The sequence below is a fragment of the Rothia endophytica genome (genome assembly GCF_928381505.1).
GTDB lineage: Bacteria > Actinomycetota > Actinomycetes > Actinomycetales > Micrococcaceae > Rothia > Rothia endophytica_A.
Genome location: NZ_CAKMSJ010000004.1, coordinates 230,686 through 287,737, shown reverse-complemented (window position 1 = coordinate 287,737; position 57,052 = coordinate 230,686). Strand labels below are relative to the sequence as shown.

Sequence of the window (57,052 nt, the reverse complement as noted above, 5' to 3'; positions counted from 1 at the left end):
CAGCCGGGTATCCCAGAGTGATCAACACCGATAAAGCACCCTCCCTAGCCAGGGCAATCGCCGAGTTGAAGTCAGAGGGAATCTGCCCGCCAACAGTGGAACACCGGCAGGTTAAATACCTCAACAACATCCTGGAAGGCGACCATGGTCGGCTGAAGCGGATCCTCGGGCCGAAAGGCGCGTTTAAGAACCGGACATCTGCATATCGGACGTTGAAAGGGATGGAGGCGATGCACTCAGGGTAAGTCCCCTGGAGTGGTGGGGTTTGGGGGCCGGGGTTTGGGCTGACGACGGTGTGGCGGCCCGCCAAGGGGGTGGGCCATCGCGTAGTGGTCAATGAGTTACGACCAAGTAGCTCACGGAAGGACACACCACGCGATGACCCACTCCCATTCTGGCGTACACGCCCAGTTGGATGCACTCCTGTCCGCCGATCCGCAGGCGATGTTCGCCGAACTGGTGCGGGCCGGCCTGCAGGCGCTGATCGAGGCTGAAGCCTCAGCCAAGATCGGCGCCGGCAGGTACGAGCGCAACGAGGACCGCACCACGCACCGCAACGGGTACCGAAACAAGACTGTCTCGACCCCGGCCGGCGATATCGAGGCGCGGATCCCGAAGCTGCGATCGGGGTCGTTCTTCCCCGCTCTGCTCGAGCGGCGCCGGCGCATCGACCGGGCCCTGTACGCGGTGATCATGCAGGCCTACGTACACGGGGTCTCTACACGTGCAGTGGACGATCTCGTACGGGCTCTCGGTGTGGACACTGGCATCTCGAAGTCTGAGGTGTCCCGCATCTGCGCCGAGCTCGACGCCGAAGTGGAGGCGTTCCGTACCCGCACGCTGGCCCACACCGAGTTCCCGTACGTGTTCGCTGACGCGACGTTCTGCAAGGTCCGTATCGGTGCGCACGTGGTATCTCATGCCATGGTCGTGGCCACTGGCGTTTCCGCTGATGGCACCCGCGAAGTGCTCGGCACGGCGGTCGGGGACAGTGAGTCGTACGAGTTCTGGAATGACTTCCTGCGCTCCCTGAAGGCCCGTGGGCTATCCGGGGTGCACCTGGTCATCTCCGACGCCCATGCGGGCCTCAAGGCGGCCGTAGCCAAGCAGTTTGTGGGCGCCTCCTGGCAGCGCTGCCGGGTGCACTTCATGCGCAACCTGCACGGCACGGTGGCGTCAAAGCACGCACCCGCGGTGACCGCGGCGGTCAAGACGATCTTCGCCCACACCGACCCCAAGGATGTGGCCGCGCAGTGGGACCAGGTCGCCGACACCTTCGCCGGCTCGTTCCCCAAGGCGCACCAGATGATGCGCGAGGCCAAAACGGACGTGCTGGCGTTCACCGCGTTCCCCCGCGGACACTGGCAGAAGATCTGGTCCAACAACCCCATCGAGCGGCTCAACAAAGAGATCAAACGCCGCGCCGACGTCGTAGAAATCTTCCCCAACCCGGAGGCCTTCCTGCGGCTGGCGACCTCGGTGGTGATCGACCAACACGACGAATGGCAAGTCGGTCGCCGCTACCTCTCAGAGAGCTCCATGGGCGAACTCCGAGCCGTCATCGCCGCCAAGCAGCACGCCCTCAACGCCAGCAACGGATATGATCAAAACACGGAACTCGTTGATCACTGCGACTGACCAGACGCGGAACCGATTCCCACCACATCACGGGGCACTATCTCACCGTTTCCGGCTCATCGAAAACGAAGCCGTTTTTGACCAGCAAACGGGAGAGATCCGGGAGATCATCGTGCTGGCGAGTTTTCCACTCAACTTCCTCGATGCTCGGATCCGCAGAGAAGTAGGCCAGCGCCTCCCCGATGAGCGCTTCCAGGTCTAGTTCGGGCGCGATGGATCGATAAGTGACAAACCCCTGGCCAGGGTACTTAGCCAGCCACAGCGGCCCCAGACGGATGTAGCTGGAGGCCGACTCCACCTCTGCGGACGTGCGCAGCTGCTGGTCATAGAGGTCACGAAAATCAGAATGAATCATTGGGAGCAAGTGTGGCAGCGGGCGGAGAGTGGGTCAATAGCGTGGGGAATTGACGGTCCACACCCTTGACAGTTATGTAAGCTGACACTTACTCTTTAGTCATGGACGGATTCGAAGCCCTCGCTGACCCCACCCGAAGGAAGATCATCCAGCTGGTGGCCACCGGTCCCCGTCCCGCCGGTGAGATTGCACGGCATTTTTCCGTCTCCCGTCCCGCCATCTCACAGCACCTCAACATCCTTTCCGCGAGCGAGATTTTAGAGGTCGAACCTCGCGGACGACAACGCATCTACTCACTGAACAAAGACGCCCTCGAGGGACCCTTAATTTGGCTCGAAGCTCAGCGACAACGTTGGAACGCAGCTCTCGACCGACTCGAGTCCGAAATGAAAAAGGAAGGCTAATCATGACCTCAAAAACGGACGATCCGGGGCTTCATCGCGGCTCCCTCGGCATCGGCAAAGACGGATCATTCCAGATCCACTTCGAGCGACATTTCCCATTTTCCCCATCGGTTGTATGGCAGTGGTTAGTCGATCCCGACAAACTCTCCAAGTGGCTGCCAGGGTCCACCATTTCACCCCTTGTCGGCGGACAAGTCCTGTACGACTTCGGCGACGAAGGTCAAGCCACCGGCGACGTCATCTCGCTTCAAGCGCCTACAACTGGGGCTGGCCACCTAGAGCATTCGTGGAACTGGGATGGAGTACCCACGCCTTCCATCGTGAAATGGGAGATTCAACCAACTGCCGATGGCTCCAGGCTTTCCCTGAATCACCGCGAGGTCCCGAGGGAACCCGCCAGGGAGTTCGGAATGGGCTGGCACATGATCCTCGACTCACTACAGCTTGCTGTTTCCGGATCTGCCGTCGACGAAGCCTGGAACCTCGATGAGGAAACCATCGCGTACTACGTGAATGATGACTAGTCGCCACCCAGCACATTGATCCGTGAGCTCAGCTGACGGAATTCAGGGGCCCAGGTTGTTGGCCCCTACGTAGATCTCCCACCTCGATCTGCCCAGTATGCCTGGCTCCCAGAACCTCAAGGGGCGACCCGCGATGCGGCTGTCGCTCTCAAAACGCCTCCAAGCATTCATAAACCGCCAAGATTACCTTCGCCTTTTGATGAAACTCCTTCTCCTCTTTCCGGGATTCAGGCCCCCACACACAGTTAGATGCAGCGGTATCATTGGCGCCAGTTGCAATCCTCCCTCGGATACCCCTTGGAGCGAATACTGCACCTCGTATGACCCAGAAAACCGCGCTGGCGTCTACGCCGCGCGATACTCCACTCCCCACAAACTCAGACCACTTCAAGGAAGTAGAGATGAAAGCAATAGGTTTGACGAGCTATGGCGGCCCCGACGTGCTGCACACGGTTGAGCTGCCGACCCCTGAGCCCGGCACGGGCGAGATTCGGTTGCGGGTTAAGGCGGCCGCGATTCACCCCGCTGACGTGATGCTGCGCCAAGGCGCATTAGCTGAGTGGTACAGCGACACCCCCCAACCCTATGTCCCCGGTATGGATGTTTCTGGGGTCGTCGATGCCATCGGCCCCGGTGTTGATGAATCCAGCGACCTGACACTCGGCACAGACGCGGTGGCGCTAGTCAACAGCTTCGGCACTCACGGCGGGTACAGCGAATACGTGGTGCTGCCTGCCGAGTCGGTAACGAAAGCACCGCTCGGTTCCAGCGCTGAGCAGGCCGCCTCTTTCCTCATGCCCGCACTTACCGCTCGGGCCGGGTTGGATCTACTCGGCCTTAACAAGGGCGACTCGCTATTGGTGGCAGGTGCCGGCGGTGCTGTGGGCCGCTTCGTCGTCGCCCTCGCTCATGCCGACGGTCTCCGGGTGATTGCGTTGGCTGCCGACAGGGACCTCGACCTGATGCGTCGCTTGGGGGCCGATGATTTCGTGCCGCGGAGCGCTGAGTTTCTCCAACAGATGCAGATCACGGCCCCCAGTGGAGTGGACGGCCTGTTCGACACAACTCCGGCACACGAGCAGCACCTACCTGTCGTGCGCGACGGTGGCCGCGTCGTGTCAACGCGAACTGATCTGGGCAACCTGGACCGAGGCATCACGTCGGCCATGGTCAACGTCCGCCAGCACATGACCGATCACGCTGCCATCGTCGGCCTGCGTGACCTGGCCGAGGCGGGAGTACTTCCGTTAGATGTGGCCGCCGCCTACCCTGCCGCCGATGCTGTCGAAGCTCATCGAAGGTTCGACGCCGGGCAGGTGAACGGTCGCATTGTGCTCACGTTCTGATGCGTCGACCTCGAACTAGTCTCGCCAGCACTCCAGCACCATTAAATGGGAGGCATCTAGGTAGTCGATTGTGCGGGATACACCTGCTACGAGCTGGATCTTGTGTTCACTAGTCAGTGCCCGGGTTCTTTCAGAGGACCTGGGAACTGGCGAACGGAGCCACCGATCACCGCTGACTTCTTTCTCGCTTCCAAACCTCTACAGCATCGCGGAAATAAATAGTTAGAGACAGACGCATGCTGTTGACCACGGCAGTCCTACTGGGGTAAGTCCCCTGGAGTGGTGGGGTTTGGGGGCCGGGGTTTGGGCTGACGACGGTGTGGCGGCCCGCCAAGGGGGTGGGCCATCGCGTAGTGGTCAATGAGTTACGACCAAGTAGCTCACGGAAGGACACACCACGCGATGACCCACTCCCATTCTGGCGTACACGCCCAGTTGGATGCACTCCTGTCCGCCGATCCGCAGGCGATGTTCGCCGAACTGGTGCGGGCCGGCCTGCAGGCGCTGATCGAGGCTGAAGCCTCAGCCAAGATCGGCGCCGGCAGGTACGAGCGCAACGAGGACCGCACCACGCACCGCAACGGGTACCGAAACAAGACTGTCTCGACCCCGGCCGGCGATATCGAGGCGCGGATCCCGAAGCTGCGATCGGGGTCGTTCTTCCCCGCTCTGCTCGAGCGGCGCCGGCGCATCGACCGGGCCCTGTACGCGGTGATCATGCAGGCCTACGTACACGGGGTCTCTACACGTGCAGTGGACGATCTCGTACGGGCTCTCGGTGTGGACACTGGCATCTCGAAGTCTGAGGTGTCCCGCATCTGCGCCGAGCTCGACGCCGAAGTGGAGGCGTTCCGTACCCGCACGCTGGCCCACACCGAGTTCCCGTACGTGTTCGCTGACGCGACGTTCTGCAAGGTCCGTATCGGTGCGCACGTGGTATCTCATGCCATGGTCGTGGCCACTGGCGTTTCCGCTGATGGCACCCGCGAAGTGCTCGGCACGGCGGTCGGGGACAGTGAGTCGTACGAGTTCTGGAATGACTTCCTGCGCTCCCTGAAGGCCCGTGGGCTATCCGGGGTGCACCTGGTCATCTCCGACGCCCATGCGGGCCTCAAGGCGGCCGTAGCCAAGCAGTTTGTGGGCGCCTCCTGGCAGCGCTGCCGGGTGCACTTCATGCGCAACCTGCACGGCACGGTGGCGTCAAAGCACGCACCCGCGGTGACCGCGGCGGTCAAGACGATCTTCGCCCACACCGACCCCAAGGATGTGGCCGCGCAGTGGGACCAGGTCGCCGACACCTTCGCCGGCTCGTTCCCCAAGGCGCACCAGATGATGCGCGAGGCCAAAACGGACGTGCTGGCGTTCACCGCGTTCCCCCGCGGACACTGGCAGAAGATCTGGTCCAACAACCCCATCGAGCGGCTCAACAAAGAGATCAAACGCCGCGCCGACGTCGTAGAAATCTTCCCCAACCCGGAGGCCTTCCTGCGGCTGGCGACCTCGGTGGTGATCGACCAACACGACGAATGGCAAGTCGGTCGCCGCTACCTCTCAGAGAGCTCCATGGGCGAACTCCGAGCCGTCATCGCCGCCAAGCAGCACGCCCTCAACGCCAGCAACGGATATGATCAAAACACGGAACTCGTTGATCACTGCGACTGACCAGACGCGGAACCGATTCCCACCACATCACGGGGCACTATCTGCACTCATTGCGGAAAGGGCAAGGCACGATGTTTGCCTACGGGCAACCGAACCCGGACGCGGTGATCGTCAACCGGGTCTTCGAGACGGCCTGAGAACGCCCACACGCAGCGGCCATCAGGGAATGAGAAACTGAGTCTTCGCTGCTCTCCGCCCAACTTTGCAACAGCACCCGACGCACGGGGAAGCGAACGAGATCAGACCTGCAGCTGCCGCAGCCAGGATGCCGATCATCAGTGACCCGGTGGCCGCGGCGTCGGCGAACTGCTGGCCGATCGCCAACTGCGCCATCACATCAACGGTCATGATGCTGGTGCCTCCTCGGCCAATGGCAGGGCGACATCAAGGATGTCATCGGCGGTGACCTCCCTCAGGAACACCGCGGCCGGGCGGTGGGGAAGAAGACGGTGTTCTGGTTGTCCCTGAAGACCACAACACCGAGGAAGGTCATCGTGCTGCCCGGTGGGTGGTCTGCAACGACTCTGCCCACCTCGGCACTCAACCCTGCTGTGGGGGTTACTCGTAGCGAAGCGAGCTGACCATCCCGGTTTCCATGTGATAGGCGTTATGGCAGTGAAATGCCCACTCACCGGGGTTCTCAGCGATCAGGTCGGCGATCATGGTTTCACCCCGGCGGAGAAGGACGGTGTCTTTGCGTAGCCCGCCGCTGCCGGGCAGCGCCCACGTGTGACCGTGGATGTGCATGGGATGGGGCATCATGGTCCTGTTGCGCATGACCATCCGCAGGCGCTGACCCTCCTGCACAGTCGCGGAGGAGGATTGGCCGTCGGTGAGAATGCTCCATTCATACGGCATCATCTGCCCGCCCAGGTCGATGCTGACTTCTCGGTCTGGTGTGCCCTCGGGCAGGAGTGCACGGCCTGCTGGCTTCAGGGAGGACAGAAGCAGTCCGGTGGACGACAACTCGGGGAAGTCGACATCGGGGCGGGGGGCCTGGCCGCCGGCGGTGCGGATGACGGCGAAGGCGCGGTCGTCCTTACCCACCGCCAAAGCCGTGAGCGGGAAGACGCCGTCGCCGAGGATGACCTCGACGTCGACACGCTCGCCCATCGACAGGTAGATCGATTCGGTCTCCCAGGGCTGGACAGGGAAGCCGTCGGTGTGGGTGACGGTCATGCGGTGACCACCGAGGGCCACCTTGAAGATGGTGTCACCGCCGGAGTTGATAAACCGCAGGCGGGCCTTGTCGCCCGGGCGAGCCTTGAAGGTCCGGTGAGCACGGGGGATACGTCCGTTGATGAGGTAGTGCGGATACATCACATCGCCGGCATCCCCGCCCAGTACCCGGTCCGGGGTGCCGTGCACCATCTGGCCGTGACCTCCCATTCCCATCCCCCCGTTATGGTCGCCCGAACCCATTCCGGTGAGCTTGTCGAGCTCATCGTCGGGAGTGCCCTGAATGCCATCGACCCAGTCGTCGAGCACGATGGTCCACTCGACGTCCTGGTCCTCAGCGTCTTGCGGGTCACGGATGATCAGTGGGGCGTGGAGGCCGCGATCAAGCTGCAGGCCGGTGTGGGAATGGTAGAAGTAGGTGCTACCGTGGGGGACTTCAAAAACATAGGAGAAAGACTCGCCAGGTTCAATGGGGTTCTGGGTCATGCCGGGCACACCGTCGGCTGCGTTGTGGAGTGCGATGCCATGCCAGTGGATGGAGGTGCTCTCAGGCAGTTCATTGGTGATATCGACCTGGAGGACGTCGCCGGCGGTGGCCTCAATGGCCGCATCCCCGGTGTCAGAGACGTATCCCCACGTCTTGGCTTCGATGCCGCCGATATCCAAGGAGAGGGGCCGGGCGGTCAGTGTCCGGCGCACCGTCGGCTCACCGAGCGCAGTGGGGGTGGGAGTGGGGCGAAGGGAGGGACCTGATCCCGAGGCAGCGGGTCAAGGGTTGCTGGTGCAGGCGGTCAGGGCCCCGGTGCCGGCGAGGATGAGCCCGCCGAGCAGAAACTGTCGTCGGGAAGACGCGTTCGTCATGATTTAACCTTTCTTGGTGCAAGATTTCAGTGATACGGGAGACAGGCGCAGGTGAGGACTCTGCTGAGCCATCACGTCAGGCGCAGGTCTGTGACACAGGTGGCACCGTCGTCGGTGGTGGAAAGCTCCGTGGTGCCGGTACGCCCCTGGTAGCTGACCTCAATCAGGACGGTGGCATCATCAGGAAGCCAGAAGCCAATAAACCCATTGTCGAAGGTGGTTGTCGCCTCGTCCACTAGCACCTCACCGGTCGCCTCATCGGTGATCGTGACCTGGATATCCTCATTGTCGAGTTCCCCCAGGCAGGTCGTGAGGCTGTGGTAGAAGCAGTCGTGGGTGGAGGTGAGATAGGGCGCGATCGAGACATACGTCTGATTGTCGGGAAGATCGACCACGACTTCCTGGTCATCGCTCGAGAGCAGCAGTTCATCTGCACGCACTGAGGCGATCAGATCCGTGGGACGCTCAGTGACCTTCTGCCGGTCGAGGTGATCAATGATCTCCACCGCGTCCATGGCGGCCAGGCCATGGGTAGTCAGGAATGTATCCTGGGACACCGTCCCGTCGGCGGTGGGTTCCGGGTCGGCGGCCGAACACCCCGTGAGGGCGAGGGCAAGGGCGGCGGCTGCGATCGCTGCTCGTTTCACGTCAATCTCCTTGGATCGTGGTAAGACCGTGAGAAGACACCGCCTCAAGGTCGATGCCATACCTTTTTCTAGCACGGGTGCCTGACGGACTAGAAATCAAAAACCTTGCTCACAGCACTATAACAGGGCGAAAAGGGGGTGAATTCGGTGGGCTGGGTCACCACCGGGACACCACCCCACAGCCGTGGGCGATGTCCTTCTACCCGCCCCGGGTATGCGGTGCAGGCAGTGAAATCCCTGGTGGCGCCTGCTGAACCGACCAGGGGAGGCGATGCCGCCGGCCCGGGGTGGGGCACAGGGGTGACGGCGGTCGAAGGGTGATGTTTGAAGATTTGATGAAGATTTCCCCGCCGGGCACTGAGCGAGGTTGGTATTCCCCCTGGCCGGAGCGATACTGGGGTGTATGGATGACCGCACACCGACCACCGCCACGCCCCCGGGGCGGGTGCTGGTCGTCGATGATGAACAACCCCTGGCTCAGATGGTGGCCTCCTACCTCATCCGGGCCGGCTTCGATACCCGCCAGGCACACACCGGCACCCAGGCCTTAGACGAGGCCCGTCGCTTTTCCCCCGATGTTGTGGTGCTAGATCTGGGGCTACCCGAACTCGACGGCCTGGAGGTGTGCCGACGGATCCGCACCTTCTCGGACTGCTACATCCTCATGCTCACCGCGCGTGGCAGCGAGGACGACAAGATCAGCGGTTTGACCCTGGGGGCGGATGACTACATCACCAAACCTTTTAGCATCCGGGAACTGGTGACCCGGGTGCATGCGGTGCTGCGCCGCCCGCGCACCAGCATCACCCCACCGCAGGTGACCACCCCCTTGATCGTTGGTGACCTCATCCTTGACCGCGTCGCCCATCAGGTGCGGGTGGGGGAGACGACCGTGGAGCTCACCCGCACGGAGTTCGAGCTGCTGGTTGCCCTGGCCCTGCGCCCCGGCCAGGTGCTGACCCGCCACGACCTGGTCACCGAGGTCTGGGACACCACCTGGGTCGGTGATGAACGCATCGTCGATGTCCACATCGGCAACTTGCGTCGCAAGCTCGGCACCGACACCCGGGGCCGGGGGTTTATCGACACCGTGCGTGGCGTGGGCTACCGGGTGGGGCAGCCATGAATCACGGACCCGGCCTGACCTTCCGCTTCCTGGCCGCCCAGGTGTTGGTCGTGGTGATGAGCCTGCTGGTGGCCGCGGCCGTGGCCACGATGGTGGGCCCGACCCTGTTCCATGATCATATGTTGATGACCGGCCAGGAGGACCCCTCGCTGGAGCTGTTCCATGCCGAGCAGGCCTACCGGGACGCCAACCTGATCACCCTGGCCGTCGCCCTGCCCACCGCCTTGATCAGCGCCCTGCTGGCCAGCCTGTGGTTATCGCGTCGCCTGCGCACCCCCCTGCAGAATCTCACCCGCGCCGCTACCAGCCTGACGGCCGGCAACTACCGTATCCGCGTGCCCGCCGGAGAAGCAGGCCCCGAGGTCACCACCCTGGCGCATGCCTTCAACACCATGGCCGACCGGCTGGAACACACCGAACAGGTCCGCCGCCAGATGCTCTCTGATCTGGCCCACGAAATGGGCACCCCCTTATCGGTGCTCACGGTCTACCTCGATGGTCTCCAGGACGGGGTTGTGGACTGGAATAATGCCACCCACACGATCATGGCTGACCAACTCGCCCGCCTGGCCCGGTTGATGGAAGACATTGACGATGTCTCCCGGGCCCAGGAACACCGGATCGATTTGGACCTGGCGGAGGAAGGGCTCGGGGATCTGCTCCATACCGCCGCTGCTGCCGCGGGGGAAGCTTATGCTGACAAAGGCGTCGATTTACAGGTCGAGACCATTACGGACACCGCCCGGGTGATCGTGGACCGGCAACGCTTCGGCCAGGTGATGAGCAATCTCCTGTCGAACGCGCTACGGCACACCCCGGCCGGCGGGCAGGTCCGGATCAGCGTCCACCGACAGGGGGCGTCCACCGCGCTCATCCACGTCGCCGATGACGGCGAGGGCATCCCACCTGGCCAGCTCGGACACATCTTCGAACGCTTCTACCGGGGGGATGCCGCCCGCAGCCGGGACAACGGCGGGGCCGGTATCGGTCTGACCATCTCCAAGGCATTGATCGAGGCCCACGGCGGCACTCTCACCGCCACCTCCCCCGGACCCGGTCGCGGAGCGGTGTTTGCCCTCCGCCTCCCGCTGTCCCCTCCCGACAGTGAGGAGGCTGCTCGGTGACCGCACCCTGCCCCGCGTGAGGGCCGTGCCCTCCACCCCCTTCCAAATATACCCCCTTGGGGTATATGCTAGAGAGTAGCATCGCCGCATCCCACCGACCCGTAGGAGCTTTCCCATGATCACCTCCCCGCCCCGCCTCTTGCCGATAGCCTCCCACAGCTGCAGCTGTTGCGGACCTGCCTCACGTGCCGACACCGCCTCCATCCCTGCCGCCAGCGACTCGTCAGTAGGAGGGTCCTCCCCTAGCTACCAGGTCACCGGCCTGACCTGCGGGCACTGCGCGAAAAGCGTGACCCAGGCCCTTCAGGCCCTTCCCCAGGTCGACGACGTCCAGGTTGATCTCGCTGCTGGTGGTGTTTCCACCGTCACGGTCACCGGTGTCGTACCTCCGGAGATGGTTCGCCGGGCCATCGAGGAGGCCGGCTACACCGTCTTATCCTGATCAGTTTTACCCATCATCTCAACCCCGACCGGGTTGAGCGGAAGGAACGTAATGAGCACTCCCCACCATTCCGGCGATCACCATGGTGATCACCCCGCTCCGGAAACAGACCACACCCACCACCCGGATCGTGCCGGCCACGAACACCACGCAGATGTCGACACCCACGGCCAGGCGATGCCCCACGATCACCCGCACTCCGTCCTGGACGAAGACCACCACGTTCATGGTCACGGCGAACACGCCGGGCACAGCACCGCAATGTTTCGGGACCGCTTCTGGTGGTCGCTGATTCTGTCCATTCCCGTCGTTATTTTCAGCCCCATGGTCGCCCACCTGCTCGGCTACCACCTCCCGGCATTCCCCGGATCCACCTGGATCCCCCCAGTACTGGGCACGATTATCTTCGTCTACGGCGGAACGCCTTTCCTCAAGGGCGGATGGACGGAACTGAAATCCCGCCAACCCGGGATGATGCTCCTGATTGCCATGGCCATCACCGTGGCGTTTGTCGCCTCCTGGGTCACCACTCTGGGGCTGGGCGGTTTTGACCTGGACTTCTGGTGGGAGCTGGCCCTGCTGGTGACCATCATGCTGCTGGGCCACTGGCTGGAGATGCGCGCTCTCGGGGCCGCGTCCTCCGCGCTTGACGCGCTGGCTGCCCTGCTGCCGGATGAGGCCGAGAAAGTCATCGACGGGACCACCCGCACCGTGGCCATCTCCGAGCTGGTCGTCGACGACGTCGTGCTGGTAAGGGCCGGTGCCCGGGTGCCGGCCGACGGAACCATCCTCGACGGAGCCGCCGAATTCGATGAGGCGATGATCACCGGCGAATCCCGTCCCGTCTTCCGCGACACCGGTGACAAGGTGGTCGCCGGTACCGTGGCCACCGACAACACCGTCCGCATCCGGGTGGAGGCTACCGGCGGGGACACCACCCTGGCCGGGATCCAACGCATGGTTGCCGACGCCCAGGAGTCCTCCTCCCGGGCCCAGGCCCTGGCGGATCGGGCGGCGGCGTTGTTGTTCTGGTTCGCGCTGATCTCCGCTCTGATCACCGCGGTGGTGTGGACCATCATCGGCAGCCCGGACGATGCCGTGGTGCGCACGGTCACGGTGCTGGTCATCGCCTGTCCGCACGCCCTGGGCCTGGCGATTCCGCTGGTCATTGCGATCTCCACCGAGCGTGCCGCGAAATCCGGGGTGCTCATCAAGGACCGGATGGCGCTCGAGCGGATGCGCACCATCGACGTGGTGCTCTTCGACAAAACCGGCACCCTGACCAAGGGTGAGCACGCGGTCACCGGTGTCGCGGCAGCTGTCGGCGTCACCGAGGGCGAGCTGCTGGCCCTGGCCGCCGCCGCGGAGGCCGACAGCGAGCACCCCGTGGCCCGCGCCATCGTGGCGGCCGCGGCCGCCCATCCCGAGGCCTCCCGTCGGCAAATCCGTGCAACTGGTTTCAGCGCCGCCTCCGGCCGGGGGGTCCGGGCCACTGTCGATGGCGCTGAGATCCTCGTGGGCGGGCCGAACATGCTGCGCGAGTTCAACCTCACCACCCCGGCCGAGCTCACCGACACCACCAGCGCCTGGACCGGGCGCGGGGCCGGTGTGCTCCATATTGTCCGCGACGGTCAGATCATCGGTGCGGTGGCCGTCGAGGACAAGATCCGCCCCGAATCCCGCGCCGCCGTGAAAGCCCTGCAGGACCGCGGGGTGAAGGTCGCGATGATCACCGGTGACGCGCAGCAGGTGGCCCAGGCGGTTGGCCAGGACCTGGGGATCGATGAGGTCTTCGCCGAGGTCCTGCCCCAGGACAAGGACACCAAGGTCACCCAGTTACAGGAGCGTGGCCTGAGCGTGGCCATGGTCGGCGACGGTGTCAACGACGCCCCGGCCCTGGCCCGCGCCGAGGTCGGCATCGCCATCGGGGCCGGCACGGATGTGGCGATGGAATCCGCCGGAGTGGTCCTGGCCAGTGACGATCCCCGGGCAGTGTTGTCGATGATTGAGCTCTCGCAGGCCAGCTACCGCAAGATGATCCAGAACCTCATCTGGGCGTCCGGTTACAACATCGTGGCCGTGCCCCTGGCCGCCGGTGTGCTCACCCCTATCGGCATTCTGCTTCCCCCGGCGGCCGCCGCCATCTTGATGTCCCTGTCCACGATTATCGTCGCCCTCAACGCCCAGCTGCTACGCCGGATCGACCTGGACCCGACCCACCTGGCTCCCACCAGTCCGAAGGAGGAACACACCACGCCTACTCCGGCATCCACCGCCGTCCACTAATCCACCACTTCTCTCCGCTGCCCCCATATGACCCTGAAAGGCTCCACCATGAAGCGCACCCTTGTTCTTTCCACTCTCGCCGTGGCCTCCACCCTGGCGCTGGCCGCCTGCGGTGAGGCCACCGACGCCACCACCTCTGCCACCACCTCTGCCACCACCTCTGCCACCAGCACTGCGACGACTATCCCTGAGACGACCGAGACCACCACGGCGACGACTGAGGCGGACGGGGAGATCTCCGCCGATCACAACGACGCGGACATCATGTTTGCCCAGATGATGATCCCCCATCACCAGCAAGCCGTGGAGATGAGTGAGACGCTCCTGGCCAAGGAGGGTATCCCCGCCCAGGTCGTGGAGTTTACCCAGGGGGTTATTGACGCCCAGGGACCGGAGATTGACCGGATGAACGCCATGCTCGAGGGCTGGGACCAGCAGCCGGTCACCGGTGATATGGGTGAGATGGACCATGGCGGGATGAGCGGGATGATGAGCCAGGAGGACATAACAGCCCTTGAGGAAGCCCAGGGCACCGAGGCTGCCCGCCTCTACCTGGAGCAGATGACCGCCCATCATGAGGGCGCGGTCGATATGGCCCGCGATGAGGTCACTGATGGCCAGAACCCGCAGGCCATCGCTCTGGCTGAGCAGGTCATTGAAGATCAGGAGGCCGAGATCGCCCAGATGCAGCAGATGCTCACTGACCTATGACAGGTGCCCGTCTTTTTCTGATCCCGAGGACAGGAAACTGAAAAAGAGGGATAACCGTGACGATTGCCACCTGCTGCGGGCGATGGGTCGTTGTCACCGCAGCGGGTGCACCGGGGTGGATGTTTCTTCTCCCTCTGGGCGCACCACTGAGGAAAGGGGAAAGCTCCTGTGTCCAGACCCTTGGGGGACTACGCATTATTGTCCGATACTCACACGGCCGCCCTGGTCTGCCGGCAGGGCAGCATTGATTGGTTGTGTCTGCCGCGCTTTGACTCCCAGGCGGCCTTTTCCGCTCTTCTCGGCGACCATCGTGATGGTCACTGGCTAGTAGATGTGCCCGGGGGTTGTCCCGCCGGGCTTTTCCTCATAGCCTCATCCGCCCGCGTCTTATAGGTTGTGAGACAATCTAGTATTGAAACAGACTTTTGACACATAAAGTCAGCTCCATGAGCCTACTTTTGAGCACCGTCGCTCAATGTGTCATAAACGACCGTTCTTGACCAAGCAACCAAAAACCGGGAATCCCCGGCGTATGACTGTTAGTTTCAATTGTCGGTTTATCACCGTTAAAAATGGCGCATCGCACAGCACGATTCACCTTGGTTCTAAATGGTTGAAGGAGGGGTGCTAATTTCCTGGTGGAAATAGTGCCCGTTACCTTCAACAGCAACGAAACCAGCGCTAATGCAGGACGCTGCCAGGCTGCTGTGTGAGCTGCTTGCGGTGGACGCGGGCAGCACGAAGTCCGTTGGCAATCACGATGACTTCTGCGACCTCGTGAACCAGCACTACCGCGGCCAATCCCAGCACTCCGGTAATAGCCAAGGGCAGCAGAACAACGATGATCGCCATTGACAGGACAATGTTCTGATTCATGATCGCCCGGCCCCGTCGGGCATGGGACAAGGCTTGCGGAATCAGTCTCAAATCGTGGCCGGTGAAGGCTACATCGGCTGATTCTATGGCGGCATCGGCACCGGTAGCGCCCATCGCAATCCCCACGGTAGCGCTAGCCAAGGCAGGGGCATCGTTGATCCCGTCACCGATCATCCCTGTAGGAACCTGCTGCACTGACGAAGCGATTTCACGGGCCTTGTCTTCAGGTCGCAGTTCGGCATGAACGGTGTCAATGCCGGCGATTGAAGCCAGCGCGTGGGCAGTACGGGAGTTATCGCCGGTGAGCATCACCAGGTCGATTCCCTGGTTATGCAGGTCTCGAATTGCCTCGGCCGCTTCAGGGCGTAGCTCATCGCGCACGCCGATCACGCCAATGACCTGCTCTGCACGAGTGACCATGACGCAGGTTTGCCCGGAGGCTTCCATGGATTCAACAGCGGAAGCAAGCGATCCTGGGGCAATCCATCGAGGACTGCCGACTCCGACCTGAACACCATCCAGGACGCCGGTAATGCCGTGTCCTGGCTCTTCGTTAACCGCCGTTGCCTCCGGGATCGCGGGTACTGCTGAGGTGATGGCCGTAGCTAGAGGGTGGGTGCTGTGCTGTTCCAGGGCGGCGGCAACGGCGAGCACCTCTTCGCGGGTCGCATCATCAACGGTCTGGACTTGCGTGACCACTGGCTGATTGCGTGTGAGTGTTCCAGTTTTATCTACCGCGATGCGGCGCAGGGAACCAAGCCGTTCGAAGGCTGCTCCGCTTTTGATGATGACACCGAACTTGCTGGCAGCTCCGATGGCGGAAACAACGGTGACAGGAACGGCGATGGCCATCGCGCAAGGCGAGGCTGCGACCAGCACGATCAGTGCGCGTGTGATCCATGTTTCGGGATCGCCGAAGATCGCTCCAAGCACAGCGACCAGTACGGCCAGGACGATGACACCGGGAACCAGCGGGCGGGCAATGCGGTCAGCGAGCCGTGCCCGTTCGCCACGTTCCGACTGGGCTTGCTCGACTAGGCTCACCAACGTGGTCAGGGAGTTGTCCGTGCCGTTCGCCGTTGCAGTGACTACTAGAGCGCCGGATGAATTGATGGAACCAGCAGCAACCTGGTCACCCACGGTTACTTCCACGGGAATTGATTCCCCCGTGATAGCGGAGGTGTCTAAGCTGCTTGATCCTTGGCTGACCACGCCATCGGTTGCCAAGCGTTCACCAGGCTTCACGCGCAGGGCATCGCCAATCTTGATCTCTGCTGCACTGACCACGACCTGTGTGCCGTCACGGATGACGGTGGCCGTTTCCGGGACGAGCTTCAACAAAGAGCGCAGGCCCGAGCGTGCCCTGTCCATGGCTTTGTCTTCCAGGGCTTCGGCAATGGAATACAGGAATGCCAGGGCTGCGGCTTCCTCGACATAGCCGAGGATGACCGCACCGGTGGCGCTGATGGTCATCAGCAGCCCAATGCCGAGTTTCCGTTTCGTGAACAGGTTTCTCAGGGCGCCGGGCACAAAGGTAAAAGCGCCTAGCAGCAGGCCGATCCAAAACAGCACCAAGGCCACGATGGCGGTGCTTTCGCCGTGGGTGCTCCATTCAAGGACGAGCCCAGTGAGGAAGAAAACGCCTGAGGCTATGGGGACGAGTACATGCCAATCCCGCCACCAGGGCAGTTCCTCTTCGAATTCTTCGGTGGGTTCCGGTGAGTCGCAACCGCAGGCGGAACTCATGCTTGCTCCTCGTGTTCTCGATCGGCGCTGGTGGCGCAGTCAGGGCAGGAAGAGTCCAGGCAAGGTACTTGATCATCGACGGCCAACGTCATGTCAACCAGGGCGCTCAGGGCGGTGGTGAGGTGAGGATCGGTGATTTCGTACCGGGTTTTGCGGCCTTCCATTTTCGCCACGACAATTCCGCAGCCGCGCAGGCAGGTCAGATGGTTGGAAACGTTGGCGCGGCTCAGTCCTAGGGCCTGGGCAAGTTCCGCTGGGTATCCGGGTTCGTGCAGCAAGGACAGGAGGATGCGCGACCGGGTGGGGTCGGCCATGGCACGGCCAAGCCGGTTCATCGCATCGATCCGCGATTCAATGTTCATCATGCGATGTACTATACAGCACTTGATGTACTAGTGGCACCGCCCAAAATCGACCGTTATCTAGAGTCCGGGATCGGCGACTCGTCTTGACCTGCGGTTTCGTGTCATGGTCTGTGTCCATGAGGCGGCGAACATTGCCGCCTGTGTCGACACCCAAATCCGTCCGTGCTTCCGTTTAAGTTCGCAAGGCGTGTTGCGCAACTCGATCAATCCAGCGCGGGCGGCCCGGCAAAGCTCGGCACCCGGCAAAAGCGTCACCTGTGTCGCCGCCAGCAGTCTTGATTTTGACCTTAACGCGACGGCAATGTTTATCGTTTGTTTCATGACTATTTCAGTGATTGATAGCGCCTCGGCCATGAGCCGAGTTCTCCGAGCGGCACCAGATGCGCGCGCCGACCTGGTCCGTGACATGTGGTCTCCGCTCGCGGGGATGTACCACTTCGTTCCGGGAGGGGTGGATATGGCGACCGTCCACCGGCAGAACTTCGGCTTCGACTGGGAGAACCCAATCGCGCTGGTCGAGCAAGGCGTCGAGAAACTCATTGAAGCAGACGCATGGAGTCGCATCACCGGGGCACTCCAACGAGGCGCTGCGGAGTTGGAGGCGATCAACCCCGGCATCGATGTGCCCGACCTGCAGGTTCTGCTCGTGTTGGGCGATCCCGCCAACAAACATTTCGTTGACGAGATTCAGGGACTGTCGGCGTTCGGGGGAATCAGCGGCTTCATCACCATTACGGTCTGGCCGACTCCTCAGGTGCTCGACCGGCTCGAAGCGATTGCCGTTCATGAGCTGCATCACAACGTGCGGTATTCGCCGGGCGGTGTCGTCTGGGATCCGATGACGGTAACTGTTGGTGAACAGGTGGTCTCAGAGGGGCTCGCTGACGAGTTCGCCGCTGAGCTCTACGGCGATCGTGGGTACAGTCATTTCGTCAGCGCGCAGGTCCGCGACGATGACGAAGTCCTTGCGAAGGTCTCGTCGGGTCTCAGCGTCACCGGCATGCAGAACTTCACGGCCTGGGTTCATGGTGATGCGAGCGCGCGGCTTTTCGGCGCGGAGCCGGTGGGTCTCCCGACCGGTGCTGGATACGCAGCGGGCACGAGGCTCGTGCGCGCGTATCTCGAGGCCACGGGTTTTACTGCTGCGCAGTCCGTTGCCGTACATGTAGATGAAATCCTGCGAGTCGCCGCGCCACTGCTAGGCCTGCGGCTCGATGGAGAAGACTGAGAACACCACACGTTAGGAGGCAGGTCATGGAATGGACGGTGAACGAGGCCGCAGAGCGTGCCGGCATCAGTGGCCGCACGTTACGCCATTACCACCAGATTGGCTTGCTCACCCCGGACCGCGTCGGGTCCAACGGCTATCGCTACTACGGCCCCGACGCGGTTGCCCGTCTGCAGAGGATTCTTCTCCTGCGCGAAACGGGCATGCCACTCGCCGAGATCGCAGCTGCACTCGAGAGGGCTGCAACTCCTGATGCGGAAATCGAGGCGCTCACCGGACATTTGGATCAGCTTGCTCAGGAACGCGAGACGCTGGATCGACGTATCAGCGCAGTGAAGCACACCCTGTCGATGCGTCGTCAGGGACGCGAGCCACGGATGGATGTCATGCTCGAGGGCTTCAATGATCGATACGAGGCTGAGGTTGTGGAGCGTTGGGGTCGAGACGCTTTCGAGGCCTCGAACCAGTGGTGGCATCGCAAGTCCGTGCAACAGCAGCGAGATTGGAAGGCACGCGCAGACGCGCTACTTGCCCGGTGGCGCGAGATCCAAGAAGAAGGCCATGAAGTGGAATCCACGGCCGCACAAGCGCACGCATCGGTCCATCTGGAATGGTTCAAGGAGATTCCTGGAACCCCCACCCACGCAGGCGATACTGAAAAATCCGTTGACATGATCCGAGGGCTCGCGGACCAGTACGAGTCGAACACTGACTTCCACGTGGCCTTCGGCACAACGGAAGCCGCGAGGTTCGCCGCTAACGCATTGCGACTTCACGTGCGACAAGTAGAAGCTTCCCCTTGCTGATCGCCCGAACGGCGGGCACGCTGTCATGATGGCCCGCGCGGAGGACTGATGCTTGTACAGCGTGTGCTTTCCCCGATCGATGGCGTGGAGTCATGGACGGTGCTGGGCGATGATGGTGCCCCGGTGGCTCCGATCGAACGGTACCTGGCGTACTTGACCCAGATTGAGCGGTCGCCCCACACGGTCAAGGCCTACGCCCACGATTTGAAGGACTGGTTTGAGTTCCTCAGCACTCAGGCCCTGGACTGGCGTGAGGTGCGGTTGGAGAACGTCGCCGAGTTCGTCGCCTGGCTGCGCCGTCCGCTGACACTGCGCGACGGGTCAGTTTCAATCCTGCCGTCGGTGGAACACCACTGCACTGAAGCGACCGTCAATCGCAAGCTCTCCGCTCTCAGCGCGTTCTATCAGCACGCCGAGCGCCACGGCATCGACCTCGGGGAGTTGCTGAGGATCTGGCAGCCGACCGGAGGCCGCAGCTCGGGTTGGAAGCCGTTCTTGCACCACATCAGCAAGGGCAAACCGCAGCCACGGCGCGCCATCGTGCTTCGCGCGCAGCGCAAGCTCCCGCGTGTACTAACCCCCACCGAGGCGCAGATGATCCTCGATGCTTGTGGCCATCTGCGGGACCGGTTCCTGTTCGCCGTGCTCTTTGACACCGGGATGCGGATCGGGGAGGCGCTGGGTCTACGACATGAGGACATCGCTGCGGCCGAGTCTCAGATCACGGTCCAGCGTCGGGTCAACGGCAACGGTGCACGCTCCAAGTCACGCAACCCGCGGACGGTACCGGTGAGTACAGAGTTGGTCCGGCTCTATTCCGACTATCTGTATCTGGAGTACGGCGATCTGGACTCCGACTACGTCTTTGTGAACCTGTGGGGTCGACCCCACGGTCACCCGCTGACCTACACAGCCGTTTACGACCTGGTCAAACGGCTGCGCCGACGTACAGGGATCGACTTCGACCCGCACTGGTACCGCCACACCGCCGCCACCCGGATGCTGCGTGACGGTGTGCCGATCGAGATCGTCTCCAAGCTGCTCGGGCACGCCGACATCACCACTACTGCCGCCGTCTACGGGCATCTGAGCGCCGAGGACGTCCGCCGCGCGCTGGAGGAAGCTGGCTGGTTCACCGGCAGAGAGGTACAACTGTGAGCACACCCAGCGCGCTGATACCCGAACAACTACCGAGGACGGGGAGCGAGCGACGCCGAACGTCCCGTCAGACGAGTAGTTGGGACACGGAGTATGGCCGGGATGTTTGGCGGCTGCGTGAGCTCGGCATCAAGGACAAACGCCTGGCCAGGATCACCTTCGAGGACATCCCACAGCCCTGGCTCAAGGCCTTGGCCAAACGATGGGCCCGCTGGCGCCTGGCCACGGGACTCGGAGTGGTCAGCGTCTCCTCGGGCACCCGGGCGATCACCTTTTTCGGGCAGTTCCTCACCGCTGCGGCACCCTCCGTCCAGGGGCTGGGACAGCTGGACCGGGAGGCGCTGGAACGCTACCTCGTCCACCTGCACGCCCGATGCTCGGGCACCGTGAAACACCGCATGCTAATCGGGCAGCTGAATCTGTTCTTCACCACCATCCGGCAACACGGCTGGGATGACTCTCTTCCCTCGGCGGTGATGTTCTACAGCGAGGACTTCCCCAAGGAAGCCATCCGGCAACCGCGCGCGCTGAGCGAAACCGTGATGGCCCAGCTGGAGAACCCGGACAACCTCGCCAAGTGGAACAACCCCAGCTACACGCTGATCACGCAGATCTTGATGGGGTGTGGGCTGCGCATCACCGATACCGTCCGCCTGCCGACCGATTGCATCGTCTACGACGGTGAGGGAGCGCCCTACCTTCGCTACCTCAACCACAAGATGAAGCGCGAGGCTCTGGTGCCCATCGACGCCGAGCTCGCCGACGCCATCACTGCGCAGCGATGCCGCCTTCAGGAGCGTTGGCCGGGTGGTGCGCCGGTGCTCTTCCCGCGAGCTACCCACAACGACGACGGCCAGGAGTCAGTCAGTGACGGCGTCTACCGGAAGGCGCTGCACCGTTGGCTCAAGCGCTGCGCCGTCCGTGACGAGCACGGCCAACCCGTTCGTGTCGTCCCGCACAGCTTCCGGCACACCCTGGGCACCAGGCTGATCAACAGAGACGTCCCCCAAGAAGTAGTCCGGCGGATCCTCGACCACGACTCCCACGTCATGACCGCCCACTACGCCCTGCTCAGCGACATCACGATCCGCCGGCACTGGGAAGCCGCACGGAAGGTCAACATCAAGGGCGAGACCGTCACCCTCGACCCCGACGGACCATTGGCCGAGGCAGCCTGGGCCAAGCAACGGGTCGGCCGAGCGACCCAGGCACTGCCCAACGGCTTCTGCGGACTGCCAGTCCAGAAGTCCTGCCCGCACGCGAACGCGTGCCTGAGCTGCCCTATGTTCATCACCACCTCAGAGTTCCTGCCCGAGCACCGGCAGCATCGCCAACAGGTCGTGCAGATCATCACCGCGGCCGAAGCCCGCGGCCAGCAACGACTGATCGAGATGAACCAGCAGGTCCTGGGAAACCTCGATCAGATCATCACCACATTGGAACGCGACCAAGACGGCGAAGCAGCACCTGATGCATGCTGATAACAGCCATCACCTGATCGCCGCCGCCCAACAGCGCCACGAGACCACGCGCACCAAAGCCACCCAGGCTCTTCGCAACCTCGACCGCGACGGCGGCGCGGTCACCTTCCAGATCGTCGCGCAAAAGGCGCAAGTCTCACGGTCCTGGCTCTACACCCAGCCCGATATCTGCGCCGAGATTCGACGGCTCCGCGACCTTCAGCACGGCTCGGATGGCTCACCGCTGCCCGCGCCCCAACGTTCCACCGAAGCATCCCTGCTACGCCGCCTCGAAGTTGCCAACGCACGCGCACGGGACCTCACCACCGAGAACCAGCAACTCCGGAAGCAACTGGAACATGCCCTCGGGCGAGCACGGGCATCGACTGCGGAACGGTGACGAGGCCGAGCCGCTTGATAGACGGCTCAAGATAACTACGTCCACCAGGAAGACTTCCGATCCGCTGAGTCGCGTGCTGGACGTCATGGCCACGTCTGACCGGACTCTAGATAACGACCGTTTTAATGCACATACTCACCTCAAGGAATCTCTATGGCAACCCGCACCTCATTAGTCACCTTTTGCCTAAGAGCCACACTATTGATAAGGCTGGCATCGCCTCGGTGATGGAAGCCTCCGTGCACCTCTTGGAATCTGACCGTACCGGCACAGGGGCAGCCCACGGCGACATCCACCTTTCCTTCGTACCCGATGAAGAAATCAGTCTGCCAGGTGTACGCACCATGGATATGGCCCGCTTCCCCGTGGACTACGCCTACACCCTTGACTCCTGCGAGCTGGGTGAAATAGTGGAGGCAACCTTCAACGCCGGCCACGCTCATGTTGAAATCACCGGGGTTACTGCCCACCCTATGAACGCCAAGGGTAACCTGCTCAACCCCATTCTGCTTGCCCAAGATTTCATTGCCCAGCTCGACCGCACCCAGACCCCCGAGAATACCGAGGGGCGTGAGGGCTACCTCTGGGTCAATGGCAGCAGCGGCAACCAGGCAAGCGCCACCCTAGATATCAGCATCCGCGACCATGACCGGGAAGGCTATGCAGTAAAGAAGAAACTATTGCAGAGCATCGCGGAGAAGCTGGCAGAAGCCAACCCTCGCGCCACCATCGCACTGGATATCACCGATGTTTACAGCAATATCGAGGACGCCAAGACCCCGGAAAACCAGCAGGCAACCGACCGGCTGCTGGATACCATGAAAGGCCTGGGCGTGGAGCCCCTGCCGCTGGCTATGCGCGGTGGCACCGACGGCTCCTGGCTCTCAGCTCAGGGCATCTTCACCCCCAACTTCTTCACCGGTGCCCACAACTTCCACTCCATCTACGAATTCCTCCCCCTGCCCTCCTTCGAGAAAAGCTGCCTCATGGTGCAAGAGCTGATGAAGTACGAGGGGTAGATAAGCTGGGATTTCCGCGGTCTCCTGTAGAAGGGGGGTGGGGCATGCTCGAAAGCCGGCTGGTCGGGGCTGGCGTGAATTGCCTCGTGAGCGCTAGCGAACCGGGCAAGAGGGTCAGCCGGCGAGAGTATGCCCCACCCCCGTCCTCCAAAGAAGTCGCCCGGGACCCCGCAAGGCTGAGAGAATGGGTAACTATGCGCAGAGTTAACCGCCACCTCAAGCCCCAGCCCCTTCCCCAGCGGAATGGCATCGACGCCGTGAGCTTTGTGCTGCCGGACGCCGCCAATTCTGCGGACGATACGCTGGGTGCGGCGACGGTTCTGGATTACCTAGCCGCACGTTTTTACCCGCATGCCCGCCCGCTCTTTGAGGATCGGTTCAACCGGGGCGAGGTCAGGGACGCTGAGGGAGGCACGGTTGCCCCGGATGCCCCCTTGGTGGGGCAGAAGATTTGGTACTACCGGGAGCTGGGGCAGGAGCGCCCGGTTCCTTTTGATATGCCGGTGCTCTATGAGGATGAGTGGGTGCTGGCGATCGATAAGCCCCACTTTTTGCCCACCACCCCTAACGGGTCTTTTGTGGCGCATACGGCGCTGGTCAAGCTACGGGTGAGGGAAAACAACCCCCTGCTGATCCCTATTCACCGGCTGGACCGGGCCACGGCGGGTGTGGTGCTCTTTGCTAAGACGCCGGAGGCTCGTGCACCCTTCCAGACGATGTTTGAGCGTCGTGCTCTGTCTAAGACCTACGAGGCGATCGCAGCGCCTATCGCCGGGCTGGGAGTGGGAGAGAGCATGACGGTGCGCTCCCGTATTGATAATGCCCACGGTCAGTTGCAAGTGGCACAAACCGGCGTGGATTTCTTGCCGGGGGACGTCCCGCCGCTCGCTCCAGAGACCAAAGCGGAAAAACGCAAGCGCCGTAGCGCCAACCGACCCTTCACCGGCTTGAACGCAGAGTCGAAGATTATCTGCCTGGCAAGCTACCCCGCGCAGGACGCCGACGCCGGGCGGCCGTCCAGCGATGTAAGCCAAAACTCCACTGGCATGAAGAAAAAACATGTCCTTGACGTTTTGAGCAACATCGAAGGGCTGCCATCACAGCTCGCCCACTATCGCCTTGAGCCTCACACCGGTAAAACCCACCAGTTACGGGTGCACCTGGCGGCGGCTGGCTCACCCATCATCGGGGACGTTATCTACCCAGAGGTGCTACCTCACACCGAAACTGACCCGGAGCTACCTCTACAACTTTTGGCGCGGTCGCTGAGCTTTACCCACCCCATCACCGGTGAGGCGCTGACCATCACCAGTAAGCGCCGCCTGGCGCTGGCACCACGCTAGCCCGCGTCCTCGCAGGTGGTTCTAGGCTTCAGGAGCTTCAGCCTTATCGGCGGTGCCCGCTAATGACTCGGCGCTCCGCACCGGCAGTAGCTGCAACCCGCGGATGATGAGATAAATAGCGCAAACCGCCCACAGGCCAGCCAGTACGACGGCGACCTGGTAGATGGTCGCGAAAGCCAACACCATAGAGGTGGCAACTAGACCTACCGGCCCGGCAATCTGGCTAATTGCCATGAAGACGCTAAAGGAGCGCCCTCGAATCTGTTCGGGCACAGTTTCGGTGACCAGCACTGTTTGTAGGGGGTTCATAACCCCACCGCCCAAACCAGAGACAGCCATACCGGCGATTGCCGCCCAGGGGGTTCCCAGCGCCCCCATCAAGCCAAAGCCCAGGGTGTAGAAAATCATTCCGATGACCCAGGCCCAGCGCGGATAGGTGGCCAGGCGTCCTGCGATAATTGAGGTCGCCATCATGCCCACCGCAAAGGCGCTCATGGACGCGCCGTAGAGGCCCGGCTGGTTGATGCCCTGGAAGTGGGCAGGTAGTAGCACCATGAGGTAGGGCATCACCAGTGCCATAGCCAGTAACGAATCTAGTGCCAGCAGGCGCATGATGGGGTAGCTCAGTGCGAGCTTCCAGCCCTTCAGCCCTTTGTAGGGGTCTTCTTCGGGTGCCTGTTCAGCGATGGTTTCTTCACCCTCATCAGCGGGAATCCTGCTGGCGCTCGGCGTCAGACGCAGAGCCGCGGTGAAGGCAGCAGCAGCTAGGGAGCAGCCGGCGGTAATCCACAGGACCTGCTCGATGGGCAGGGTGGTCATCAAAATACCGGCGAGCGCGGGGCCTGCTAGGAAGGAGACGCCGCTCAGGGCTTGGTTCCAACCCGAAATTTGGGCGACGGTTTTGCCGGAGGTTGCCGAGACGTCCCCCACCAGCGCGGCGCGGGCGCTCATACCGGGAATATCACCCACGGCGCCCAAAATGCCGATGATGATGAACCATGCCATGCCCAGCCCAAAGATCATATCCACCACAATGACTGCGATGACCGATAGCCCCGAGATGATGTCGGAGAAAATCGAAACCGGTTTGCGCCCCAGAGTATCTACCAGGTTGCCCCCGAAGTAGGCAAAGATCAGGGAGGGAACCGCGATAGCCGCCGCCACTATACCGGCTGCCGCAGGGTTACCGGTGCGCTCTAGCACCAGCCAGGGCCACACGATGCCGGCGATGGAATTGCCCAGCATCGACAGGGCTGCGGAGGACAAATACACCCAGACGGTAGAGCGGTGTTGGGTTGAGGTTGGAGTAGACATGTCATCACTATAACCGCTCCTCAGCCGGTTCCTGAGATAGGTGGCATGTATCGCTACTCTCACCGGGCTCACCGGTAGGGTCACGGTAAACTTGACACCAGCACCCAACCCAAAGGACGCCATGGACGCCACCCCAGATTTTTCAGTAGAAGACCTTTCAGCACGCGCGGCACTCGCCGAGCACTCTGTTCTGCGACTTTTCGGTGGCCGAGCGCTTAGCATCCCCGGCACCTTTCTGTGCCGGGTGCAGCACCCCGAAACCCGCGCTCGCCGCAAGCGCGCCACTGAATGGCACTACTGGTGGCAGGCGCACCTCATGGACGCTCTGGTGGATGCTGGCTTCCGCGCCCTGACCAGCGGTGATACCGATACCGCCGCTGCGCATCTACGCCGCGGGCGGGCTGTGCTACGCGGCATTCAGGTGCGCAATTACGGCACCTACCCCAACCACTTTTACGACGACATGGCCTGGCTAGTTCTAGCTCTAGAGCGCCTCAACCGTCTGGCCTTTGCGGTTGAAGGTAGCGGGGATTCCTTTGTGCAGGACGCCGCTAGCCGCCTCTACCAGGAACTGAGCGATGCCTGCACCGATGACCTGGGCGGTGGCGCTTTCTGGTCAAAGGACCGGGATTTCAAGAACACCCCGGCTACCGCCCCCATCGCTCTTGCCTTTGCCCGCGCTCACCGGCACGAGACTACCATCAGTCTGCTCAATTGGCTGCATACCACCCTCTTTGATGAGCAGAGCGGGGTCTATTTGGATGGCCTGCGCATTACCGGTGGTAGCGTCCACGCTCCCGAGACCCGCCTTGAACGCGCCCACTACACCTACAATCAGGGGCCGGTGCTGGGTGCCTACCTCACCCTGCTGGACGCCGGCGCCACCGAGGGCCTGACCGTCGACCCGGTGCACCATATTGAGCAACTGGTGGAGGGCATTGACGCCCATTTCAGCAAAGACTTCACCACCGCCACCGGCGATACCCTGCGCGTCCTCACCACTCACGGCAACGGGGACGGCGGGCTCTTCACCGGGATTCTGGTGCGCTACCTGGCGCAGGTTGCCGCTCACCCCAGCATCCCGGCTACCACCAGAGATAAGGCGCGGGCACTGGTTTTGGCTACCGCCGAACTCTTCTGGGCAGGGCGCCGGGAGTATGACCCCGATCTTCCTATGAACGAACTGGGCATCGACCCCAATGAGATTCGCGGGCAGGCTGTTGCCCTCTTCTCGCCCAGTATTACCCAGCATATTTCAGAGGTCGTCAAGCCTGGCCAGCCAGTGGATCTCTCTACCCAGCTCCAGGTCTGGATAACGCTGGAAGCCGCCGCCCGCGTCCTCTAGTCCATGCAGTACAGGTACCCGCTTTTTAGGGAAAACACCCACCTCTGGGGGTACTTTCTGAACAAAGCGGGTACTGTTGAGTCTTTGCCCTAACTTTCCGTGCCCCAAAGGAATCATGCAGCCCCAGAGCCTTACCCCTGAAGAACGCCAGTCTGTTTGGCGCACCCTGCGCAACCCCCGCCTGCTTCTGGTCGAAGTGCTGGCGGGCATCGTGGTGGCGCTGGCGCTGATTCCTGAGGCACTGGCTTTTGCGGTGGTGGCGGGAGTTGACCCGCGTATGGGGCTTTTCACCTCGGTGACCATGGCGATTGTTATTGCTATCACCGGCGGACGCCCCGCAATGGTTTCCGGTGCGGCTGGCTCCACTGCCCTGGTGCTGGCGCCTCTGACTGCCAGCCACGGGGTGGATTACCTGGTTGCGGCGGTGCTCCTGGGCGGGCTCATGCAGGTTCTCTTCGCGGTTCTGGGTGTTGCCAAGCTGATGCGCTTTATTCCCCGGCAGGTCATGGTGGGCTTTGTGAACGCACTGGCTATCCTGATCTTCTCTTCCCAGTTGCCTCAGCTGATGGGAGTGCCCTGGGCAGTCTATCCCCTGGTAGCCGTGGGTCTACTGATTGTGATTTATCTGCCGAAGCTGACCACCGCCGTCCCCGCGCCCCTGGTTGCCATTGTGCTACTCACCGCTTTCACAGTTTTCGCTGGGGTCAAGGTGCCCACCGTGGGTGACCACGGTGCCCTGCCCGATTCGCTGCCCGCTTTCTTTATTCCTGATGTTCCCTTCACCGGAGAAACCCTGCAGATTATCGCGCCCTTTGCACTGGGGCTTGCCATGGTGGGGCTGGTCGAGTCGCTGATGACCGCCAAGCTAGTGGACGACATCACCGACACCCACTCAGATAAAACCCGTGAATCCTGGGGCCAGGGTGTAGCCAATCTGGTGACCGGTCTCTTTGGTGGCATGGGTGGTTGCGCCATGATCGGCCAGACCATGATCAACATCAATGGCGCCCGGGCCCGCACCCGCCTATCGGTCTTCTTCGGTGGTGTTTTTATTCTGGTACTGTCTGTGACCCTGGGCGATATTGTTGCTCTGATTCCGATGGCTGCTCTAGTGGCACTGATGATCGTGGTCGCAGCTACCACCTTTGACTGGCACTCCATCCGCCCCGCAACCCTGCGTGCTCTGCCCAAGGCAGAGACCCTGGTCATGGTATCTACCGTGCTGGTGACGGTACTGACCGACAACCTTGCCTACGGTGTGGGTGCTGGTATTTTGGTGGCTATGGCCTTCTTTGCCCGTCGGGTTGCACGCTTTGTAACCGTTGAGCGCACTATTGAAGGCGTTCAGGACGCCGCCCGTGCGGTGTATCGGGTGGACGGTCAGCTCTTCTTTGCCTCGTCCAACGATCTCTATACCCTCTTTGAATACGCTGAGGATCCCAACCAGGTGGTTATTGACCTCAGCAATGCAAACATTTGGGATGCCTCTACCGTTTCTGCGCTGGACGCTATCACTGCCAAGTACCAGAAACTGGGCAAGACCGTGACAGTGGTTGGGCTCAACACCACCAGTGAAGATTTACACGGCCGGCTGACCGGCAGGCTGGGCTAACAGTACCGGGCTAGCAAAGTAAGAAACACCAACGGGAAAACCCCATGATCTCACGAGCGACAGTGAGCCTGGGGTTTTCTTGCGATACGGTGATTACTTTCCCTGCTGGGGCAGGGAGGAAGAAGTTTTAGTTGTCGGTGACGATAACGTCCACAGGAATGTTGCCTCGGGTTGCATTGGAGTAGGGGCAGACCTGGTGCGCGGCGTCCGCGAGCGCCTGAGCTTCTGCATGCTCCATCTCAGGAATGACGACCTCAAGCACTACGGCCAGGCCGAAGCCTTCGCCCTGCTTGCCGATAGAGACCTTAGCGCCAACAGCTGAGCCTTCGATGTTCTTCTTCTGGGCACGGGCTACCATCTGGAGCGCTGAGTGGAAGCAGGCTGCGTAACCGGCTGCAAAGAGCTGCTCGGGGTTGTTACCCTTACCGGAGCCGCCCATTTCTTGGGGGACAGCCAGGTTGGCTTCGAAGCTACCATCGGCGGTGCGCACGTGCCCGTTGCGCCCTTCGCCCGTGGCGAGGGCTTCGGTGGTGTAGAGAATTTCTAGATTTTCCATGGGGTTCTCCTTCAAAAGAAAATAGTTATTTGATTGTACACAATTTAGTTGTATACAATCAATCTGTCTTGCTAAATAATTACGCGCAATCTATGTTAAGGGTATGACTTCCACCGACACTTTGGCGCTTGATAACCAACTCTGCTTTTCCCTCTACCGGGCGCAACGTCTCATGACCCGCACTTACCAAGACCTTCTCAAAGAATTAGGGCTGACCTACCCCCAGTACCTGGCGATGCTGGTGCTCTGGGAGACTCAGGGCTCTGTCACCATGAAGGAATTAGCCGCCCGCCTAGAGTTGGACTCGGGAACCCTCACGCCGCTGGTTAAGCGCCTGGTGGCCATGGGCCTGGTCAGCAAAGAGCGGGACATCGCGGACGAGCGCCGTACCATCCTTCTCTTGACAGATGCCGGAGCTGCCTTACGGAGTCAGGCGGAGAAAGTTCCAGCTCAGATTTACACTCTCTGCAACAGTGAAGGGCTAGACCTCCACACCGTGAAAGGCGAACTGGATGCCCTCTCTCAGCACCTCTCTAAACGCTAAGCACAGCGAAAGTTGGTAGTTATAGTACAAAACGGGTAGCAAGAGAACAGCCCCTAGTTTCGCCGCCACCGAGTTAAAACCAGTACTGTACCTGCGATGCCGAGGACGATAGACGCCGCACCAACCGCATAGCTTGAGTAGAGCTGCGGCCAAGGGAAGGAAAACCCGGCTGGCCACCGGAACATGCCCACCACAAAGGGCTCGGCAATAGCTCCTAACGGCACAACTAGACGACAGAGCAGCCCCAGCCAGTCCCGTCTACGCGCCAGAACACCTACCACTCCCAGCGGGGCTGATAGCAAGAATGAAGCGGCAAACCAGTGTAGGTTTTCCTCCCAGATAGAGGGCTCCATGATCCCGTTGAGATTACCTAAGGCGTAGTGAACCGCAAGCGCACCTACCGAGGCCAGCGCTGCAGCTAGTGCACCCACCAGCGCGCGTCCCCAGAGCCAACCAACGTAGACACCCAAGCCAGCCCACACAGCCCCGGTGTTAAGTGCTTTGCTGAATAGCAGACGAAAGAACCAGGTGACATCAGCCTGCCCAGAAAGCTCCGCCGTCGTTGAAATGTTAGAGACCAAAGACAGCACGCCCAGCAAGAGCACAGCCAAAATCGTATGCCGCAGCGGGTGGGCAGGGGCAGGGCGCAAGTATGCAAGGGCTCTCTTCATAGGCTCAGAATACGCCTAAACCGCACCGGGTAGAATGGTGCTCGTGTCTCATACCGAATTTTCTGATCCCAGCTTTTCTTTTACCCTCGGCAAGCGTCTGAGCGAAACCGCCAACCCCAGCGCCGAGCGTGTTGCTGCCAACGGCGGCGAGTTCCGCGGGCGCACCGGTGTCATTCACACCCCGCACGGCGACATCAAAACCCCAGCCTTCACCCCCGTGGGAACCAAGGCAACGGTCAAGGCGGTGCTGCCTGAAGCCATGAAAGAGCTGGGCTCTCAGGCTCTACTGTCCAACGCCTACCACCTCTACCTACAGCCCGGCCCCGATGTGCTGGATGCCGCCGGCGGCCTGGGCAAGTTCATGAACTGGGATGGCCCCACCTTCACCGACTCCGGTGGCTTTCAGGTGATGAGCCTGGGCTCTGGCTTCAAGAAGGTCATTGACATGGGTACCGTTGCCAACGCCGTTGGTGCAGATGGCCGCCCCCTGGGCGACGATGACGTTGCCACCGGCAAGGAGCGCATGGCGCACGTGGACGATGACGGTGTCTTCTTCAAGTCCCATATCAATGGCGACATTCACCGCTTCACCCCCGAAGTTTCCATGCAGGTACAGCACAAGATCGGTGCAGACGTCATGTTCGCCTTTGACGAGCTGACCACCCTCTATAACTCCCGCGCCTACCAGGAAGAAGCCCTGGAACGCACCCGCCTCTGGGCACTGCGCTGCATCGCTGAGCACCAGCGCCTGACCGAAGAACGCTCCCACAAGCCCTACCAGGCTCTGTTCGGCGTCATTCAGGGCGCCCAGTATGAGGACCTACGCCGCAAGGCATGCCAGGACCTAGGCGATATGCCCTTCGATGGTTTCGGTCTGGGCGGTGCCCTCGAAAAGGAAAACCTGGGCACCATCGTCCGCTGGTGCGCCGAGGAACTGCCCGAGAACAAGCCCCGCCATCTGCTGGGTATCTCTGAGCCTGATGACATCTTTGTCGGCATCGAAAACGGCGTGGATACCTTCGACTGCGTCTCCCCTACCCGCGTGGCACGTAACGCTGCGGTCTATACCCCGGACGGTCGCTTTAATCTGACCAATGCCCGCTATAAGACGGACTTCACCCCCATCTTTGAGGGCTGCGACTGCTACACCTGCGCCCACTACACCAAGGCTTACGTCCATCACCTCTTCAAGGCTGACGAGCGCCTCAGCGCCACTCTGGCATCTATCCACAACGAACGCTTCATTGTGAAGATGGTGGACGATGCCCGCGAGGCAATCGAGGATGGCACCTACTTTGAGTACCGCGACGAATTCTTGCGTCGCTACTACGCCAAGAAGGAAGCACAGCTCAAAGCACAGGAAGAAGCTCAGGCACGCAAGGCAGCCAAAGAAGCCGAGCGCGCAGCAGCGGCCCAGGCGCGTTGGGAAGCGAACGCCAAGGCAAAAGCTGAGGCAGAGGCGAGGCGCGCAGCTGAAGCTAAAGCTCAAGCGGCCGAAGCAGACTCACCCAAGATTTCAGAAGCAACCGACCAGTCAGAAGATGAGGCATCAGCATGAATCAGTTTGAACTCGAAGACCTAGACCCCGCAGAGGTGCTGACCTACCGCCATGAATTCTCGGCAACCCCTGAGGAAATTTATGGCGCCTTCCTTGACCCTAAGCTCTTCGTGCAGTGGTTTGGCCCCAAGGAGTGGAAGGTCATTCCCAGCACCCTGACCATGGAACCGGTGACCGGCGGTCGCCAGCAGTTCGTTATGCGCCACACGGTTAACCCCAAGTACCAGGCGCCCATGTACATGCGCTTCATTGAGATGAAGGAACCGACCCTCATCGAATACAGGGAAGCCCTGCCCACCCCGCAGGGTAAGCCCAGCGACACCCTGGTTGCCCTGCGCATTTCGATTGAGCCCGGAACCGCCATCACCGAGGACGGCGTGGGCGAAGGCACCATTGTAACCCTGACCCAGGGCCCGCTGCCCGAGGCTGCTCAGGAGCACTCCCGCGAAAGCTGGGTGGGTTCATTTGAGTCCCTGGCGGCTCTATTAAAGAAGGCTTAGCCACTCACGCAGCAACTGCATTTGTGAGGGGAAGGGCCAGCGAAGGGGTGTTTCTTAACGGTGATTTATCAGTTCTTGCTCTTTGACCTCGACCATACTCTGCTCGACTTTGCAACGGCAGAGGAGGTTGCGCTGACCCAGTTGCTGGAGTCTCTCAAGGTAGGCGACGTTCAAGCTGCCAAGAGTGTCTATCGCGGCGTCAACCGGCAGATGTGGAAGGACCTCGAAAAGGGTCTGCTCACCAAGGCTGAGCTAGTCAATACGCGCTTTTCTTGCACGTTCGCAGAGCTGGGTAGGGATGAGGACGGCGCTGCTTTAGCCCTTCGCTATCAAGAGTTCCTCGGTAGGCAGGGGCAGACCTTCCCCCAAGCTGAGCAACTTCTTGCCACCCTCACCCGTCGTGGGTATGAAATTTACGGAGCCACCAACGGCATCACCTATATTCAGGAAAACCGCCTGCAGCGCTCCTCCATCGGCTCCTACTTTAAGAGGGTCTTTATCTCGGAACAGATGGGCACCCAGAAGCCTGAAACTGCTTTTTACCAAAAAATAGCAGAGCAGATTCCCGGGTTTACTACCTCCAAGGCCCTGATGATTGGTGATAGCCTCACCGCCGATATTCAGGGCGGCAACAAGGCGGGCATCGACACAGCCTGGTTCAACCCGAGTGGAGTTCCCAATACCAGCCAGTCCATCCCCACTTACACCTTTTCAACCTACGCAGAGCTGGCTGATCTACTGACCTAAGGCCCCAGCACCTGTCAGCTTAGGGTGTGCTCTATAAAAACAGGCATACTCAGCTCTTTAGCTGGTGTATTCCGCCAACAGGTCACGTTGCTCTTTTGTCAGGCGGGTCAGCCGCTGGTGGGTTGAACTATAAAAAGCCAGAACAGTGGAGCCACTCACGCAGTGGGTGCCGGTCACCGGGTCAAAGACTTCATAGGTTACGGTCAGGGTAGCCGGGGTGACCGCCGTAAGACGCACTTCGATGCGCACGGGCTCACCGCGGTATTCCAGCTGGGCGCGGTATTTGATGTGGTTTTCAGCGACCAGCGCCTGCGTGCCCTCGTCCATCGAGCTAAAGAGCGGAATAAGCGCGGGCGCTGACCCTTTACCTGAGGACGGCGGGGCGCCAAAGACCGCGATACGTGCCTCTTCTAAAATCTGCAGCAGGGTGACGTTGTTGATGTGCCCGTAAGCGTCCATATCGCCCCAACGCAGGGGAATGTGGACGGTCAGGACGTTGGGCTGAGCTTGGGTGGTCATGCTTTAAGGATAGTGCTGCCCAGGTTGTCACCCCTAACATATGACTGTGCGCCCTAGTGCCGAGCGTGCACCTAAGGGGTGCACGCTCGGCGCTAGGGCGCACGGTCGTGACGCTATGCCTTAGCCCTGACGCGCCTTAAAGCGAGGGTTCTTCTTATTGATGACGAAGGTGCGGCCGCGGCGACGGACCACCTGGGCGCCAGGCATTTTCTTCAGTGAGCGCAGTGAGTTGCGTACTTTCATTTCTCTCCTTGAGGTTGGGTAGGGCAGATTGCCCTTACCGGGGGTTGGTTTCCTGCAAGAGGTGGCGAGCGATGTCGTCGCCATCGATGGTGCAGCGGTTCAGTAAATCTTGTAGCTCAGCGGGGTCTAAATCTTCGCCAGTAATGGCGATACTGGTGCTGGGTTCTTCAGCCCAAGGGCGGTGGGTTTGCAGCCAGACTGTGGGGCCTATGCCTTCAACCGCCACGCGCTCATCGTAGTGGCTGGAGAGCCAGATGTGCCCTCGCACGCGCACTGCGCCTTGGACGATAGCGGGGAGGTGCTGCCCCAAAGCCTGAGCATCGATGAGGTGGGGGCTAGTCAATAAAACCGTGGTGAAATGACCGGTCGTAGTGCTTGATCTCCTCACGGCAGGCTCTTCTGGGGTAGCCGAGGCGGTCTCTGATGTGCCTGCGCTAGAGTTACCAGGGGTCTGCAAGCTCTCAGGCAGATGGAGAGCACCTGGCATCGAACGGGCACTCACTGCGGTAAAGCTATGGCAACCGCAACCACTAGATGCCCCTATGTCCGAACGGAAAACAGTGAGGTGGGGCGCAATGTGGGCAAGAATTTCCCGCCCGCGCTCATCCTGAGAGGGCTCATGACAAGCGAGTGGGTGGCGGGTGAGCACGCAAGTATCAGCGTAGGCAAGCTCAGCAGCGAAAAACTCACCCAGAGAACGCTCATCAGAGCAGGAGGTAGACCCTTGCGACGAGAGGGTTTCAGATGACCAGAGATCATCCTCTAGCTCTGCCCCAATGCAGGCCAGACAGGCACTTTCTACGGCGAGATGGGAATGATGGTTAGCCAGGCCCATGACCACGGATGTCGAAACACCGGTGGGCAATACCAGCAGGCAGGCTCCCCGGTCGTATGCATTTTCAGACAGAAGAGCATCGAGATCTGCTCTGATGAAGCAACTGGTGCAATCCTCCGCTTCCCCTAGCCGAACTTCACGCGCGGTAGAGGCTGATTCGCCCTCTAGTGTTTGGTGGATTCGGTAGAAAACCTTGCCTTCCCCCTCGGTGCGGTCGTCATAGTGGACGCGGGTGACGGCTCCGTAACGTTCGGCCAGGTGCCCGGTGAGCAGCTGCGCAGCATCGTCGCGCGCAAAGAGGCTGAGGGATGAAAGGACGGTGACATGCATACTCAACAGTATATGAGAATGGTTTTCATTTGCAAAATCAATAGCTACAAAGGAAGCCCCACACCTCCGATGAGATGCGGGGCTCCCCAACACACAGACAGTGAACGCATCTTGAAGACCATGCGATTCATTGATAACTACAGTCTATATGAAAATCGTTCTCAATTGCAAGTAGCTTGCGTTATCGTCCATTCACTTCTGCATTAGAAGCTACGGCTGCATCCGCTTCAGCGAAAGCCTCCTCATGCCCGGTATGCGACCGCTTGACCACACCGAAGTAAATCATGGTGAGAATCAAGAAGTAACCAATACCCATCGAGGCAGGAAGAGCATTGCCAGTCCGGGCAAAAAGAGCGGCCCAAATAGCCAGGAGCAAGAGCACTCCAATGCCCGCGGTGAGGCGTCCACCCCACATACGGAAAGCAGAAGAGTTACCCTCGGCGCCCTTGTATGCAATGTAGGCCAACAGAATCAGCACCCAGACCGTGAGCGCGCAGACCATGGTGAGGGTCATCATCATGCCAAAGGCGGCGCCGGGCTGGAAGATTGCCAACAACATCGCCAGCACCACACCTGAGCAGGATGCCCACATGGAGCGCACGGGAATGCCGCCATTGCTTACCTGACCCAGGGAGGCAGGTGCCATCTTCTCAGCAGCGAGCGAGTGCATAAGGCGGGTGCCTGCGTAGAGGTTTGCATTGGCCGCTGATAGAGCTGCAACCAGAATAATGAAGTTAGTAATACCAGCAATGGCGGGCACACCAATTTCAGAGAAGACCAAAACGAAGGGTGACGCTTCAACAGAACCATCCAGCTGCGCCGCCTTCTGCCAGGGAATAATGGATACCACGATGAAGAGGGAGACCACGTAGATAGTGGCTAGACGCCACATGTTGGCCTTAGTAGAGGCGCGTACTGAACGCACCGGGTCTTTAGCTTCTGCTGCAGAGATAGACAGCATCTCAATGCCGCCGAAGGAGAACATCACAACGGCCAGGGACAGCCAGACGCCCTCAACACCCATGGGCATAAATCCACCATCATTGGTGAGGTTAGCGGTGCCAGACGCCTCGTGACCAGGGAAGCCTACAAAGACCAGAGCCAGGCCCACCAACACGAAGAGTAGCAGGGCAATGACCTTAATGGAGGATAAGAAGAACTCCATGGTGCCAAAGTACTTGACGCTACGGATGTTCAGCAGAATGATAACCGCACCAAAAACAGCGATACCCACCCAGAGGTCAAGACCGGGCCACCAGTACTGCAGGTAGGCTCCCACCGCGACTAACTCAATACCGGTAATAATTGCAGTGACGGTCCAGTAGGCCCAGCGGGTCAGATAGCCAGCGTAGGCACCTAGGTAGCGGCCGGCAATAGAACCGAACCCACCGCGTACCGGGTAGCGAACCGCCATTTCGCCGGTAGATGCTGCAATGATGGCGGCAACCAGTGAACCGATGGCGTAGGAAAGAATAACGGCGGGGCCAGCTAGTGCAATAGCGCCGCTTGAACCCAAAAAGAGGCCGGTGCCCAGCGCTGACCCCAGTACAATCATGGTCATTTGACCGTGTGTCAGCGAGCGCTTGAGGCCGGGCTGGTGTGTGTGAGACTGTGCCACGGTGTGCCTTTGTGTGTAGGTGTGATGCAAGAGGACGCCGCCACCCTGTTCCCTGCCGAGTAGGCGGGTGCGGGCAACGGCGTCCTTAGTTTTTAAGAACTGTGTCTAAGTTTAGCTCTTCTTGCTTGCGACGGGGATTTGCGAAGTAACGGTGCGCACTTCTTCGAAGGCATCGTCGCTGGTTTGCACCCGCTTGTTGACTCCGGCGAAGTAGAGCACGGTAATCAGGGCGAAGAACCCTAGACCTACGCTGACGGAGGTAATCATAGTACTGCTGACGAAGAACATGGCGATGAAGGTTGCCAGAACGCCGGCAAGCGCCACGCCTGCGGTTGCGCTGCCGCCAAAGACGCGGAAGGGTGAGGCGTTGCCTTCCTTGCGCTTGTAGGCGATGTAGGACAGCAGGATCATGGTCCAGACCACCAGCACGCACATGGTGACTAGTGCCATCATGTAGCTGAAGATGTTACCGACGCCTGAGATCGCCATGACCATAGCAACTACAGCACCCACTGAGGAAACAGTCAGTGCAATGGCGGGGATGCCACTGCCGCTGGTGCGGGAGAGCACCTTGGGTGCCATGCGCTCGTGGCCTAGGGAGTGCAGCAGGCGGGTTGCGGCGTAGAGAGCTGCGTTAGCGCCGGAGAGGGCTGCGGTGAGCACAACAAAGTTGGTGATGCCACCGATGTAGGGAATACCTAGTTCGGTAAAGACCATGACGAAGGGGGAGCCTTCAATTTCGCCGGTGAGCTGGGAGGCGTTGCGCCAGGGAATGATGGCAACAACAACAAAGAGGGACAGCACGTAGAAGGTGGCAAGGCGCCACATCATCGCTTTGGCTGAGGAGCGGACCGAGCGGACGGGGTCCTTAGCTTCTGCTGCTGAGATGGAGATCAGCTCGATACCGCCAAAGGAGAACATGACCACGGCGAGCGCCAGCCAGATGGAGGCGGGGCCGTTGGGCACGAAGCCACCGTCGGCGGTCAGGTTAGCTACGCCGGTGGCGTCCTGACCGGGTAGACCGAAGAAGACCAGGGCTAGGCCGAAGATGATGAAGAGGATGACGGCGCTGACCTTGATGGAGGAGAGCAGGAACTCCACGGTGCCGAAGGATTTTACGCTGGTCAGGTTGAGCACGAAGATAGCGGTGCCTGCGATGAGGACCCAGATCCAGAGGGGTGCTTGGGGGTACCAGTAGGCCATGTATTTACCCACAGCTACAACTTCTGCTCCAGCCAGGGTGACGGTGGTCATCCAGTAGGCCCAGCGGGTGAGGTAGCCAGAGAAGGGCCCCAGGAACTTACCTGCGATGGTGCCAAAGCCGCCACGTACGGGGTAGCGCACAGCCATTTCGCCGGCGCAGGCGCCGATAATAGCTGCAATGAGAGAGCCGATTGCGTAGGAGACGATGACGGCCGGGCCAGCGATACCAATAGCTGCACCGGAGCCCAAAAAGAGGCCGGTGCCAACGGCAAGCCCTAGAGCAATCATGGTCATCTGCCCGTTGGACAGTGAGCGGGCGAGCTCGCCGCCCTGCTGAGTTTCGGTCGTGGGTTGTGCCATGAACGAGCCTCGCCTTCAAAAGAGTATGTATGTAATGAACCGCAAGTTTACACAGGTTTGCACTGCAGAAACGCGCCTTGCTGAAAGACCATTATGCAGTGAGATGCAGCTCACCCTCTTGGCTGTCTGTGCAGGCTCTTGGGCGGTGAGAACCGAGTGACTGGCGATGTAATTATATTGAGCATCTATAGAGGTAGAGGCTATTAGCCGACCAGACAGGCTGGACAGCAACTATTGAAAGTTAAGCAACCTGTAACTCTTATCAGAACAACCAACAGGTACTCACATATGAAATACACCTTCCCGATGAATGCACCCCACATAGAAAAAATATTGAATCGATATCTTAAATAACTCTTGCCAAGCACAGAGTGAATCAGTACGGGAAGAACTAAATAATCCTCTTGATCCCCAAGTTCATCCAAAGACGGTTGACCAAGCCACTCAAAGGAGTACCCCGTGAAATTCTCATACCACAAACAACTTTGTGCAACTTTTACTGCTTTACTAGTGGCTTCGAGCATATCTGTTGCCCATGCTTCTCCTGCCCCCCATATTCTGACTCTTTAATGACACCTGAATTAGCTTCTACATCACCAGAAACAACTGAAGTTGATGCTGATTCAGCAGTCGTTGAACGCTGGCTCAATGAAGGCACGCTCCCCGCTACCAGTGACTATTTTCAAACAGACGATCCAACGGTGCAGTATATTGAAGCACCACTCTCAACCGGAGCAAACTTTACATCTGATGCACCAGCTACACCGGCACTAATGGCAGCCTCCGGTACAACCTACGGCCCATGCACCCTGACGCCAGAGTATCTGCACTTGAGGGCCTCGGGAAATTACGGCACCATTGGGTACAAGACCAGAACAACTTGTAGTGTCATCGTAGAAAGTATCCGTCACGATACCGATTTTCGTTATAAATCCGCTCTTTGGTGGTTAAAGGCTGGGAGCACCACCTCCAGCTCAAATAGGCAACAACGCACTCTCTACCAAAAAATGTGGCATTCCCCTGCAAGAATAAAAACAGCACAGTGTCGGCTGGTACTACCGTAGGAACAATCGTGCATCAGGGAAAGACATACTACGCACGCGTATACCCGCCCACAAAAACTGATAATTGCGGAGTCTAAGCATGTTGAGACAACTGAAGCACCTAGTCAGAATGGTGACCTATGAGGATGGAAAACCACCACCGGTTCTGCCCCTTTTCCGCAGGCGCCCTTTTCAAGGGGCAGACGTGAGCGTCCAACTGGTCTTTATTGGGGAGTTCACTTCTAACTACAATCCGATAGTGGGAGTTGTTGCCGATGAAGCCACTGCCCTAAAGCTATTTCATCGCCACACAGAACATAAGATTTCCTGGGAACAAATTGCTGTTTCGGATGCGACCGAGACACCTGCCCCAGGCTCACTTCTCTGGGTTCTCATCCAAGGTGGCCCGTTGAGCCCCACAGCATACTCCAACCCTTCACCGGTCGCCGCCTATGCAGACAAGGGCAGAGCCCTTGAAGAGATAGCCCGCAGAAAAGAGTTATACGGGGAGGAACTTCTGCTCTGGTGCATCCCCCTGGGCACCATTGATTTCACAGCACCAGACTGGTCTTATGCCGAGGCTTAAAATGCCCCTAAACCTGTACCCCGTAGCTGGGTTCACGGCGCTTGAACCAGGCAATGACCGGGTAGGTGATGGGTAGCAGGACGAACTCAACAGCGCACTTATAGACGTACCCCACCAGCACATAGTTAAGGAACTGCGAGAAAGTTGTAATTCCAAGAATGGGAGCGGCGATGGAGCAGAAGATGATGGTATCTGCCAGCTCGCCCACCAGGGTTGAACCCATGAGGCGACCCCACAGGTGCTTACCACCGGTTTTTGCTTTGAGTTTGACCATCACCCAAGAGTTCAACAGCTGACCGGTTAGATAGCCCAGCAAGGAGCCGCCCACAATAAGGGGCACTGGGCCTAGCACAGTAGCCAGCGCGTCCTGGTTTTCGTAGAAGTCAGCGCTGGGCAGGCTGATGAGCACCCAGAAGCTCAGAGCTGCCACTGCTGCCGAGATAAAGCTGGTGATAATCGCCCGGCGGGCCAGGCGGAAGCCGTAGACCTCACTGATGATATCGCCCAGCACGTAGGCCAAAGGAAAGAGGAAGAAACCACCATCGGTAAGAATTGGCCCGAACGCCACTGCCTTGGTGGCGCCAATGTTGGACAGAATAAGGAGCACACAAGAGGCTGCCAGCAGCAGATCGAAGTAGGTGCGGGCTGGGCGGGCGAACTGGACGCCGGCAGGCGAGGGTGAAGATGTCATAGCTTTCATGGGGTTCGGGGACGCGTTAACGCAAGGGCGCACCGGAACACTGGAGCAAGCACGCCAAAGAAGGCAGAGGACACCCTTTTCAGGGGAAACTACTGTGATTATTTCTTGCGTGCCCATCTGCCACCTGGGCGAAATAAGCCTAGCAGAACGCATCCTAAAAACATATTTACTGACACACCAGCCAGCTTTGTCACCTAAGAATAGGTTTTGCTGACAAACCTTAGTAGAGTGTCATTATGCCTAGAATTTCAGCAGCCTCTAACGCCGCCCAGCGCGAGAACACCAAGCGCGCCATCCTCGACTCCTTCGGTCGCTTACTCTATGAACGCGGGCTGCCGGGTCTTACCATGACCCACGTTGCAAAGACCGCCGGCATTGGCCGCACCGCGGTTTACAACTACTTCGCTGATATGGGCGAGCTGCTGATTGCCTACGCCCTGGATGAGACGGGCCGCTTCCTCACCGACTTACGCTCAGCCCTAGAAGGTGTAGAGAACCCCATTGACCGCCTGGCAATCTATGTGCGTCTGCAGATTGAAGACCTCTCCCGCCGGCACATGCCCCCCGGTCCCGCCATGCGTTCGGTTCTCTCCCCTGAAGCTTTCGCCAAACTGGGTGACCACGTGCGCGAGTTACAGATGGTCCTGGCCGACATTCTTTCGGCAGCCATCGAGCAGGGTTACCTGCCCCAGAATGATATTCGTGAGCTAGCGCAGCTGGTCCACGGTTCACTATCATCGAGTGCCGACCGCACCGACGACGCCGAAAGTCACGAGGCTCGCGAGCGCCACATTGAGAGCACCATTCGCTTCATCCAGATGGGTCTAGGTGCTCGGTTTGATGCAGAAGGACGCCCGGTTCCGCTGGCCGAAACCCCTCACCTTTATCTGGCAGAAGCGTCCTAGACTTTTACTGGTCTGCCCCGAGGAGGCCGGGGGCTAGCGTATCTAGGTTGAGCACGCGGGCATACATAACGACCCGGCGTTGCAGGGCTGTACGCAGCGCCCGGTGCACGCCGTCCTCGAGGTAAAGTTCACCACGATACTGCACAACGTGCGGGAAGAGGTCACCGTAAAAGGTGGAATCTTCAGCCAGCAGGGTTTCAAGATTGAGGTGCTTCTGAGTGGTAATAAGCCGATCAAGGCGCACCTGCGAGGGGGCAATCGACCCCCAGCTGCGCTGAGTGAGCCCGTGGTCGGGGTAGGGGCGATGATCGCCCACGCCTTTGAAAATCATGGCTCTATTCTAGGGCTCAAGGATGGTCTCTATTAACTTGGGCACCAATGCTCGTTCATTTACTGCGGCACGTTTTAGAGTCTTAGGGATATTCGTTGATTTTGCAGTACCTCAGGTGTTTAATCAGGTCAAGAAACTCTTGTGCGCTCAGCGCCACCTTACAAGGACACCATGCTCTATAAGAAACAACTCAGCGGGGCTTCCGTGGGAATCGTTATGGGCTCTTTTGCACCCATGCACCGCGGACACATCGATCGCATTTTGCGTGCCAAAAAGCAAAACCTAGGTGGCACCTTGGTGATCGTCACCGGTAGTTCTCAGGACGCCGGTGAGCTAGCTGGCATGAAGCACACCAAGCGCTACCGCTACGTCTCGGAACACTTCAAAAATGACCCCCTGGTTATTGTGGCTTCCCTCGATGAAACGGATCTGTCAGAACAGGATCGACTCGCTCAGGTGCAGGTTCTTTGGGATACCCATGTCGCCGCCGGCGCAGAGCGCGTCTGGTACACCGGAGCAAGCGGTCACGCCGGTTCCTTACCTCTTAGCCCCGATGAGCGCCTGGTGTCCGATGGCGAAAGCGCCGTGCATCTTTGCACCGCTATTGTTCGTGATAACCCTCTAGCTCACTGGGATCTTCTTGCCCCTCCCTTCCGCCGTTTCTTCACCAAGAATGTGTTGGTGATGGGTGCAGCGTCCGGTGGCAAAACTACACTGGTTGAAGATTTGGGCAAGCTCTACAACGCTCCTTACTCTTATGAGTACGCGCGCAGCTACCAGGTAGAAGCGAATATTCGCGACGAAGACTACGACCAGCTGGATTACCAGAACGTATTCACTGGCCAGTTCAACCTCAACCGGGAAACCATCGATCACCCCGCCAACCGAGGTCTAGCTCTGATGGATACCGACACCATGGTGACCAAGGCCTACGCTCAGATGAGTGCAGAGGACCCCGCTAGCGCGCTCTCGGCAGCTGACTACCAGTCCCTACTCCCCATGGCAGACTCCCTCATTGCTAAAGCCCGCTGGGACCTCATCCTTTTCATACCACCGGTAGGCTCTGCTAACTACACCCGTGACGGTTTCCGCTCTGAAATCAACACATCAGATCACTATCTCAACGATATTTCCCAGCGCATGCTGCATGAAGTCCGTTCAGCAGGGCTGACCAACCGACTAGTGATGCTGGACGGCGCCGATTACGCCGAACGCTACGAACAGGCCAAGACGGCCATTGCGTCCCTCCTGGCTTAACTATCTTTGATTCACCCCTTCACACCGTGGAGCTATAAATGACCGTTGCCACCACTCCTGCGCCCCAGGAAAGCACTCTATCTCGATACGCTCGGGCTGTTTACACTGACCTTTTCACGGGGTATACACCTTTCGAGAAAATCTTTTTTGCCACGCTGATCGCACTGCAAATCCTGGTCAGTGCCACGGTTTTTGAGGGCTGGTTGAGCGCTGTCACTGCTGTCGCAGGCATGATCTGCGTGATTCTGGTCGGCAAGGGTAGAATTTCAAACTACTTCTTTGGGGTTGTTCAGAATGTGCCCTACCTGATTCTGGCTTTTCAGGCCTACTTCATTGGTGAAATCACTATCGCGGCCTTCTACGTGATCACCCAGTTCTGGGGTCTCTACATGTGGCGCAAAAATATGCGGGTTGAAAAATCTCAGGCACAGCGTGCAGCCACATCCACTATTGAGGGCGAGCCGCGCGACGTCATGACCCGGCGCCTAACTCTGCCCCAGATAGGCCTTGCAGTGGTCATCCTTGGGCTTTTGACATGGGGATACGGTTATCTTTTGACCCAGTGGGGATCAAATCAGCCCTACGTAGATGGCTTCACCACGGTTATCGCGGTAATGGCTCAGATCCTCATGGTCTTTCGCTTCCGTGAGCAGTGGGTGGGCTGGCTAGTGCTCAACGCGGTGCAGATTTACCTCTGGTCTACGGTGGATGGTGGGGGCAACCTAGCCATCATGGCCATGTACGCCGGCTTCATCGCCAACAGCCTCTACGGCTGGTACAACTGGAGCAAGCTCTCGCGCCCACTCCCCCAATCCTAGAGTTAAACTACCGAGGGGCTGAAGTAGACTTCAGCCCCTCGGTTTTTGGGTAAAAAAGACCGGCTCGAGACAAGTGGGCGTCCGAGCCGGTCAGCGGAGGATGGGGGATTTGAACCCCCGAGGGCGTGAACCCAACACGCGTTCCAGGCGTGCGCCATAGGCCGCTAGGCGAATCCTCCAGGCTTGTTGCTTAGCTGAAAACAGCTTCACGAAAGACAACAGATAGAAGTCTACCCAAGGTTGGGCGTCACCGCAAATCTGGCCCAGAACTATACCCAACTCACCACTCAGCAGGCAGGGGCAAATGAGCTCAGTATTCTTTTGTGTTTTACAGGGGCTTGCGGTACAGTAATTGATGCCCCTTACGTGGCGTTATCTTGGAAAACTCCCCCAGGGCCGGAAGGCAGCAAGGGTATCTGGGCTCTGACGGGTGCGTAGGGGGTCTTATTTTGCCCAAAAAACCTACTGGGGAGGGTTACCCCGGTTCTTATAATGTCAGTCACCAGCACTACACTGTTAAGAGCATGCCCGCGCCGGGTGCGGATACCCGCATGACCCCTGCGGCGTGAGCTTTTTACGCATCCCTAGGAAGGTTTTGTTGTGAGCACTGCGTTGTACCGCCGTTACCGCCCTGAGTCCTTTGCCGACGTCATCGGGCAGGAGCACGTCACCGAACCGCTCTCAACCGCCCTAGAGAAGAACCGCGTCAACCACGCCTACCTCTTCTCGGGCCCGCGCGGTTGCGGTAAAACCACCTCCGCTCGCATCCTGGCACGTTGCCTCAACTGTGCAGAAGGCCCCACCCCCACCCCCTGCGGGCAGTGCGAATCCTGCAAGGAACTTTCGCGAGACGGCGGTGGCTCTCTCGATGTCATCGAGATGGATGCCGCCTCCCACGGCGGTGTGGACCACGCCCGCGACCTGCGCGAACGCGCCACCTTCGCCCCGGTACGTGACCGCTACAAGATTTTTATTATTGACGAGGCGCACATGGTCACCCGCGAGGGCTTCAACGCCTTGCTCAAGATCGTGGAAGAGCCGCCGGAACACATCAAGTTTATTTTTGCGACTACCGAACCCAACAAGGTTCTGGGCACCATCCGTTCCCGCACCCACCACTACCCCTTCCGTCTCGTGCCACCTGAAACCCTGGGCACCTACCTTCAGCAGCTCTGCGCTCAGGAGAACGTGCAGGTAGCTGACGGCGTTCTACCCCTGGTAGTGCGTGCCGGTGGCGGTTCTGTGCGTGATTCACTCTCTATCCTGGATCAGCTCATGGCTGGCGCTACAGAGGGGCAGGGCATCCCCTATGACCTAGCTGTTGCCCTGCTAGGCTTCACCCACGGTGAGCTACTCGATGACGTCATTGACGCCTTCACCTCCGGCAACGCAGGCACGGTTTTCACCGCTGTAGACCGCGTCATTCAGACCGGTCAAGATCCCCGCCGCTTTGTTGAGGACCTGCTAGAACGCTTCCGCGATCTCATTATTGTCAAAGCGGTGCCAGGCTCAGCCGCCTCCATTCTGCGTGGCATGGCTGAGGACCAGTTAGAACGCATGCGCGCGCAAGCTGAGAAGCTGGGCTCCGCTGAACTAACCCGTGCAGCAGACGTTACCAATGACGCACTCAACGAAATGAGCGGTGCTGTCAATCCCCAGCTGCATCTGGAGCTTCTCTGTGCCCGCATCCTGGTAGCTGCCACTGATTCTTCGGCGGCCTCCCTCGCTGCCCGCCTGGACCAGCTAGAACGTAAGCTAGCCAGCGGAACTTTTGCTACACCGGCCCAAGGGAAAGCACCCAAACAACAGACAGCTGAGCAAGAACCCCGTAAGGTTCAAGAAGCCGCTGCTCCGGCAGCAGCTACACAGCGCGCCCAAGAATCTGCCCCTCTTAAGGCTGCTCCTCTTCAGCAGACACCCCAGGCACCAGCTCCGCTGGCGAGCGCTCCTCTCGCTGCTACCCCGCTCGCCACTGGTGGGCAGACAGCAGGAGAGCCCGGCGCAGGGCAGCACATGCCGCCCCAGCAGGCAGCGCCCCAGCGGCAAACTCCCCCGCAGGCAACCTCGCGTGCAAGCGGTGAGAACACCGTGGATTTGGTGGCTAACTCTTGGAACGACGTGCTGGCTAAAATCCCCTCTGCCTTTGCGCGTGCTGGCTTTGAGAAGTGTGAGCCGGTTCGGTTTGAGCAGGGTGCGCTCTTTATTCGTGCCGAAATTGCGGTGCTTCGCCAGGTCAAGGATTACCTTCCGCAGCTGCAGAAGGCCCTACAGACCGTACTCGATTTGCAGGTTCAAATTCGTGGCGAGGTCAAGAAGCCCGGTGGGGGCACAGGCGCTCCAGCAGGGGGCCCACAGCCAGCCGGTGATGGGGGCACCCCTACGCCGGGCGCCCCGCAACAGGCCGCGCCTATTGCTGAGGGGCCGCGCGGTGGTGAGCAGGCGTGGGCTTCCCACGGTCAGCCCCGCAGCGAAGTACCTCCCGCCTGGAGCCAGGACGACTGGAACAAGCCCGTTACCTCCTGGAACGTTGCACCTATCCCCGCTGGCTCGGCACCTGCTCAGGACGGCGGGCAGGGTGAGCATCCCGTTCCATCAGCGCAGGGTGGCACCGAGGTTCCCCGCGAGGACCCTAACCCTCCGACCACCCCGCACCTGCGTGTCATCAAGGGTGATGCTGACCCGGTTGAACTGGCGAAGGCCCACCACCCCTCTTCAGGGGGGTCCGCGGAGCGGCGGAGCATGTCCCTGGCACCCGATGTCACCGAGGACGCCGATGAAGAGGGCTCTGATGAGCCAACCCCTGATACCAACCAGGTTAAGTCAGAGGACCAAGCTCACAAGAACCGGGGCACTGAACCAACAGATTCAGCGCATGAAGGCTCAAGCCAACAGACCGTAGAGGGCAGCGAGCACGCTGTATCTACCGAACCGGTACCAGTCTCTGAGGGCCTGGCCGAAGCCGGGCATCAGGAAGCCGATAATGCTGACATTAACCAGTCGACCAGCTCCGAACCTGCTGAACAGGCACCGGGAGCATCTATGCAGGGCGCTCCCCTGGCGCACGAGTACGCCGGCTACGAGGGCGGTTATTTTGATGATGCCCCGGAGCCTGAACCCGAGTATGTCGCGGGAGTAGGCTATGTTTCTACTGACGCTGCCGCGCCTACCGGCAACACCGCTCAGCCTGACTCAGGTTTATCTGACAGGTCTGGCCCCGGGCCAGCTCCCCTGGCACACCTGGCAGGAGGCACCCAGCAGCAGTCCGCTGCCCCCGTTGCCGCTCCTGGCTCAGCGTCCGGACAAGAAAAGGCCGAGAAAACCGAGAAGAAGAGCGGCAAGCTCTCCTTCCGCGAACGCCACGCAGCGCACATCGCTGCAGGTCAGCGTGCAGTTCAGCAGCAGCCAGAAAAGCCGCAGGAACCCCAGGCCGAAGAAGATTTCGCGCCCAGCGACGAGGATGTAGCGCTGGAGTCGAGCACCCTCATTGGGCAACGAGCGGTGGAGAAAATTTTGGGCGGCAAGGTCATCGGTGAGCAGCCCCTGCACCAGCCCTCCTAAGCTGCCCCTACCCTAAGGATTCTTTGTGTACGAAAGTGCCGTTCAAAACCTCATTGACGAGTTGGGCAGGCTACCCGGTGTAGGCCCTAAATCTGCCCAGCGCATTGCCTTCTACATCCTCAATGCTGAGGCAGAAGAGATGCAGAAACTTACCGATGCCATCACGCGGGTGAAGAAAACCGTGAGCTTTTGCGAGATTTGCGGCAATGTTTCTGAGACCAAACTCTGCGCAATCTGCAGGGACGAGAGCCGAGACGTCACTACCCTGTGTGTGGTTGAAGAGTCTAAGGACGTTGTTGCCATTGAGCGCACCCGCTCCTTTACCGGCCGCTACCACGTACTCGGTGGCTCCATTAACCCTCTTGCGGGTATCGGCCCTGAGCAATTGCGCATTCGTGAACTCGTGGCACGGCTTTCCGATGAACGCATCAACGAGCTGATTCTTGCCATGGATCCCAACCTTGAGGGCGAAGCAACCGCCACCTACCTCTCGCGTCTTCTGGTGCCCATTGGCATTAGGGTTTCCCGCCTGGCCTCCGGTCTGCCGGTGGGCGGCGATCTTGAGTACGCCGATGAAATTACCCTGGGACGAGCCTTGGAGGGGCGGCGCGTGATTAGCGAAGGCAACCGCTCCCTCACCGATAACGCCGCCCAGGATTTCGAAGCGGCAGTTGAAGAAGAAGCCCAGCAGAAAGCCGCCGAAGAGGTTGAGATCAAGCCGCGTGCCCGCTGGTCCGGTTCGATGTTTGACGGTTTAGGCGCAGACTCTAGTGCCCCGGAGAATCAGCAGGAAACAAACCAGAAGCAACCACCGCGCGGTGAGCAGTCTGACCTCAATGAACCCCTGCTAGAAACAGAGCTGGAAGAAGCAGGGCTAGAAACCCGAGAAGAAGCAACCCAGGACCTACCGGCAGAAGAGACACCTGCGCAGCCGGTGCCCGGCGATCTCTCCCCCGAAGAACGCGCCGAGCGGGCAGCGGCCGCAGCCTTTGAAGCCGAAGAAGGGCTGGGCGCCCCAGAAACCGGGGAGGTTGATACCAGCGGTGAAGCAGGGCAATCACAGGAGCGCCGCGAAGCCTACAAGCAGAAGCTCGATGAGCTCAAGAAAACGCCCCTGCGCACGGTAGCACCTGCTATTCCACCGATTCCCGGCAAAACCTACGTCAACCCCTGGACCTAGGCGGCGTCCTTAATAGCACCTGCCAGCACCTGTAGGCCGTCACGCAGCAGCTCCTCACCAATGATCAGCGGAGGGAGCAGGCGGATGACGTTGCCGTAGGTGCCGCAGGTCAGAATGATGACGCCCTGGGCGTGGCAGGCCAGTGCAATGGAACGAGCCAGGTCGGGGCGGGGTTCTAGGGTGCCCTTATCAGCCAGTTCAATCGCTAGCATGGCACCGCGTCCACGCACCTGTGCCACAATATTGGTTTCTTCTAGCAGGGGTTCGAGCACCTCGCGTACCGTCTGCTCAATCTTTGCGGCGTTGTCGAGGACGCTCTGGTCCAGTTGCTCAAAGACTGCCAGGGCCGCTTCACAGGCCACGGGGTTACCGGCATAGGTGCCGCCCAGGCCGCCACTGTGCACGGCGTTCATCAGCTCTGCGCGGCCGGTAACTGCCGAGAGGGGCACACCGTTAGCCAGTGCCTTAGCTGAAAGGGTGATGTCGCCTGCTACGCCCTCCCACTCTGAGGCGTAGAGCTTACCGGTACGTCCCAGACCCGCCTGAATTTCGTCAATCACCAGCACAATGCCGTGCTCATCAGCGATCTCGCGCAGACCAGTCAGGAAGCCGGGGGCAGGGACAATAAAACCGCCCTCACCCTGAATGGGTTCAATCACCATGGCAGCGAAGGTGTCTGCCCCGTGAGTCGCCAGAGTGTCGCGCACTGAAGCCAGGGACTTTTCGGTGATTTCAGCGGGTGTAGACCCGCCGTAGACAGGGCGCAGGGGGTTGGCGCTGGCTGCTCGCACTACCTCGCGGGGCATAGGCCCAAAGTTGAGCTGGTAGGGGTTCTCTTTGGCGGTCATCGCCATGGTCAGCAGGCTGCGCCCGTGGTATGCCTCATCAAAGACCAGGACGTTGGGGCGGCCGGTTGCGGAACGGGCGATTTTGATAGCGTTTTCAACGGCTTCAGCACCGGTGGAGAAGAGGCCGGTGCGCTTATCAAAGTCACCGGGGGTGTGCTCGTTGAGCCACTTGCAGACCTTGGTGAAGGAGTCATACTCGGTCACCATGAAGCAGGTGTGCGAGAACTTCTCAATCTGCGCGGCAACCCGCTGGGCTACGCGCTTGTTGGAGGCACCTAGGCTAGTCACAGCGATACCGGAGGCAAAGTCAATGAGACGGTTGCCGTCGATATCTTGGATGATTCCGCCATCAGCGGCTTCAACGAAAACGGGCAGGGTCACGCCGAAACCGGCGGTTACGTGCTGTTCCCGTTCAGCATGACGCTGAGTGGACTTGGGGCCAGGGATGCTGGTTTCCAGGTGGCGGGTTTGGTCAATGGTTATTTCACGTGCAATGTTCTGTAGGCTCATGCACCCCAGCTTAAAAAGTGGCGCGTCATCTACCTGTGCAGTTTTGCCCGGGACCGGCTCATCTATGGATAATGTGACCCATGATAACTTTACGCGAGCTCACCGAAGAGCTGGGAGATGCCCTCGTCTTCTCGGATCAGGGCAGAGAAGCACCCCACCGCAGCGTCGCCAGCGTGCATATCTCTGAACTGCCAGACCCCACTCAGTATCTGAGCGGAGGGGAACTATTGCTCACCACTGGCCTGTCCTGGGTGGAAGACCGGGAATTTGCCAGCGCCTACGTCAGTCGGCTGGTGCAGCAGAAAGTCTGCGCTCTTGGGCTCGGGCTGGGCCCGGTATTTTCTGAGGTACCCCAGCTGCTGGTTGAAGCCTGCGAACGCTTCAAACTTGACCTTCTCCTGGTGCCCGACGGGGTTTCTTTTCAACAGGTCACCAGGGCTTTTTGGCACCTGGCAGGCAAGAGCGGGTTGGAAAGCCTAGAACGATCCTTGGGGCTGCAGTCGGCTCTAGCTCGCGATATCACCCGACCGGACGGTGTCAAAGCCGTGGTTCGGCAGCTGGCCCAGTCACTGGGAGGGTGGGCTGTCTTTGAATCCCGGTCAGCGGGCAGAGCCACTACAGTGTGGCCCGAAAGCGCCGCAGCTGCCGTGAAATCCTTACAGACCCTCCCCGAGAAGATGAAGCGGGCGGACGTCAACGCCGTGGTGTCCTTTGAGTTTCGGGGGCAACAGGTGCTCAAGTTCCCTGTGGCAGCCGGCGAACAGCTCTACGGTTTTCTAGCGGTCTGCCCCCAACGCAAACTCTCAGCAGGCGATAAGTACGTGATTCGCACTGCCTGCGCCCTGCTCATGATGAAGGCCCGCCAGCAACAGTCCTACTCTGCGGGTATCGCCGCCCTCGGTGAGGCCGTAGTTAAACTTCTGGCTAACGGGCACACGGACGCCGCCCGCCTGCTCTCTGAAAACGTTGGCCTGGGGGAGCTACCGGCACGGCCCTACGTGCTGGGGCTCATAGGCGACGAACACCTTGATGAATCTGACTGGGCGCGGGCCGTCCCCGCTCTACAGCGTGCCGCCGGGGTGCCCTGCATCGCTGAAGCGGTCGCCCAATCCCCGCTCATGACCCGCATCAACAACGTGCTGGTGGTTCTCTTCCCCGAAAAGCGGGTAAAGCCCGAAACCGAGCAGGACGATACAGCCGGGTGGGGTGAAAACAGAGTAGCCGGGGTGTTAGTAGAGCCGGTCGAACTCTCTGAAATCCCAGCAGCCATTAGCACCGTACGCAGGGCAGCACGCCGCGTACCTGCCGGCCACATCATCAAGGCAGGAGCCCGAGACCGAGTAAGAGCCGAAGAGTGGGCAGCAACCCTGGCCGGCTACCAGCGCGCCGACCTCCTGGGCACCGTAACCACCTACATCAAACACCGAGGCCAGTGGGAGCCCACCTCCCGGGAGCTGGGCGTCCACCGCAACTCGGTACGCCACCGGATTGAGAACGCAGAGAAACTCCTGGGCGTCAGCCTGGACGACCCCAACGTCTTCGCCCCGCTCTGGCTAGCCCTGCGCGACCGGGTAGGCGATGAGGGGTGAAGGCTAGCTACGGGCATACCAGCGGTGAGCTGACCCTCTCGCCCGGTTCGCTAACTGGTTCGCAAGCTCACCAGATTCGCACCAGGATTTATTTCCTCGCGCGCTCGGAATCCTGGCGCTCATCACTAACGATTCACGCCAGCCCCGAGCCAGCTCACCGCTGGTATGCCCGTCTGCTAGGACAGTTTAGGCAGGGGTACCGGTGTGTTCTCTGATGAAGCGGCAAACCGCCTCCACCTGATGCTCACCCTGAGCAATGACCCCTGCTGATGAGAAGAGCCCGTGCGCGTAGCCTGCCAGGTGGTGGTGGGTGACCGTTACCCCGGCCTGTGCCAGCTTCTGAGCGTAGGCGATCCCTTCGTCAGCCAGAGGATCATGCCCAACGGTGATAACAATAGCCGGTGCCTGCTGCGCATCTACATCCCCCAGCAGGGGGCTGAGGGCTGGGGCAGTCAGGTCAGTGCCCTCAGGTACGTAGAGGTCAACGAACCAGCGCATGGTATCAGCGACCAGGGGATAGCCCTGGGTCACCCGGCTGTAGGATTCGCTGCCCATGCGCAGGTCGGTGATGGGGTAGAGCAGCACCTGGGCAGCGATCGGAAGGTTACCGCGCGCCGGGGTGTTTTCCTGCGCCAGCATGGCGGCCAGCTGACCGCCGGCGCTATCACCCGCCAGCACCACCTGCGAGGCACTCAGCCCGTGGCCGGCGTCCGAGTCGCTAAGCCAGGCAAAAGCAGCACGGCAGTCATCGTGGGCTGCAGGGTAGGGGTGTTCCGGTGCCAGCCGGTAGTCCACCGCTACCAGGCTGTGCCCGGTGCCAGCGGCCAGCGCCCGGCAGAGGCCGTCGTGGGTATCAGCGTTGCCGAAGACCCAGCCACCACCGTGCATAAAGAGAATCACGGTGTCAGACTGCTGCTGTTTCGGCTGGTAAATCCTCACCGAGAACTCCCCCACCGTTTGGTCTTCCACCCGGTAAAGGTCCGCAGGTTTCAGGCCGTTAGCCTCACAGGAGGCGATGTAGCGGGGGCGCACCTCGTCCACCGTAAATTCGTGGAAGGAGTGCGAGCCGGCCTCCCTGAAGGGCTTGAGGGCGGCGGCGGCATCTGCTGCTAGGGGGGCGTAGCCGGTCATGGTTAGGCCTTTACACCGTAGTCGGCCAGGTTCAGCTCCTTGGTGAGGGCACGGTATTCTTCTACGGTACCTGACCAGTTGTTGATAACTCGGCCCTCGTCATTCTTGTACCAGGAGGAGCAGTCCGATGAGAAGGCTGAGCCCTCAAGTTCGGCCTGCAGCTTGTCGTTGAAGGCGCGAATGACGGGGGTCTGTACGTTCAGCACGTTCTTGGGGTCCTGCTGCAGGTAGTGAACCGCCTGGGAAACATACTGCTGACCGGGTTCCAGCATGGACACCACGGAGTTGTGGTTGAGGTTGGTGTTGGGGCCGTACATGATGAAGAAGTTGGGGAAACCATCAACAGCCAAGCCCAGGTAGGCCTCGGGTGCGTTGCCCCAGCGTTCGTCCAGTGTCACGCCGTCCACACCAATAATCTTGGTGTCGCCCTGGAAGGCCTGGCTCTTGAAGCCGGTGGCGTAGATGATGACGTCGAACTCGTGCTCGGTGCCGTCGGTGGTGCGGATGCCGGTGGGGGTGATCTCTGAAATACCCTCAGTAACCAGTTCTACGTTGTCGCGGTTTAGCGCCGGGTAGAACTCGTCAGTGCGCAGGATGCGCTTGCAACCGTAGTCGTAGTTAGGAGTCAGCTTTTCGCGCAGCACGGGGTCGGTGATGTGGGATTCCATGAACTCACGTGCCAAAGCCATGCCCTCCTGGGAAGCTTCAGTGCCGCGGCGGGTGCGTTCAAAGCCAGCCTCACGCATGTCGTGAATATCCTGGCGGATAGCACGGTAGGAATCGGGGTTCTCCACGAATTCCTTGGTTTCTTCGGCGGTGAAGATGTGCTGGTCGCGGGGCAGGATGTAGTTAGCTGACCGCTGGAAAACAGTAACCTTCCCGGCAACCTTGGCGATTTCGGGGACGTACTGCACAGCTGAAGCAGCGTTGCCGATCGAGGCAACCCTCTTTCCGGTCAGGTCGATGTCATGGCGCCAGTGAGCCGAATGGAAGGTCTCACCCTTGAAGGAACCGGTGCCAGGGAAGTCAGGAATGTTGGGTTCTGAGAGCTGGCCCCAAGCGGCGACGATGGTGCGGGCGGTGTAGTGCTCACCGGTGGCGGTGGAGATTTCCCAGACCGCTGCGTCCTGGTTCCAGCGGGTCTCGGTGACGTGCTTGTTGAAGCGGATACGCTCGTTCAGGTTGAACTTGGTGGCTAGATCCTTGAGGTAGCCCTGCAGCTCCTTCTGACCGGCATACATACGGGTCACCTCGAGGTTGAGGAAGTAGCTGTAGCAGTAGATGACGGCCTGGGTGTCACAGGCTGCACCGGGGTAGGTGTTTTCACGCCAGACGCCACCCACCTCATCTGCCTTTTCCAGGATGAGGAAGTCCTCAATGCCGTCCTGAACGAACTGGGCGCCCTGGCCCAAACCGCCGTAGCCTGAGCCGATGATGATGGCGTCATAAGTGTGAGTAGTCATGGTTAATGCTCCTGTGCATTCGTCGTGAATAAAGATGATGAGAAGGTTAGTGCCCGGGGCTGGGCAAGCTTATTTATCGCCCTGCTGGCTCGGGGATGGCGTGAATCGCCTTGTGAGCGAAGCGAACCGGGCGAGAGGGTCAGCAGGGCGATAAATAAGCTTGCACTGCCCACCCCCTTTTAATCGGGACTAGTCGAAGGTGATGATCTGCCGCATGGCCAGGCCTGAGGTCAGCAGGTCCATCGCCTCATTGATCTGCTCAAGAGGAATCCGGGAGGAAATAAGGCCCTCGACGTTGAGTTTGCCGCTGCGCCAGAGATCCTCATAGATGGGGATGTCGTGTTCAGGGACGGCGGTGCCCAGGTAGCTGCCCACGATGCTCCTGGCTTCGGCGGTGAGTTTGAGTGGGTCGATGGTGGTGCTTGAGCCGGGGGCGGGCAGGCCAACGGTCACGGTGATGCCGCCTGGTCCGGTGATGTTGATGGCGGTTTCGAGGGCTTTGGCGTGACCGGCTGCCTCAATCACGGCGTCAAACTTTTCGCCCTGCTCGGCTGCTGCTAGGGCGTCAGGGCTGGTCATGGCGTCGCTGGCTCCCAGTTTCTTAGCGAGCTCTAGCTTTTCTGATTGCATGTCGATGCCTACCACGTGCTCGATGCCCAGGGCGCGGGCGGTAATCAGGGCTGCCATGCCCACACCGCCCAGGCCGACGATAGCGACCTTGGCGCCGGGGGCTGGTTTGGCAACATTGAGCACCGCGCCGCCGCCGGTCAGCATGGCGCAGCCCAGCAGAGCGGCTACGTCGGCGGGGACGTCGTTGCCCACCGGTACTACGGAGCGGCGGGAGACTACGGCGTAGGTGGCGAAGCCGGAGACACCCAGGTGGTGTTTGACCTCAGCGCCATCGCGCTTCAGGCGCTTGCCGCCACCCAGTAGCACACCCTCGGTGTTGGAGGCGGTACCCACGCTGCAGGGGGTACGGCCGTTGGAGTGGCAGCCGGAGCAGTCACCGCAGCGGGGCAGGAAGGTCATGACAACGCGTTGCCCTAGCTCTAGGTCATCCACGCCTTCACCTAGTTGCTCCACCACGCCAGCGGATTCATGCCCTAGCAGCATGGGCACGGGGCGGGGTCTGTTGCCGTCCACGACCGACAGGTCGGAGTGGCAGACGCCAGCGGCCTCGATGCGCACCAGAATCTCGCCCGGGCCGGGGGCGTCTAGAGTCAGGTCTGAGACGGTGATGGGGCGGGACTCGGCGTAGGGTGCTTGATCACCAATGCGCTCTAAGACAGCGCCCCGGATGGTTCGGACGCCTTGCTTGGCTAGACCAGCAAACATGTGTGCCTCCCACAGTTTTTACGACAGCTTGTGGCCTCGATCATAAAAAATATCCTGGCACCCACCCTAGATAATGCGTACAAGAAAGAAATATTTATTGGCTGAATCGAATAAAGGGGCGCTGAAAAGCAATTAGTGTACAACCCAGTACAAAAGTGGCACACGCAACACTGCGCGGAGTCACTGCTACCTCGTGAGAAACCTCAGCAACACCAACCGAAGGGAGGCGACACATCATGGATCGCCCAAAAAATTCTCCCTATGACAACCAGGTCTCACCGGAAACGTCCGCCGGTATGCGCGTTCACCTCAACGACAGAGGTGAAGGGGTAAACCCCAACGACAGGTCAACCAAGCACCTGAAATCTGCCCTCAGCAACCGGCACATCACCATGATTACCCTGGGCGGCATCATTGGCGCTTCCCTCTTTGTAGGTTCAGGTAACATCATTCGCTCCGTAGGGCCGGCGGCCATTATTTCCTACCTCATTGGTGGTCTTCTGGTCTTTTTGGCTATGCGCATGCTGGGTGAAATGGCGGCTTCCCGCCCCACCACAGGTTCCTTCATGGAGTACGCCCGTATTGGCCTGGGCGACTGGGCGGCCTACCTGGTGGGCTGGCTCTACTGGTACTTCTGGGTGGGTGTGCTCGCCTATGAGGCTCTGCTCTCTAGCCAGACCCTGCATCTTTGGTTCCCTGCCATCCCTTCTTGGGCCGGCGGTGTCGCCATGCTGTTGCTCTTCCTCTTCGTTAACATCATCTCGGTGCGCACCTTCGGTGAAGTGGAATTCTGGCTGGCTTCGGTCAAGGTCATCACCATCGTGATTTTCTTGGGTGTTGGCGTGCTCTTTGTGCTGGGTCTGTGGCCCAATTCGACCCCTTCGGTGTCTAACCTCTGGGAGCACGGCGGCTTCGCCCCCCACGGTTTCGGTCTCGCTTTCACCGGCGTCGCCCTAGTGATCTTCTCCTACTTCGGCACTGAAATTGCCGTGATGGCAGCTGCTGAATCCCGCGACCCGGCCAAGGGCGTGCGTCAGGCAACCTCAACCGTCATTTGGCGTATCCTGCTCTTCTTCGTTGGCGCTGTGCTGATTATCTGCATGGTCATCCCCTGGAACCAGCTACCCGAGCCCGTCA

The 57,052-nt window shown here is 60.2% G+C and carries 51 protein-coding genes, 1 tRNA gene, 1 other RNA gene and 4 pseudogenes (2 of these 57 running past the window's edge); 36 read left to right on the top strand and 21 right to left on the bottom strand.

Annotated features, from left to right (window positions below):
- Nucleotides 1–245 (top strand): annotated as a pseudogene (locus tag L6990_RS06935) (IS6 family transposase); it begins 385 nt to the left of the window's first position.
- Nucleotides 246–378: 133 nt separating this feature from the next.
- Nucleotides 379–1,638 (top strand): IS256 family transposase, encoded by a 1,260-nt coding sequence (locus L6990_RS06930; RefSeq protein WP_163376561.1) that lies wholly within the window; start codon nt 379–381, stop codon nt 1,636–1,638.
- A gap of 37 nt (nt 1,639–1,675) precedes the next feature.
- On the opposite strand, the gene L6990_RS06925 is transcribed toward L6990_RS06930, so the two are convergent.
- Nucleotides 1,676–1,993 (bottom strand): hypothetical protein, encoded by a 318-nt coding sequence (locus tag L6990_RS06925; protein WP_237203342.1) that lies wholly within the window; start codon nt 1,991–1,993, stop codon nt 1,676–1,678.
- Between the two features lie 101 nt (nt 1,994–2,094).
- Here L6990_RS06925 and L6990_RS06920 point away from each other — a divergent pair, with 101 nt between their 5' ends.
- From L6990_RS06920 to L6990_RS06900, 5 genes and pseudogenes are all read left to right on the top strand, one after another.
- Nucleotides 2,095–2,397 (top strand): metalloregulator ArsR/SmtB family transcription factor, encoded by a 303-nt coding sequence (locus tag L6990_RS06920; protein ID WP_237203341.1) that lies wholly within the window; start codon nt 2,095–2,097, stop codon nt 2,395–2,397.
- A 2-nt stretch (nt 2,398–2,399) separates the two neighbouring features.
- Nucleotides 2,400–2,921, top strand: a complete 522-nt coding sequence (locus L6990_RS06915) for an SRPBCC domain-containing protein (RefSeq protein WP_237203340.1) — start codon at nt 2,400–2,402, stop codon at nt 2,919–2,921.
- A gap of 320 nt (nt 2,922–3,241) precedes the next feature.
- Nucleotides 3,242–4,267 carry an NADP-dependent oxidoreductase gene (locus tag L6990_RS06910; RefSeq protein ID WP_237203339.1) on the top strand — a complete coding sequence of 342 codons (1,026 nt, stop codon included), beginning with the start codon at nt 3,242–3,244 and terminating at the stop codon, nt 4,265–4,267.
- 402 nt (nt 4,268–4,669) lie between these two features.
- Complete coding sequence (locus L6990_RS06905; protein WP_163376561.1) at nt 4,670–5,929, top strand: IS256 family transposase; 1,260 nt, start codon at nt 4,670–4,672, stop codon at nt 5,927–5,929.
- A gap of 41 nt (nt 5,930–5,970) precedes the next feature.
- Nucleotides 5,971–6,066: pseudogene (locus tag L6990_RS06900) on the top strand (IS6 family transposase); the annotation flags it as partial.
- Nucleotides 6,067–6,088: 22 nt separating this feature from the next.
- On the opposite strand, the gene L6990_RS06895 reads toward L6990_RS06900, so the two are convergent.
- From L6990_RS06895 to L6990_RS06885, 3 genes and pseudogenes are all read right to left on the bottom strand, one after another.
- On the bottom strand, nt 6,089–6,277 hold the full coding sequence (locus L6990_RS06895; RefSeq protein WP_237203338.1) for a hypothetical protein: 189 nt from the start codon (nt 6,275–6,277) through the stop codon (nt 6,089–6,091).
- Between the two features lie 210 nt (nt 6,278–6,487).
- Nucleotides 6,488–7,969: pseudogene (locus tag L6990_RS06890) on the bottom strand (multicopper oxidase family protein).
- A 71-nt stretch (nt 7,970–8,040) separates the two neighbouring features.
- Nucleotides 8,041–8,616, bottom strand: a complete 576-nt coding sequence (locus tag L6990_RS06885; RefSeq protein ID WP_237203337.1) for a CueP family metal-binding protein — start codon at nt 8,614–8,616, stop codon at nt 8,041–8,043.
- Nucleotides 8,617–9,019: 403 nt separating this feature from the next.
- On the opposite strand from L6990_RS06885, the gene L6990_RS06880 reads away from it, so the two are divergent.
- From L6990_RS06880 to L6990_RS06855, 6 genes are all read left to right on the top strand, one after another.
- Nucleotides 9,020–9,742 (top strand): response regulator transcription factor, encoded by a 723-nt coding sequence (locus L6990_RS06880; protein ID WP_237203336.1) that lies wholly within the window; start codon nt 9,020–9,022, stop codon nt 9,740–9,742.
- On the top strand, nt 9,739–10,866 hold the full coding sequence (locus L6990_RS06875; RefSeq protein ID WP_237203335.1) for a sensor histidine kinase: 1,128 nt from the start codon (nt 9,739–9,741) through the stop codon (nt 10,864–10,866). The genes L6990_RS06880 and L6990_RS06875 overlap by 4 nt, the downstream gene beginning before the upstream one ends.
- 115 nt (nt 10,867–10,981) lie before the next feature.
- Nucleotides 10,982–11,308 carry a heavy-metal-associated domain-containing protein gene (locus L6990_RS06870; protein ID WP_237203334.1) on the top strand — a complete coding sequence of 109 codons (327 nt, stop codon included), beginning with the start codon at nt 10,982–10,984 and terminating at the stop codon, nt 11,306–11,308.
- Nucleotides 11,309–11,569: 261 nt separating this feature from the next.
- On the top strand, nt 11,570–13,594 hold the full coding sequence (locus tag L6990_RS06865; protein ID WP_237203385.1) for a copper-translocating P-type ATPase: 2,025 nt from the start codon (nt 11,570–11,572) through the stop codon (nt 13,592–13,594).
- 48 nt (nt 13,595–13,642) lie between these two features.
- Nucleotides 13,643–14,305, top strand: coding sequence for a DUF305 domain-containing protein (locus tag L6990_RS06860; protein WP_237203333.1), 663 nt, complete (start codon nt 13,643–13,645; stop codon nt 14,303–14,305).
- A gap of 168 nt (nt 14,306–14,473) precedes the next feature.
- On the top strand, nt 14,474–14,698 hold the full coding sequence (locus L6990_RS06855; protein WP_440480487.1) for a trehalase-like domain-containing protein: 225 nt from the start codon (nt 14,474–14,476) through the stop codon (nt 14,696–14,698).
- Nucleotides 14,699–14,986: 288 nt separating this feature from the next.
- On the opposite strand, the gene L6990_RS06850 is transcribed toward L6990_RS06855, so the two are convergent.
- Nucleotides 14,987–16,927 (bottom strand): heavy metal translocating P-type ATPase, encoded by a 1,941-nt coding sequence (locus tag L6990_RS06850; RefSeq protein WP_237203332.1) that lies wholly within the window; start codon nt 16,925–16,927, stop codon nt 14,987–14,989.
- Nucleotides 16,924–17,292: a Cd(II)/Pb(II)-sensing metalloregulatory transcriptional regulator CmtR gene (cmtR, locus tag L6990_RS06845; RefSeq protein WP_237203331.1), complete on the bottom strand. Its 369-nt coding sequence runs from the start codon at nt 17,290–17,292 to the stop codon at nt 16,924–16,926. The genes L6990_RS06850 and cmtR overlap by 4 nt, the downstream gene beginning before the upstream one ends.
- A 190-nt stretch (nt 17,293–17,482) precedes the next feature.
- On the opposite strand from cmtR, the gene L6990_RS06840 reads away from it, so the two are divergent.
- The 7 genes from L6990_RS06840 (at nt 17,483) to L6990_RS06810 (ending at nt 24,706) form a co-directional block, all read left to right on the top strand.
- Entirely contained in the window at nt 17,483–18,520 is a 1,038-nt protein-coding gene (locus L6990_RS06840) for a DUF2268 domain-containing protein (RefSeq protein ID WP_237203330.1), read from the top strand.
- 26 nt (nt 18,521–18,546) lie between these two features.
- A complete protein-coding gene (locus L6990_RS06835; protein WP_237203329.1) occupies nt 18,547–19,326 on the top strand; it encodes a MerR family transcriptional regulator in 780 nt (259 codons plus the stop codon).
- A 48-nt stretch (nt 19,327–19,374) separates the two neighbouring features.
- The gene (locus L6990_RS06830; protein ID WP_237203328.1) at nt 19,375–20,484 is read left to right on the top strand and encodes a site-specific integrase; all 1,110 of its coding nucleotides are present in this window, start codon (nt 19,375–19,377) and stop codon (nt 20,482–20,484) included.
- Nucleotides 20,481–21,965, top strand: coding sequence for a tyrosine-type recombinase/integrase (locus L6990_RS06825; RefSeq protein ID WP_237203327.1), 1,485 nt, complete (start codon nt 20,481–20,483; stop codon nt 21,963–21,965). Before L6990_RS06830 ends, L6990_RS06825 begins: the two co-directional genes overlap by 4 nt.
- Complete coding sequence (locus L6990_RS06820; RefSeq protein ID WP_237203326.1) at nt 21,955–22,344, top strand: DUF6262 family protein; 390 nt, start codon at nt 21,955–21,957, stop codon at nt 22,342–22,344. Before L6990_RS06825 ends, L6990_RS06820 begins: the two co-directional genes overlap by 11 nt.
- Before the next feature lie 125 nt (nt 22,345–22,469).
- Nucleotides 22,470–23,363: a peptidase T gene (locus L6990_RS06815; protein WP_237203325.1), complete on the top strand. Its 894-nt coding sequence runs from the start codon at nt 22,470–22,472 to the stop codon at nt 23,361–23,363.
- Between the two features lie 194 nt (nt 23,364–23,557).
- Nucleotides 23,558–24,706 carry a pseudouridine synthase gene (locus L6990_RS06810; RefSeq protein WP_237203324.1) on the top strand — a complete coding sequence of 383 codons (1,149 nt, stop codon included), beginning with the start codon at nt 23,558–23,560 and terminating at the stop codon, nt 24,704–24,706.
- A gap of 21 nt (nt 24,707–24,727) precedes the next feature.
- Here the strand turns inward: L6990_RS06810 and L6990_RS06805 are convergent, their stop codons facing one another.
- A complete protein-coding gene (locus L6990_RS06805; RefSeq protein ID WP_237203323.1) occupies nt 24,728–26,020 on the bottom strand; it encodes an MFS transporter in 1,293 nt (430 codons plus the stop codon).
- A 91-nt stretch (nt 26,021–26,111) separates the two neighbouring features.
- Between L6990_RS06805 and L6990_RS06800 the strand changes: the two genes are divergently transcribed.
- Nucleotides 26,112–27,365, top strand: a complete 1,254-nt coding sequence (locus L6990_RS06800; protein ID WP_237203322.1) for a glycoside hydrolase family 76 protein — start codon at nt 26,112–26,114, stop codon at nt 27,363–27,365.
- 115 nt (nt 27,366–27,480) lie between these two features.
- Nucleotides 27,481–28,977 carry a SulP family inorganic anion transporter gene (locus L6990_RS06795; RefSeq protein ID WP_237203321.1) on the top strand — a complete coding sequence of 499 codons (1,497 nt, stop codon included), beginning with the start codon at nt 27,481–27,483 and terminating at the stop codon, nt 28,975–28,977.
- A 127-nt stretch (nt 28,978–29,104) separates the two neighbouring features.
- On the opposite strand, the gene L6990_RS06790 is transcribed toward L6990_RS06795, so the two are convergent.
- Nucleotides 29,105–29,533 (bottom strand): organic hydroperoxide resistance protein, encoded by a 429-nt coding sequence (locus L6990_RS06790; protein ID WP_237203320.1) that lies wholly within the window; start codon nt 29,531–29,533, stop codon nt 29,105–29,107.
- Between the two features lie 103 nt (nt 29,534–29,636).
- Between L6990_RS06790 and L6990_RS11925 the strand changes: the two genes are divergently transcribed.
- On the top strand, nt 29,637–30,077 hold the full coding sequence (locus tag L6990_RS11925) for a MarR family winged helix-turn-helix transcriptional regulator (protein WP_272879272.1): 441 nt from the start codon (nt 29,637–29,639) through the stop codon (nt 30,075–30,077).
- A 53-nt stretch (nt 30,078–30,130) separates the two neighbouring features.
- Here L6990_RS11925 and L6990_RS06780 read toward each other — a convergent pair whose 3' ends face one another.
- Nucleotides 30,131–30,748 (bottom strand): hypothetical protein, encoded by a 618-nt coding sequence (locus L6990_RS06780; RefSeq protein WP_237203319.1) that lies wholly within the window; start codon nt 30,746–30,748, stop codon nt 30,131–30,133.
- 34 nt (nt 30,749–30,782) lie between these two features.
- Here L6990_RS06780 and tgt point away from each other — a divergent pair.
- From tgt to L6990_RS06765, 3 genes and pseudogenes are all read left to right on the top strand, one after another.
- A pseudogene (gene tgt, locus L6990_RS06775) lies at nt 30,783–32,090 on the top strand (tRNA guanosine(34) transglycosylase Tgt); the annotation flags it as partial.
- 212 nt (nt 32,091–32,302) lie between these two features.
- Complete coding sequence (locus L6990_RS06770) at nt 32,303–32,806, top strand: SRPBCC family protein (protein WP_237203318.1); 504 nt, start codon at nt 32,303–32,305, stop codon at nt 32,804–32,806.
- A 60-nt stretch (nt 32,807–32,866) separates the two neighbouring features.
- Nucleotides 32,867–33,553, top strand: a complete 687-nt coding sequence (locus L6990_RS06765) for a YjjG family noncanonical pyrimidine nucleotidase (protein WP_237203317.1) — start codon at nt 32,867–32,869, stop codon at nt 33,551–33,553.
- Nucleotides 33,554–33,610: 57 nt separating this feature from the next.
- On the opposite strand, the gene L6990_RS06760 is transcribed toward L6990_RS06765, so the two are convergent.
- The 5 genes from L6990_RS06760 to L6990_RS06740 form a co-directional block, all read right to left on the bottom strand.
- Nucleotides 33,611–34,072 (bottom strand): acyl-CoA thioesterase, encoded by a 462-nt coding sequence (locus tag L6990_RS06760; RefSeq protein WP_237203316.1) that lies wholly within the window; start codon nt 34,070–34,072, stop codon nt 33,611–33,613.
- 120 nt (nt 34,073–34,192) lie between these two features.
- Nucleotides 34,193–34,315, bottom strand: a complete 123-nt coding sequence (gene ykgO, locus L6990_RS06755; protein WP_237203315.1) for a type B 50S ribosomal protein L36 — start codon at nt 34,313–34,315, stop codon at nt 34,193–34,195.
- A gap of 34 nt (nt 34,316–34,349) precedes the next feature.
- Entirely contained in the window at nt 34,350–35,480 is a 1,131-nt protein-coding gene (locus tag L6990_RS06750) for a GTP-binding protein (protein WP_237203314.1), read from the bottom strand.
- A gap of 181 nt (nt 35,481–35,661) precedes the next feature.
- Entirely contained in the window at nt 35,662–37,098 is a 1,437-nt protein-coding gene (locus L6990_RS06745) for an amino acid permease (RefSeq protein ID WP_237203313.1), read from the bottom strand.
- A gap of 111 nt (nt 37,099–37,209) precedes the next feature.
- Nucleotides 37,210–38,661 (bottom strand): amino acid permease, encoded by a 1,452-nt coding sequence (locus L6990_RS06740; RefSeq protein ID WP_237203312.1) that lies wholly within the window; start codon nt 38,659–38,661, stop codon nt 37,210–37,212.
- A 569-nt stretch (nt 38,662–39,230) separates the two neighbouring features.
- Here L6990_RS06740 and L6990_RS06735 point away from each other — a divergent pair.
- Together L6990_RS06735 and L6990_RS06730 are read left to right on the top strand one after the other, a co-directional pair.
- Nucleotides 39,231–39,725: a hypothetical protein gene (locus L6990_RS06735; protein WP_237203311.1), complete on the top strand. Its 495-nt coding sequence runs from the start codon at nt 39,231–39,233 to the stop codon at nt 39,723–39,725.
- Nucleotides 39,726–39,909: 184 nt separating this feature from the next.
- Nucleotides 39,910–40,290: a hypothetical protein gene (locus L6990_RS06730; protein WP_237203310.1), complete on the top strand. Its 381-nt coding sequence runs from the start codon at nt 39,910–39,912 to the stop codon at nt 40,288–40,290.
- Between the two features lie 7 nt (nt 40,291–40,297).
- Here L6990_RS06730 and L6990_RS06725 read toward each other — a convergent pair whose 3' ends face one another.
- Entirely contained in the window at nt 40,298–40,981 is a 684-nt protein-coding gene (locus L6990_RS06725) for a queuosine precursor transporter (protein WP_237203309.1), read from the bottom strand.
- Between the two features lie 245 nt (nt 40,982–41,226).
- Between L6990_RS06725 and L6990_RS06720 the strand changes: the two genes are divergently transcribed.
- On the top strand, nt 41,227–41,895 hold the full coding sequence (locus L6990_RS06720; RefSeq protein ID WP_237203308.1) for a TetR/AcrR family transcriptional regulator: 669 nt from the start codon (nt 41,227–41,229) through the stop codon (nt 41,893–41,895).
- Between the two features lie 4 nt (nt 41,896–41,899).
- Here L6990_RS06720 and L6990_RS06715 read toward each other — a convergent pair whose 3' ends face one another.
- Nucleotides 41,900–42,226, bottom strand: coding sequence for a type II toxin-antitoxin system VapB family antitoxin (locus L6990_RS06715; RefSeq protein ID WP_237203307.1), 327 nt, complete (start codon nt 42,224–42,226; stop codon nt 41,900–41,902).
- Between the two features lie 171 nt (nt 42,227–42,397).
- Here L6990_RS06715 and L6990_RS06710 point away from each other — a divergent pair, with 171 nt between their 5' ends.
- Both L6990_RS06710 and pnuC read left to right on the top strand, forming a co-directional pair.
- Nucleotides 42,398–43,483 (top strand): AAA family ATPase, encoded by a 1,086-nt coding sequence (locus tag L6990_RS06710; RefSeq protein ID WP_237203306.1) that lies wholly within the window; start codon nt 42,398–42,400, stop codon nt 43,481–43,483.
- Between the two features lie 38 nt (nt 43,484–43,521).
- A complete protein-coding gene (pnuC, locus tag L6990_RS06705; protein ID WP_237203305.1) occupies nt 43,522–44,301 on the top strand; it encodes a nicotinamide riboside transporter PnuC in 780 nt (259 codons plus the stop codon).
- A 94-nt stretch (nt 44,302–44,395) separates the two neighbouring features.
- On the opposite strand, the gene L6990_RS06700 is transcribed toward pnuC, so the two are convergent.
- A tRNA-Ser gene (locus L6990_RS06700) sits at nt 44,396–44,480 on the bottom strand.
- Nucleotides 44,481–44,654: 174 nt separating this feature from the next.
- On the opposite strand from L6990_RS06700, the gene ffs reads away from it, so the two are divergent.
- The 3 genes from ffs to recR all read left to right on the top strand — a co-directional run bounded on the left by ffs (nt 44,655) and on the right by recR (nt 49,039).
- Nucleotides 44,655–44,751: signal recognition particle sRNA small type (gene ffs, locus L6990_RS06695), an RNA gene on the top strand.
- A 150-nt stretch (nt 44,752–44,901) separates the two neighbouring features.
- Nucleotides 44,902–47,859, top strand: coding sequence for a DNA polymerase III subunit gamma and tau (locus tag L6990_RS06690; RefSeq protein WP_237203304.1), 2,958 nt, complete (start codon nt 44,902–44,904; stop codon nt 47,857–47,859).
- A gap of 25 nt (nt 47,860–47,884) precedes the next feature.
- Nucleotides 47,885–49,039, top strand: coding sequence for a recombination mediator RecR (recR, locus tag L6990_RS06685; RefSeq protein WP_237203303.1), 1,155 nt, complete (start codon nt 47,885–47,887; stop codon nt 49,037–49,039).
- Here recR and L6990_RS06680 read toward each other — a convergent pair.
- Nucleotides 49,036–50,397 carry an aminotransferase class III-fold pyridoxal phosphate-dependent enzyme gene (locus L6990_RS06680; protein WP_237203302.1) on the bottom strand — a complete coding sequence of 454 codons (1,362 nt, stop codon included), beginning with the start codon at nt 50,395–50,397 and terminating at the stop codon, nt 49,036–49,038. The genes recR and L6990_RS06680 overlap by 4 nt on opposite strands.
- A gap of 80 nt (nt 50,398–50,477) precedes the next feature.
- On the opposite strand from L6990_RS06680, the gene L6990_RS06675 reads away from it, so the two are divergent.
- Entirely contained in the window at nt 50,478–51,986 is a 1,509-nt protein-coding gene (locus L6990_RS06675) for a PucR family transcriptional regulator (RefSeq protein ID WP_237203301.1), read from the top strand.
- Between the two features lie 186 nt (nt 51,987–52,172).
- Here the strand turns inward: L6990_RS06675 and L6990_RS06670 are convergent, their stop codons facing one another.
- From L6990_RS06670 to L6990_RS06660, 3 genes are all read right to left on the bottom strand, one after another.
- Complete coding sequence (locus tag L6990_RS06670; protein WP_237203300.1) at nt 52,173–53,117, bottom strand: alpha/beta hydrolase; 945 nt, start codon at nt 53,115–53,117, stop codon at nt 52,173–52,175.
- A gap of 2 nt (nt 53,118–53,119) precedes the next feature.
- Nucleotides 53,120–54,580, bottom strand: coding sequence for a flavin-containing monooxygenase (locus L6990_RS06665; protein ID WP_237203299.1), 1,461 nt, complete (start codon nt 54,578–54,580; stop codon nt 53,120–53,122).
- 189 nt (nt 54,581–54,769) lie between these two features.
- Nucleotides 54,770–55,915: an alcohol dehydrogenase catalytic domain-containing protein gene (locus L6990_RS06660; protein ID WP_237203298.1), complete on the bottom strand. Its 1,146-nt coding sequence runs from the start codon at nt 55,913–55,915 to the stop codon at nt 54,770–54,772.
- A gap of 236 nt (nt 55,916–56,151) precedes the next feature.
- Between L6990_RS06660 and L6990_RS06655 the strand changes: the two genes are divergently transcribed.
- Nucleotides 56,152–57,052, top strand: partial view of an amino acid permease gene (locus L6990_RS06655; protein ID WP_237203297.1) — the 5' portion only. It continues 626 nt past the right edge of the window; only the first 901 of its 1,527 coding nucleotides appear in the window; it begins with the start codon at nt 56,152–56,154; its stop codon lies beyond the right edge, outside the window.

Bases quoted from the DNA above. Each gene is read 5' to 3' on its own strand.
- L6990_RS06930 (WP_163376561.1), top strand. From the start codon at position 379: ATGACCCACTCCCATTCTGGCGTACACGCCCAGTTGGATGCACTCCTG.
- L6990_RS06925 (WP_237203342.1), bottom strand. From the start codon at position 1,993: ATGATTCATTCTGATTTTCGTGACCTCTATGACCAGCAGCTGCGCACG.
- L6990_RS06920 (WP_237203341.1), top strand. From the start codon at position 2,095: ATGGACGGATTCGAAGCCCTCGCTGACCCCACCCGAAGGAAGATCATC.
- L6990_RS06915 (WP_237203340.1), top strand. From the start codon at position 2,400: ATGACCTCAAAAACGGACGATCCGGGGCTTCATCGCGGCTCCCTCGGC.
- L6990_RS06910 (WP_237203339.1), top strand. From the start codon at position 3,242: ATGACCCAGAAAACCGCGCTGGCGTCTACGCCGCGCGATACTCCACTC.
- L6990_RS06905 (WP_163376561.1), top strand. From the start codon at position 4,670: ATGACCCACTCCCATTCTGGCGTACACGCCCAGTTGGATGCACTCCTG.
- L6990_RS06895 (WP_237203338.1), bottom strand. From the start codon at position 6,277: ATGACCGTTGATGTGATGGCGCAGTTGGCGATCGGCCAGCAGTTCGCC.
- L6990_RS06880 (WP_237203336.1), top strand. From the start codon at position 9,020: ATGGATGACCGCACACCGACCACCGCCACGCCCCCGGGGCGGGTGCTG.
- L6990_RS06875 (WP_237203335.1), top strand. From the start codon at position 9,739: ATGAATCACGGACCCGGCCTGACCTTCCGCTTCCTGGCCGCCCAGGTG.
- L6990_RS06870 (WP_237203334.1), top strand. From the start codon at position 10,982: ATGATCACCTCCCCGCCCCGCCTCTTGCCGATAGCCTCCCACAGCTGC.
- L6990_RS06865 (WP_237203385.1), top strand. From the start codon at position 11,570: ATGTTTCGGGACCGCTTCTGGTGGTCGCTGATTCTGTCCATTCCCGTC.
- L6990_RS06860 (WP_237203333.1), top strand. From the start codon at position 13,643: ATGAAGCGCACCCTTGTTCTTTCCACTCTCGCCGTGGCCTCCACCCTG.
- L6990_RS06850 (WP_237203332.1), bottom strand. From the start codon at position 16,927: ATGAGTTCCGCCTGCGGTTGCGACTCACCGGAACCCACCGAAGAATTC.
- cmtR (WP_237203331.1), bottom strand. From the start codon at position 17,292: ATGATGAACATTGAATCGCGGATCGATGCGATGAACCGGCTTGGCCGT.
- L6990_RS06835 (WP_237203329.1), top strand. From the start codon at position 18,547: ATGGAATGGACGGTGAACGAGGCCGCAGAGCGTGCCGGCATCAGTGGC.
- L6990_RS06830 (WP_237203328.1), top strand. From the start codon at position 19,375: ATGCTTGTACAGCGTGTGCTTTCCCCGATCGATGGCGTGGAGTCATGG.
- L6990_RS06820 (WP_237203326.1), top strand. From the start codon at position 21,955: ATGCATGCTGATAACAGCCATCACCTGATCGCCGCCGCCCAACAGCGC.
- L6990_RS06815 (WP_237203325.1), top strand. From the start codon at position 22,470: ATGCACATACTCACCTCAAGGAATCTCTATGGCAACCCGCACCTCATT.
- L6990_RS06810 (WP_237203324.1), top strand. From the start codon at position 23,558: ATGCGCAGAGTTAACCGCCACCTCAAGCCCCAGCCCCTTCCCCAGCGG.
- L6990_RS06805 (WP_237203323.1), bottom strand. From the start codon at position 26,020: ATGTCTACTCCAACCTCAACCCAACACCGCTCTACCGTCTGGGTGTAT.
- L6990_RS06795 (WP_237203321.1), top strand. From the start codon at position 27,481: ATGCAGCCCCAGAGCCTTACCCCTGAAGAACGCCAGTCTGTTTGGCGC.
- L6990_RS06790 (WP_237203320.1), bottom strand. From the start codon at position 29,533: ATGGAAAATCTAGAAATTCTCTACACCACCGAAGCCCTCGCCACGGGC.
- L6990_RS11925 (WP_272879272.1), top strand. From the start codon at position 29,637: ATGACTTCCACCGACACTTTGGCGCTTGATAACCAACTCTGCTTTTCC.
- L6990_RS06780 (WP_237203319.1), bottom strand. From the start codon at position 30,748: ATGAAGAGAGCCCTTGCATACTTGCGCCCTGCCCCTGCCCACCCGCTG.
- L6990_RS06770 (WP_237203318.1), top strand. From the start codon at position 32,303: ATGAATCAGTTTGAACTCGAAGACCTAGACCCCGCAGAGGTGCTGACC.
- L6990_RS06760 (WP_237203316.1), bottom strand. From the start codon at position 34,072: ATGACCACCCAAGCTCAGCCCAACGTCCTGACCGTCCACATTCCCCTG.
- ykgO (WP_237203315.1), bottom strand. From the start codon at position 34,315: ATGAAAGTACGCAACTCACTGCGCTCACTGAAGAAAATGCCTGGCGCC.
- L6990_RS06750 (WP_237203314.1), bottom strand. From the start codon at position 35,480: ATGCATGTCACCGTCCTTTCATCCCTCAGCCTCTTTGCGCGCGACGAT.
- L6990_RS06740 (WP_237203312.1), bottom strand. From the start codon at position 38,661: ATGGCACAACCCACGACCGAAACTCAGCAGGGCGGCGAGCTCGCCCGC.
- L6990_RS06735 (WP_237203311.1), top strand. From the start codon at position 39,231: ATGACACCTGAATTAGCTTCTACATCACCAGAAACAACTGAAGTTGAT.
- L6990_RS06725 (WP_237203309.1), bottom strand. From the start codon at position 40,981: ATGACATCTTCACCCTCGCCTGCCGGCGTCCAGTTCGCCCGCCCAGCC.
- L6990_RS06720 (WP_237203308.1), top strand. From the start codon at position 41,227: ATGCCTAGAATTTCAGCAGCCTCTAACGCCGCCCAGCGCGAGAACACC.
- L6990_RS06715 (WP_237203307.1), bottom strand. From the start codon at position 42,226: ATGATTTTCAAAGGCGTGGGCGATCATCGCCCCTACCCCGACCACGGG.
- L6990_RS06710 (WP_237203306.1), top strand. From the start codon at position 42,398: ATGCTCTATAAGAAACAACTCAGCGGGGCTTCCGTGGGAATCGTTATG.
- pnuC (WP_237203305.1), top strand. From the start codon at position 43,522: ATGACCGTTGCCACCACTCCTGCGCCCCAGGAAAGCACTCTATCTCGA.
- L6990_RS06680 (WP_237203302.1), bottom strand. From the start codon at position 50,397: ATGAGCCTACAGAACATTGCACGTGAAATAACCATTGACCAAACCCGC.
- L6990_RS06675 (WP_237203301.1), top strand. From the start codon at position 50,478: ATGATAACTTTACGCGAGCTCACCGAAGAGCTGGGAGATGCCCTCGTC.
- L6990_RS06670 (WP_237203300.1), bottom strand. From the start codon at position 53,117: ATGACCGGCTACGCCCCCCTAGCAGCAGATGCCGCCGCCGCCCTCAAG.
- L6990_RS06665 (WP_237203299.1), bottom strand. From the start codon at position 54,580: ATGACTACTCACACTTATGACGCCATCATCATCGGCTCAGGCTACGGC.
- L6990_RS06660 (WP_237203298.1), bottom strand. From the start codon at position 55,915: ATGTTTGCTGGTCTAGCCAAGCAAGGCGTCCGAACCATCCGGGGCGCT.